At 74.3% G+C, this 56,278-nt stretch carries 49 protein-coding genes and 4 pseudogenes (1 of these 53 cut by a window edge); 23 read left to right on the top strand and 30 right to left on the bottom strand.

The features are described 5' to 3' along the window. From ACWCPN_RS23690 to ACWCPN_RS23675, 4 genes are all read right to left on the bottom strand, one after another. Positions 1–220, bottom strand: partial view of an ATP-binding protein gene (locus tag ACWCPN_RS23690; RefSeq protein ID WP_451209479.1) — the beginning only. Its footprint begins 950 nt before the window's first position; 220 of the gene's 1,170 nt are visible here — the first part of the coding sequence; the start codon lies at positions 218–220; its stop codon lies off the left edge, out of view. Positions 221–278: 58 nt separating this feature from the next. After that, positions 279–5,279, bottom strand: coding sequence for a hypothetical protein (locus tag ACWCPN_RS23685; RefSeq protein WP_451209476.1), 5,001 nt, complete (start codon positions 5,277–5,279; stop codon positions 279–281). Beyond that, a complete protein-coding gene (locus ACWCPN_RS23680; RefSeq protein WP_451209473.1) occupies positions 5,276–6,130 on the bottom strand; it encodes a DUF4132 domain-containing protein in 855 nt (284 codons plus the stop codon). The genes ACWCPN_RS23685 and ACWCPN_RS23680 overlap by 4 nt, the downstream gene beginning before the upstream one ends. Positions 6,131–6,220: 90 nt before the next feature. After that, entirely contained in the window at positions 6,221–6,613 is a 393-nt protein-coding gene (locus ACWCPN_RS23675) for a DUF5997 family protein (RefSeq protein WP_199209565.1), read from the bottom strand. Positions 6,614–6,671: 58 nt separating this feature from the next. On the opposite strand from ACWCPN_RS23675, the gene ACWCPN_RS23670 reads away from it, so the two are divergent. Continuing rightward, positions 6,672–7,472 carry a LysR family substrate-binding domain-containing protein gene (locus tag ACWCPN_RS23670; RefSeq protein WP_451209470.1) on the top strand — a complete coding sequence of 267 codons (801 nt, stop codon included), beginning with the start codon at positions 6,672–6,674 and terminating at the stop codon, positions 7,470–7,472. Between the two features lie 232 nt (positions 7,473–7,704). On the opposite strand, the gene ACWCPN_RS23665 is transcribed toward ACWCPN_RS23670, so the two are convergent. From ACWCPN_RS23665 to ACWCPN_RS23655, 3 genes and pseudogenes are all read right to left on the bottom strand, one after another. Beyond that, a complete protein-coding gene (locus ACWCPN_RS23665) occupies positions 7,705–9,207 on the bottom strand; it encodes an MFS transporter (RefSeq protein ID WP_451209467.1) in 1,503 nt (500 codons plus the stop codon). Positions 9,208–9,284: 77 nt separating this feature from the next. After that, positions 9,285–9,981, bottom strand: a pseudogene (locus tag ACWCPN_RS23660) (HAD family hydrolase). A gap of 20 nt (positions 9,982–10,001) precedes the next feature. Continuing rightward, on the bottom strand, positions 10,002–10,478 hold the full coding sequence (locus tag ACWCPN_RS23655; RefSeq protein WP_451209464.1) for an Lrp/AsnC family transcriptional regulator: 477 nt from the start codon (positions 10,476–10,478) through the stop codon (positions 10,002–10,004). Between the two features lie 268 nt (positions 10,479–10,746). Between ACWCPN_RS23655 and ACWCPN_RS23650 the strand changes: the two genes are divergently transcribed. Further along, a complete protein-coding gene (locus tag ACWCPN_RS23650; RefSeq protein ID WP_451209461.1) occupies positions 10,747–12,237 on the top strand; it encodes an FUSC family protein in 1,491 nt (496 codons plus the stop codon). Between the two features lie 85 nt (positions 12,238–12,322). Continuing rightward, positions 12,323–13,351: a lactonase family protein gene (locus tag ACWCPN_RS23645; protein WP_451209458.1), complete on the top strand. Its 1,029-nt coding sequence runs from the start codon at positions 12,323–12,325 to the stop codon at positions 13,349–13,351. Positions 13,352–13,427: 76 nt separating this feature from the next. On the opposite strand, the gene ACWCPN_RS23640 is transcribed toward ACWCPN_RS23645, so the two are convergent. From ACWCPN_RS23640 to ACWCPN_RS23625, 4 genes are all read right to left on the bottom strand, one after another. After that, a complete protein-coding gene (locus tag ACWCPN_RS23640) occupies positions 13,428–14,351 on the bottom strand; it encodes a sirohydrochlorin chelatase (RefSeq protein ID WP_451209455.1) in 924 nt (307 codons plus the stop codon). Positions 14,352–14,501: 150 nt separating this feature from the next. Beyond that, positions 14,502–15,467 (bottom strand): N-acetylglucosamine kinase, encoded by a 966-nt coding sequence (locus tag ACWCPN_RS23635; protein ID WP_451209452.1) that lies wholly within the window; start codon positions 15,465–15,467, stop codon positions 14,502–14,504. Then, entirely contained in the window at positions 15,464–16,141 is a 678-nt protein-coding gene (locus ACWCPN_RS23630; protein ID WP_351660408.1) for a uracil-DNA glycosylase, read from the bottom strand. The genes ACWCPN_RS23635 and ACWCPN_RS23630 overlap by 4 nt, the downstream gene beginning before the upstream one ends. 117 nt (positions 16,142–16,258) lie before the next feature. Further along, positions 16,259–17,344: a WD40/YVTN/BNR-like repeat-containing protein gene (locus ACWCPN_RS23625; protein WP_392401390.1), complete on the bottom strand. Its 1,086-nt coding sequence runs from the start codon at positions 17,342–17,344 to the stop codon at positions 16,259–16,261. A 273-nt stretch (positions 17,345–17,617) separates the two neighbouring features. Between ACWCPN_RS23625 and ACWCPN_RS23620 the strand changes: the two genes are divergently transcribed. Beyond that, complete coding sequence (locus ACWCPN_RS23620) at positions 17,618–18,205, top strand: Rv1733c family protein (protein WP_451209448.1); 588 nt, start codon at positions 17,618–17,620, stop codon at positions 18,203–18,205. 217 nt (positions 18,206–18,422) lie between these two features. Here ACWCPN_RS23620 and ACWCPN_RS23615 read toward each other — a convergent pair whose 3' ends face one another. Both ACWCPN_RS23615 and ACWCPN_RS23610 read right to left on the bottom strand, forming a co-directional pair. Continuing rightward, positions 18,423–20,408, bottom strand: coding sequence for a HEAT repeat domain-containing protein (locus ACWCPN_RS23615; RefSeq protein WP_451209445.1), 1,986 nt, complete (start codon positions 20,406–20,408; stop codon positions 18,423–18,425). 146 nt (positions 20,409–20,554) lie between these two features. Beyond that, the gene (locus ACWCPN_RS23610; protein WP_451209442.1) at positions 20,555–22,216 is read right to left on the bottom strand and encodes a DNA alkylation response protein; all 1,662 of its coding nucleotides are present in this window, start codon (positions 22,214–22,216) and stop codon (positions 20,555–20,557) included. 70 nt (positions 22,217–22,286) lie between these two features. On the opposite strand from ACWCPN_RS23610, the gene ACWCPN_RS23605 reads away from it, so the two are divergent. Continuing rightward, positions 22,287–23,045 carry a PaaX family transcriptional regulator C-terminal domain-containing protein gene (locus ACWCPN_RS23605; RefSeq protein WP_451209440.1) on the top strand — a complete coding sequence of 253 codons (759 nt, stop codon included), beginning with the start codon at positions 22,287–22,289 and terminating at the stop codon, positions 23,043–23,045. 66 nt (positions 23,046–23,111) lie between these two features. Here ACWCPN_RS23605 and ACWCPN_RS23600 read toward each other — a convergent pair. The 8 genes and pseudogenes from ACWCPN_RS23600 to ACWCPN_RS23565 form a co-directional block, all read right to left on the bottom strand. Next, positions 23,112–23,301, bottom strand: a pseudogene (locus ACWCPN_RS23600) (pectate lyase); the annotation flags it as partial. 24 nt (positions 23,302–23,325) lie between these two features. After that, a complete protein-coding gene (locus ACWCPN_RS23595; protein ID WP_451209437.1) occupies positions 23,326–24,738 on the bottom strand; it encodes a nucleobase:cation symporter-2 family protein in 1,413 nt (470 codons plus the stop codon). Between the two features lie 129 nt (positions 24,739–24,867). Continuing rightward, positions 24,868–26,208, bottom strand: coding sequence for an FAD-dependent oxidoreductase (locus ACWCPN_RS23590; protein WP_451209434.1), 1,341 nt, complete (start codon positions 26,206–26,208; stop codon positions 24,868–24,870). A 155-nt stretch (positions 26,209–26,363) separates the two neighbouring features. Further along, positions 26,364–27,080 carry a TetR/AcrR family transcriptional regulator gene (locus ACWCPN_RS23585; protein ID WP_451209431.1) on the bottom strand — a complete coding sequence of 239 codons (717 nt, stop codon included), beginning with the start codon at positions 27,078–27,080 and terminating at the stop codon, positions 26,364–26,366. Between the two features lie 170 nt (positions 27,081–27,250). Continuing rightward, positions 27,251–27,940, bottom strand: a complete 690-nt coding sequence (locus ACWCPN_RS23580; protein ID WP_451209428.1) for an HAD family hydrolase — start codon at positions 27,938–27,940, stop codon at positions 27,251–27,253. 10 nt (positions 27,941–27,950) lie between these two features. Further along, the gene (locus ACWCPN_RS23575) at positions 27,951–28,646 is read right to left on the bottom strand and encodes a phosphatase PAP2 family protein (protein ID WP_451209425.1); all 696 of its coding nucleotides are present in this window, start codon (positions 28,644–28,646) and stop codon (positions 27,951–27,953) included. 100 nt (positions 28,647–28,746) lie between these two features. After that, entirely contained in the window at positions 28,747–29,682 is a 936-nt protein-coding gene (locus tag ACWCPN_RS23570; RefSeq protein WP_451209422.1) for a M56 family metallopeptidase, read from the bottom strand. 126 nt (positions 29,683–29,808) lie between these two features. After that, positions 29,809–30,357 (bottom strand): DUF5134 domain-containing protein, encoded by a 549-nt coding sequence (locus ACWCPN_RS23565; RefSeq protein ID WP_451209419.1) that lies wholly within the window; start codon positions 30,355–30,357, stop codon positions 29,809–29,811. 166 nt (positions 30,358–30,523) lie between these two features. Here ACWCPN_RS23565 and ACWCPN_RS23560 point away from each other — a divergent pair, with 166 nt between their 5' ends. Beyond that, positions 30,524–32,188, top strand: coding sequence for an FUSC family protein (locus ACWCPN_RS23560; RefSeq protein WP_451209416.1), 1,665 nt, complete (start codon positions 30,524–30,526; stop codon positions 32,186–32,188). Between the two features lie 290 nt (positions 32,189–32,478). Continuing rightward, positions 32,479–33,273 carry a MarR family winged helix-turn-helix transcriptional regulator gene (locus tag ACWCPN_RS23555; protein WP_451209944.1) on the top strand — a complete coding sequence of 265 codons (795 nt, stop codon included), beginning with the start codon at positions 32,479–32,481 and terminating at the stop codon, positions 33,271–33,273. Positions 33,274–33,288: 15 nt separating this feature from the next. Here ACWCPN_RS23555 and ACWCPN_RS23550 read toward each other — a convergent pair whose 3' ends face one another. Continuing rightward, positions 33,289–34,053: a VOC family protein gene (locus tag ACWCPN_RS23550; RefSeq protein ID WP_451209413.1), complete on the bottom strand. Its 765-nt coding sequence runs from the start codon at positions 34,051–34,053 to the stop codon at positions 33,289–33,291. Positions 34,054–34,292: 239 nt separating this feature from the next. Here ACWCPN_RS23550 and ACWCPN_RS23545 point away from each other — a divergent pair. Continuing rightward, positions 34,293–35,117 (top strand): annotated as a pseudogene (locus ACWCPN_RS23545) (class I SAM-dependent methyltransferase); the annotation flags it as partial. A gap of 9 nt (positions 35,118–35,126) precedes the next feature. Here ACWCPN_RS23545 and ACWCPN_RS23540 read toward each other — a convergent pair. Further along, on the bottom strand, positions 35,127–35,519 hold the full coding sequence (locus ACWCPN_RS23540) for a VOC family protein (RefSeq protein WP_365124637.1): 393 nt from the start codon (positions 35,517–35,519) through the stop codon (positions 35,127–35,129). Positions 35,520–35,589: 70 nt separating this feature from the next. Here ACWCPN_RS23540 and ACWCPN_RS23535 point away from each other — a divergent pair, with 70 nt between their 5' ends. Then, complete coding sequence (locus ACWCPN_RS23535; protein ID WP_451209411.1) at positions 35,590–36,129, top strand: GNAT family N-acetyltransferase; 540 nt, start codon at positions 35,590–35,592, stop codon at positions 36,127–36,129. A 27-nt stretch (positions 36,130–36,156) separates the two neighbouring features. Here ACWCPN_RS23535 and ACWCPN_RS23530 read toward each other — a convergent pair whose 3' ends face one another. Further along, complete coding sequence (locus tag ACWCPN_RS23530) at positions 36,157–36,840, bottom strand: glycerophosphodiester phosphodiesterase (RefSeq protein ID WP_199209544.1); 684 nt, start codon at positions 36,838–36,840, stop codon at positions 36,157–36,159. Between the two features lie 403 nt (positions 36,841–37,243). On the opposite strand from ACWCPN_RS23530, the gene ACWCPN_RS23525 reads away from it, so the two are divergent. The 4 genes from ACWCPN_RS23525 to ACWCPN_RS23510 all read left to right on the top strand — a co-directional run bounded on the left by ACWCPN_RS23525 (position 37,244) and on the right by ACWCPN_RS23510 (position 41,168). Further along, a complete protein-coding gene (locus ACWCPN_RS23525) occupies positions 37,244–38,641 on the top strand; it encodes a DUF6421 family protein (protein ID WP_451209407.1) in 1,398 nt (465 codons plus the stop codon). Positions 38,642–38,679: 38 nt separating this feature from the next. Further along, positions 38,680–39,429 carry an SDR family NAD(P)-dependent oxidoreductase gene (locus ACWCPN_RS23520; protein WP_199209542.1) on the top strand — a complete coding sequence of 250 codons (750 nt, stop codon included), beginning with the start codon at positions 38,680–38,682 and terminating at the stop codon, positions 39,427–39,429. After that, positions 39,426–40,496, top strand: a complete 1,071-nt coding sequence (locus ACWCPN_RS23515) for a threonine aldolase family protein (protein WP_199209541.1) — start codon at positions 39,426–39,428, stop codon at positions 40,494–40,496. Before ACWCPN_RS23520 ends, ACWCPN_RS23515 begins: the two co-directional genes overlap by 4 nt. Before the next feature lie 78 nt (positions 40,497–40,574). Continuing rightward, positions 40,575–41,168 carry a transglutaminase domain-containing protein gene (locus ACWCPN_RS23510; RefSeq protein WP_451209402.1) on the top strand — a complete coding sequence of 198 codons (594 nt, stop codon included), beginning with the start codon at positions 40,575–40,577 and terminating at the stop codon, positions 41,166–41,168. Between the two features lie 57 nt (positions 41,169–41,225). Here ACWCPN_RS23510 and ACWCPN_RS23505 read toward each other — a convergent pair whose 3' ends face one another. Beyond that, a complete protein-coding gene (locus ACWCPN_RS23505; RefSeq protein WP_451209399.1) occupies positions 41,226–41,954 on the bottom strand; it encodes a lysophospholipid acyltransferase family protein in 729 nt (242 codons plus the stop codon). Positions 41,955–42,103: 149 nt separating this feature from the next. Next, positions 42,104–42,517 carry a DUF4395 domain-containing protein gene (locus ACWCPN_RS23500; RefSeq protein ID WP_451209396.1) on the bottom strand — a complete coding sequence of 138 codons (414 nt, stop codon included), beginning with the start codon at positions 42,515–42,517 and terminating at the stop codon, positions 42,104–42,106. A gap of 75 nt (positions 42,518–42,592) precedes the next feature. Here ACWCPN_RS23500 and ACWCPN_RS23495 point away from each other — a divergent pair, with 75 nt between their 5' ends. From ACWCPN_RS23495 to ACWCPN_RS23475, 5 genes and pseudogenes are all read left to right on the top strand, one after another. Further along, complete coding sequence (locus ACWCPN_RS23495; protein ID WP_451209394.1) at positions 42,593–43,006, top strand: TlpA family protein disulfide reductase; 414 nt, start codon at positions 42,593–42,595, stop codon at positions 43,004–43,006. 207 nt (positions 43,007–43,213) lie between these two features. After that, positions 43,214–43,723, top strand: coding sequence for a flavin reductase family protein (locus ACWCPN_RS23490; protein WP_451209391.1), 510 nt, complete (start codon positions 43,214–43,216; stop codon positions 43,721–43,723). A gap of 218 nt (positions 43,724–43,941) precedes the next feature. Next, positions 43,942–44,727, top strand: coding sequence for an electron transfer flavoprotein subunit beta/FixA family protein (locus ACWCPN_RS23485; RefSeq protein WP_451209388.1), 786 nt, complete (start codon positions 43,942–43,944; stop codon positions 44,725–44,727). Positions 44,728–44,780: 53 nt separating this feature from the next. After that, positions 44,781–45,743 carry an electron transfer flavoprotein subunit alpha/FixB family protein gene (locus tag ACWCPN_RS23480; protein ID WP_199209536.1) on the top strand — a complete coding sequence of 321 codons (963 nt, stop codon included), beginning with the start codon at positions 44,781–44,783 and terminating at the stop codon, positions 45,741–45,743. Positions 45,744–45,923: 180 nt separating this feature from the next. Beyond that, a pseudogene (locus ACWCPN_RS23475) lies at positions 45,924–47,221 on the top strand (DUF6986 family protein). Between the two features lie 36 nt (positions 47,222–47,257). Here the strand turns inward: ACWCPN_RS23475 and ACWCPN_RS23470 are convergent. Then, entirely contained in the window at positions 47,258–48,307 is a 1,050-nt protein-coding gene (locus ACWCPN_RS23470; protein ID WP_365124627.1) for a LacI family DNA-binding transcriptional regulator, read from the bottom strand. A gap of 214 nt (positions 48,308–48,521) precedes the next feature. Between ACWCPN_RS23470 and ACWCPN_RS23465 the strand changes: the two genes are divergently transcribed. From ACWCPN_RS23465 to ACWCPN_RS23455, 3 genes are all read left to right on the top strand, one after another. Further along, complete coding sequence (locus ACWCPN_RS23465; RefSeq protein ID WP_451209384.1) at positions 48,522–49,475, top strand: ROK family protein; 954 nt, start codon at positions 48,522–48,524, stop codon at positions 49,473–49,475. A 112-nt stretch (positions 49,476–49,587) separates the two neighbouring features. Continuing rightward, a complete protein-coding gene (locus tag ACWCPN_RS23460; protein WP_199209535.1) occupies positions 49,588–49,779 on the top strand; it encodes a hypothetical protein in 192 nt (63 codons plus the stop codon). A gap of 141 nt (positions 49,780–49,920) precedes the next feature. Beyond that, entirely contained in the window at positions 49,921–50,976 is a 1,056-nt protein-coding gene (locus tag ACWCPN_RS23455; protein WP_451209380.1) for an NUDIX hydrolase, read from the top strand. A gap of 20 nt (positions 50,977–50,996) precedes the next feature. Here ACWCPN_RS23455 and ACWCPN_RS23450 read toward each other — a convergent pair whose 3' ends face one another. Continuing rightward, a complete protein-coding gene (locus tag ACWCPN_RS23450) occupies positions 50,997–51,713 on the bottom strand; it encodes an MBL fold metallo-hydrolase (protein ID WP_451209377.1) in 717 nt (238 codons plus the stop codon). 62 nt (positions 51,714–51,775) lie between these two features. After that, positions 51,776–53,131, bottom strand: a complete 1,356-nt coding sequence (locus tag ACWCPN_RS23445) for a M20/M25/M40 family metallo-hydrolase (RefSeq protein WP_199209533.1) — start codon at positions 53,129–53,131, stop codon at positions 51,776–51,778. 132 nt (positions 53,132–53,263) lie between these two features. On the opposite strand from ACWCPN_RS23445, the gene ACWCPN_RS23440 reads away from it, so the two are divergent. Continuing rightward, positions 53,264–54,517: a geranylgeranyl reductase family protein gene (locus ACWCPN_RS23440; RefSeq protein ID WP_451209373.1), complete on the top strand. Its 1,254-nt coding sequence runs from the start codon at positions 53,264–53,266 to the stop codon at positions 54,515–54,517. Here the strand turns inward: ACWCPN_RS23440 and ACWCPN_RS23435 are convergent. Continuing rightward, the gene (locus ACWCPN_RS23435) at positions 54,507–54,965 is read right to left on the bottom strand and encodes a nitroreductase/quinone reductase family protein (protein WP_451209370.1); all 459 of its coding nucleotides are present in this window, start codon (positions 54,963–54,965) and stop codon (positions 54,507–54,509) included. The two genes, ACWCPN_RS23440 and ACWCPN_RS23435, sit on opposite strands and share 11 nt — an antisense overlap. Positions 54,966–55,111: 146 nt before the next feature. Here ACWCPN_RS23435 and ACWCPN_RS23430 point away from each other — a divergent pair, with 146 nt between their 5' ends. After that, positions 55,112–55,807, top strand: a complete 696-nt coding sequence (locus tag ACWCPN_RS23430) for a TetR/AcrR family transcriptional regulator (RefSeq protein ID WP_451209367.1) — start codon at positions 55,112–55,114, stop codon at positions 55,805–55,807. Positions 55,808–56,278: the final 471 nt, after the last annotated feature.

Here is a 56,278-nt window from a genome sequence, read left to right as displayed (position 1 = left end):
GACGCCGCGGCACCCCGTCGGGGACCTCGGCGTCCTCGGGCAGCCGCAGCGCCTGACCCTCGCTGCCCATCACGAAGGTGACGACGGACCGGGGCGTGAGCCGCCACGCGGGCGGACGCGGCCCGGCGTCGTACGCGGCGAGAAAGGCGAGTTCCGTGGCGAACCGGTCCTCGGGCGGGACGATCTGACGGGTCGCGTCGGGAGCGAGGACGGTGCTCATCGGAGGGTGCCCTTCGGGGTGTCACGGGTGGTGGTCGTCGTGCTCCTCGTGCGGCGGCTCATCGGCGCCGCCCCCTGCGCGTCGCGCGGGTGGTGAGCTCCTCGTACGCCGGGGCCTCGCCGGAGCGGACCCGGTCCCAGGCGCGGGCGAACAGCTCCGGCACCGGCAGCAGGGGCACGGCACGCCGGTGGTCGGAGAGCGGGTACAGGCCCTCCTTCCAGGTCTCCGCCGGCAGCGCGGGCGACTTCAGCTCACGCCAGCCGCAGGGCAGGAACAGCGTCCGTCCGGCGCGCGAGCGCTTGGCCTCCACGACGAGACCGGTCGCGGCCAGTTCGGCGCGGGCCTTCTTCGTACGGGCGGGCTTCCAGCCGGTCCAGCGCGCGCAGTTGCGGTCCGTCGGGTCGGGCAGCGCCAGCAACTGGAGGTAGAGCGCCGCCGCGTCCTCGCTCAGCCCGCGCGCCGCGGCGACCTCGGTGACGAGTCCGGGCACGCAGACCGACGGGTCCTGGGCGTGGCCCGCGGGGCCGTCGGCGCCGGCGGCAACCGCCCGGGCCAGGTCGTCCCCGAGCACGGTGCGCAGGACGCCCAGGCGGTGGCCGCGCACAGCGCCCACCAGTCCCTCCAGCAGCCCGAACACCGCGTCGTCGGGGCCGGCGAGCGCGGCGGGGCGGACCAGGACCATCTCCGTGTCGCGGTGCCAGGGGCGCAGCACGATCGCCTCGCCGACCCGGGTGAGACCGTGCGCGTCGCCGCCCCCGGTCTCCGGCAAGCCGTGCATCGTGCGCAGTTCGGCCGCTGTCGAGGCGCCCTTCTCCGTCCACTCGACGTCGACGGCGAGCAGCAGCTCCGGATCGGCCAGCCGGCGGCGCAGCGCGGCGAGACCCGCGGGCAGGGCCGCGCGCAGCGGGTGCCCGTACGGAAGGACGTAGGCGAGGGCGGCCAGGGTGTTCAGGGCGGCCGGCAGATCGTGCCGGTCGGGCACGGCGGCCGGGTCCGACCAGGCCAGGTCGCCGTCCTTGCCGGGCCGCAGCACGGCGGTGCGCGTCAGCCATGGGGTGCGGGACGGGTTCAGCACCGCCTCGCCGTACCCGACGCCCGCGAGGTCGGCCGCCAGGTCCTCGGGCACGCGCACGAGGGAGCCGAGCCGCTCGGCCCAGACCCGGCCCGCGGCGTCCGTGTCCGGCCCCGAGGTCCACAGCGCGGCGGGGTCGGCGGGCAGCAGGGCGCCCAGCAGCGCGTTGCGCTCCTCGCGGCCGAGGACGTTCAGCCGGGCCTGGGCGAACTCGTTCTGCCGCGGCTTCAGGCCGAGCCCGGCCAGCCGCTCCGCGCCGGGCTCCTGCGGAAGGCCGGCCAGCAGCGCCGTGGACTGCAGCGGTCCGAGGCCGCCGCCGGTCGCCGCCACCAGCGCCCCGGGCGCTCCGGCGTGCCAGGGGGCGGCGCCCTTGTCCCGGACCAGGCGGACGACCGCGGCGAGATCGTCGGCGGACATCCCCGGATCGTGCCGGACGTCGGCTTCCAGCACGAAGTGCGCGACCGCGCCGAACGCGCCCGACGGGTCGTGGTCCAGCGCCAGCCAGCGCACGCGGTCCAGCCGCGTGTCGACGCTCTGGCAGCCGAGGACCACCACCGTACGGCCGTCCCGGCGCAGCACCTGACCGGACCGCTGCCGCTTGTCGTGCGGCTCGCTCAGCACGATCTCGCGCAGGGCGCCCCCGGCCCCGGCGAGCGGACCCTCGCCGATCGCCTCGAACAGCAGGAGCAGCGACTCCCGTTGCTCCTCGGGCAGGGCCGGCGAGGCGGCCCGCAGGGCGAGCCCCCGCAGAACCCCCAGCACGGACGGCCACACCATGCCGATCCCGGGGACGGTGTACTCGTCGCTGACCCAGCCGTCGCCGACGGCGGCGAGCCGCTCCCGGTCGGTGAGCGGCTTGCCCCCGGCGGGTTCGCCGGAGAGCACGTGGTTCACCGAGCGGATCTGGCGCAGCACGCTCCACTGGCCCCCGTGCCACCAGCCGCGCAGGCCGACGACGCCGGAGACGGCGTCGTACAGCATGCGGTCCTCGCCGCGTTCGGGGCGGTAGTCGGCGAACATCTCCTCGGTCCCCTCGCGCGGCTGCCGCGGCCGCTGCACGGCGGGCGTGGCGAAGGTGGTGGCCGACTCGGTCAGCCGCAGCGCCATCCGGACCAGGGCGGCGACACCGGTGAGCAGCCTGCCGTCCGTGCAGCCGGGCAGCGCCCGGGTGACGGCCTCGCGGGCGACCTCGTCCGCGGCCGGTACGGCGGCCCGCGCGGCCTCGTCCGAACCGGCGCGGGCCACCGCCTCCTGACGTTCGGCCAGTGCCCGGCCGGTGACCCGCAGCAGCTCGGCCGCCTGTTCGTCGGTCAGCGAGCGCAGCACGGCCGAGCCCCGCTCGTCACGGGGAAGCAGGGCGTGCCAGAAGGCGAGCGGCGGCACCAGCCGCGTGCCGGCGGCGAAATCGCTGCCGCGTTCGTCGCCCGGCGCCACCCAGCCGAGTTCGCCGCCCGGCGAGGTGTCGTCGGCGGCGAACAGGAGGGCCTGGCCGTGCCGCTGCGCGACGACCGGCTCGGCACCGCCGGGCAGCCGCAGCGCGCCGACCGGCGTGACATCCGACCGGCCGTCGGGGCCGGCCGGCACGGACACCGTGCGCCCGTCCGGCGTCCCGGCGACCTTGCGGGCTTGATCGCCCTCGCCCTCCAGGCGCACCCAGCGGCCGAGCACGGTGCCGTCGGTGCCGAACGGGCTGTGCTCCAGGCCGGGTTGCAACGGCAGCACCTCGCACCGGTCGGTCAGCAGGGCGGCGTCGTCCCGGATGCCCGACCGCAGCAGGGCGGGCAGGGAGGCGCGGCCGTGGGTGCCGGTGACCGGGTCGTACTCCAGCCACACCGTCTCCCGGCCCTGCCTGCCCCGGCGCCACAGCACGCTGCCGTCACCGATCACGGCGCGGCTCGGCGGCAGCACCGTGTCCCCGGCGTGCAGCGCCCGGCCGCCGGTGGCCCGGCCGCCGCCGGGCAACGGGACCGAGGGGGCGCCGGCGTCGTTCCCCCACCGGTAGGACGGCAGTTGCTCGCCGCCGAGGGGGAACACCTCGGTGGGGCGGGACGACCAGTAGCCGCGCTGCTTGCCGTCCTGCCGCCACATCACCAGCAGTTCGCCGTCCACGTACCGGCACCACGGGCGCTGCCAGCGGTCCAGTTCCGCGGGCAGGCGCAGGTCGTGTTCGAGTAGCACCTTCGCGGGGCCGACCACGACCGCCTTGTGCCGGTGCGCCAGGACCAGCGCGGGCCAGGCCTCGTGGAGGGTGGGCGTGGTGTCCTCGCGCCTCCTGCCCCCGGCTCCGGCGTCGAGCAGGGCCAGTGCCTCCTCGAGGGCGGGCCAGCCCAGCTCGTCCAGGATTCCGGCGCGCAGGGTGCGGCCGAGCAGCGGCGCAACCGCCTGCCCGGCCACCACGGCGACGGCGTCCGGGGCGACCTCGGCCGCGACCGGCCGGAACGGCCGCAGCCGGTCGAGCGCGGCACGGGCGCCGGGCAGCCCCGTCACGCCCGTGTACTCCCCGGCGGCCTGTCCGAGCCACTCGCGCAGCACCTCGCGCAGCACCGGGTGCCCGGCGACCGTCCGCAGCAGATCGGCGCTCCCGTTGTCCCGGCCGACCGCTTCGAGGGCCCGGTGCAGCAGCCGCCGGAACCTCGGGTCGGCCGCCACGGCCACCAGGTCACGGCGACCGGCCCGGTCGTCCTTCAGCCAGCCGGGGAGGGGCAGATACGTGTTCACCTCCGGTCCGGGCACGGCGAGCGGGATGCCCTCCGCCGCGCACAGGTCCAGCAGGTCGAGGTCGGCGCCGGCGTGCCAGCGGCCGGTGAACAGGTCCACGGGCCGGCCGGCGTCCCGCAGCGGCCCGGCCATGCGCGCGACGAGCGCCAGCGTCGCCGGTGAGCGGCGCGAGTAGGACCCGCCGTGCTTGCGGAAGTACGCCCAGCGGCTCAGCCAGTCGGCGGGGTCGACGGCGTGCTCCTTCGCCGCCTGCGCGTCGGTGAGCAGCCGTTCGGCCCCGCACTCCGCGAGCAGCGCCAGCCAGAACTCGTCGTCCTCGGTCTCCCGGCCCAGGCCGGCCGGCATGATCTCCAGCAGCCGCGCCCGCACGGCCGGCCGCCGCTCGGCCAGGGCCGACAGGACCCCGCGGTAGGAGTTCCAGAAGGACGCGGGTGCCCGTACGGCGGCGGGGGAGGCCAGCAGATCGGCCACGAGGGAGCTTTCCTCGGCGTCCCGGTCGAGCCCGGCCGCCCTGATCAGCCCGCGCGCGTCCTGCGGCAGCGAGGCGTACGGCGGCATCCCGGCCGCGCAGCGCTCCACCGTGAGCTGCCGGAACTGCGTCCACGCGGCGGCCGGGTCGAGCCGCCGGGCCAGGTCCTTCACATGCTCCTTGAGCGCCTTGACGGTCAGCGCCCCGGCGAAGGCGAACTCCAGGAACACCGCCCGCTGCCGCTCCTCGTCCACGGGGAGCGCGTGCACCCGCTCGGCCTGGCGGGCCTTGCCGAAGAAGGCGGCGGCGTACGTGGTGTTCTCGTGCTGCAGGAAGACCCGCGCGGCCTGCTCGTAGAAGGTGGGCAGGAAGTGCGGCACGGCCCGGCCGAGCCGCTCGCCGAGCGCCTCGAAGCCGTCCTTGGCGTGGCCGGGGCGGGACTTGGCCTGGCGGGCCAGCCGCTCGACGTCCTTGACCAGGGCGAGCGCGTGATGCCCGTTCGCCGGGTCGTTCACCAGGGCCCAGGCGGGGAAGCCCAGCGTCTCCTTGCGGACCTGCCCGGCCTCCGGCACCTCCGGTTCGCGGGCCAGCCCGAGGAACTCCAGCGCCAGGTCCTCGGCCTCGCCCAGCGTGCCCGGCACGAGGCGCACGACAGGGCGGTCGTCCAGGGCGGGGTGGGTGTAGGTGCGGACGGTGAGCCCGTCGGCGTCCTCGCGCGCGGTGCTGCCGGGCGGCAGTACGGCGCCCGCGTCCAGCAGTGCGGCCGCGGTGGCCTCGTCGTAGCCCGTGATGGCCGTCATGCCGCCCGCTCCTCGTCCTCGATGTCCCGCCCGGCGTACAGCGCGGCCGCCATGCGCATGCCCTCCGACCAGGCGACGGGCCCCACCTGACCGAGCCTCAGCAGGCGGCCGGCGGGGTCGGCCCACACCAGCGCGCCGGTCTCGGTCTCCTCGTAGCCGTCGTAGTCGCCGACCCATACGCGGGCCTCGACGCCGCGTCCGTCCTCGAAGACGGAGCACACCGCGTTGCCGCCGCGCACGCGGTACCCGAGCTGGCCGGCCCTGCCGTGCAGGAAGCGCAGTTCCTTGTAGGAGCCGCCCGCGTACTCCTCCACCTGCGTGGCCTCGGGGTCGGCACCGGCCGGACGGTGCCAGACCTCGCGGAAGAGCTGCTGGGCGCGCTGCCCGACGCCCAGCTCCACGGCGAACTCCCGCAGTTCCTCCAGGTCTTCGAGCAGCACGGGGTGCGGGATGCGGACGAGTTCGGGGGTGATGCGCACCGTGTCGCCGTCGAGGTCCACCAGACCGAGGCCGCGCCCGGGGTCGGCGTCGCGCAGGAATCCGGCGACCCGGCCGTCGTCGCCGGTGACGACGAGGTCGCGCAGGGCCGCCTGCCAGGCGGGGTCCGGCCACACCCGGGCGATCACGGAGAGCGGCACCGGCAGCGAGCGGACCATCCACCGCTCGACGTCGGCCAGGCACTGCCGCTCGTGCCGCTCCAGCCACTCGGCGAGCTGCCTCAGACCCACGACCGCCGGTTCGTCGGCGAGCTTCGCGGGCACGGACTTCAGCCGGCGTCCGGCCGCGTTGCGGCACACCACCTTGCCGTCGTCGAGGGCGATCTCGTAATCGCCCGCGGCCACCCACCCCATACATGCCTCCCCGCACGCGCAGTGATCAACTCTGCGGAACTCTAGGGGAGGCCACTGACAACGCCCCCGGTGGCGGGGGCTTCAGCCGTCTCAGGCGTCCGGCGCGCCCTTCTCCTTCTTGATGCTCTTCAGCCGCGCGCCCTCCTTGCGGACCTCGGCCTGGGTGGCCCGCTCCTTCTCCAGCCACTCGGGCCGCTCCTGCTTGAGCGCCTCGATCTGCTCGGTGGTCAGCGCCTCGGTGACACCGGCGCGCGCGAGGCCGGAGATGGACACGCCGAGCTTCGCGGCGACCACCGGGCGCGGGTGCGGACCGTCCGCTCGCAGCGCGAGCAGCCACTCGGGCGGGTTGGCCTGCAGCTCGTTCAGCTCGGCGCGCGTGACCACACCCTCCTGGAAGTCTGCGGGGGTGGCGGGGAGGTACACACCCAGCTTCTTCGCCGCGGTCGCGGGCTTCATCGTCTGGGTGCTCTGCTGCGAACTCATGAGGTCAAGGGTATCGGCCGGGTACGGGGCGGCCGACCACGGCCGGTAGCCTGGCCTGGTGACAGGCTCGGATGAATCACCGTCGTTCCGGCTCGCGTACGTCCCCGGAGTGACGCCGGCCAAATGGGCGCGGATCTGGCAGGAGCGCCGCCCCCGCAACCCGCTCACCCTGCTCCAGGTCCCGGCACCCGAGGCGCCGGGGCTGCTGCGCGCCGGAGAGGCGGACGCGGCCTTCGTACGGCTGCCGGTCGACCGTACGTTCTTCAGCGCGATCCCCCTGTACACGGAGACCACGGTGGTGGTGGTCCCCAAGGACCACCTGATCACGGCAGCCGAGGAGGTGACCCTGGCCGACCTCGCCGACGAGGTCGTGTTCCACCCCATGGACGACGTCTTCGACTGGGCCGCCCCGCCCGGCGAGCCCGCCTTCGAGCGTCCCGCGACGACACCCGACGCGATCGAGCTGGTCGCGGCCGGCGTCGGTCTGCTGATCGTCCCGCAGTCCCTGGCCCGGCTCTACCACCGCAGGGACCTCACCTACCGTCCCGTCACCGACGCGCCCCAGTCGAGCGTCGCCCTGTCCTGGCCCGAGGAGGCCACCACCGAACTGGTGGAGGACTTCATCGGCATCGTCCGCGGCCGCACCGTCAACAGCTCGCGAGGTCGTGCGCCGGAGCAGGCCGAGGGGGAGCAGCGGCGCGGGCGGGCGCAGCAGGGCGGCGGCCGCCAGAAGCCGGCCGCTGGGAAGTCGGCCGGCGCGAAGTCCGGGAACCGTACCGCGCGGGGCCGTTCCGGTTCCGGGGGCGGTGGGAAGGCGGGCAAGCCGGCCAAGCGGGGCAAGCCGCGCCGCAAGCCGTAGCCCGCCGCCGTTCCGCGCACCGGGCCTCGGAGCCCGGGGCCCGGGGCGCACCGGCGAAGTCCAGGGGCGCGCGGACTTCAGGTCTCCGTGCGCACGGGTCCGGCAAGCTCAGGATCTCGGGCGGGCGTGTCCGGCAAGCTCAGGATCTCGGGTGCGCGGGTCCGGCAAGCCAAGGATCTCGGCCGCGCAGGCCCGGCACGCTCAGGACCCCGAGAGAGAAGGCCCGGCACGCTCAGGACCCCGGTCGCACCGGTTCCTCCGCGCCGCCCTCCGCCGAGCCGCCCCGGACCCGCTCCCCGGCCCGTGCCGGTTCGGGGTGCGTCCGGCGCTCCCGCAGATCCGCGATGGCCAGCACCAGCGCGACCATGATGAGCCCGACCGCGGTGAGCAGCCCGAGCTGAATGGCCGTGACGGAGTACCCCGGGCCGGCCTGGTGCGCGAAGTACACCGCGCCCACCACGGCGATGCCGGCCGCGGATCCGACCCGCTGGCCCGTCTGGAGGACCCCGCCGGCCGCTCCGGCCCGGTGCACGGGGACCCGGGTGAGGGTGAGGGTCGTGTTGGGGGAGACCGTCAGACCGGAGCCGATCCCGCCGACCAGCAGCGGCAGCGCGGTCGCCCAGCCCACGTTCGGCCCGGGCACCAGCTCCACCGCCGCGACCACTCCGAGCAGTCCCAGCGCCACCCCGCCGAGCCCGATGACGACCAGCCTGCGGCCGTGGCGCACCACGAGCCGGCCGCCTGCGGCCGCGCCGACCGCCGAGGCCGCCGCGAACGGCAGCACCGTCAGGCCGGCCGCCAGAGCGCTGTAGCCGACCGTGTTCTGCAGGAACAGCGTGTACACGAAGAAGACCGTGGTGAAGCCCGCGAAGTAGGTGAGGCTGATCAGGGCGCCGAGGGTGAACGAGCGCAGGGAGAAGAGCTCCAGGTCGACCAGCGGGGCCCGCCCGCGCTGCCCCTGCCGCCTCTCCCACACCCAGAACGCGGTCAGCAGCAGCGCCGCCACCGGCAGCAGCGCCCACTTCAGCCGCCCCGTCCACTGCTGCTCCTGCACCAGTGGCAGCATCAGCGCGAGCACGCCGGAGCCGAGGAGCAGCACCCCGAACAGGTCGAACGTCTCCCGCCTGTCGGTGGTGACCGGGAAGCGGGGGAGCAGCCGCAGTCCGGCGGTGAAGGCGGCCACCCCGATGGGCAGGTTGACGAAGAACACCCAGCGCCAGCCGTCCGCGGTGCCGACGGCGTCGATCAGCACGCCGCCCGCCAGCGGCCCCACCGCCGTCGAGACCCCGATGACGCTGCCGAGCAGGCCGAAGGCCTTCGCCCGCTCCGAGCCCCGGAACATCTGCTGGATCAGCCCCGAAGTCTGCGGCGCGACCATGCCCGCCGCCGCGCCCTGGATCAGCCGGAACACCACCAGCCAGGACGGCCCGGGAGCGAGCCCGCACGCCGCCGAGGCCAGCGTGAACAGGGCCAGCCCGATCAGGAAGGCCTGGCGCCGGCCGTGCATGTCGCCCAGCCGGCCCGCGGGGACGAGCGCGAGCCCGAAGGTCAGGGCGTATCCGGAGACCACCCAGGACTGGGCGGCCTCGGAGGCGCCCAGCCCGTGCTCCATCGAGGGCAGTGCCACGTTCACGATCGAGGTGTCGAGCAGCGAGATGAACCCCGCCGTCAGACAGACCGCGAGCGCCTTCCACCGCCGTTCGTCGGGGGTGGGCCCTGCCGGGACTGTGCTCATGGGGTCACGCTAAGCAGCCGTTCGGCCGGGCGCACTCCGGGAGCACCGGCGCCGGCCCCGGGAAGGTCCCCTCCGGTTCAGCGGGAACCGGCCGTGGCCATCAGCCACGCGTAGGCCGACTGGGCCGTGAACCCGGCCTGTCCGCCCCGCACCAGCAGCGCGGCCGTGGCGAACTCGGGCGCGCCCGCCTGGGCCGCCACGTACGGCACCGCGATGCAGCGCATCCCGGCCGCGTGCGCGGCCGCCGCGCCCGGCGCCGCGTCCTCCACGACCACGCAGCGGGCCGGATCCACCCCCAGCCGGCGGGCCGCCTCCAGGAAGACGTCGGGGGCGGGTTTGCCAAGGGGCACCTCGTCGGCGGAGACGACGGTGCGCAGATGGGCGTCCAGGCCGGTGCCCGCGAGGATCGCCCCGATCGCCTCCAGGGAGGAGCCCGAGGCCACCGCCGTCGGCACGCCCTCGGCGGCCAGCAGCTCCACGAACTTCCGCATCTCCGGGTACGCGCGCGTACCCGGAGCGGGCCAGTTCCAGATAGCGCCGGTTCGTCGCCTCGAACAGCTCCTCCACCGAGGCGCTCAGGCCGTAGCGCCGCCGCCAGAGGACGACGGTCTCCAGGGTGCTGACGCCGACATAGCCCTCGTGCTCCGTCCAGGTGAAGTCCAGGACGCCGTGCTCGGCCAGGGTCAGCCGGCCCGCCTCGTAGTAGTTCGGCTCGCTGTCCACCAGCGTTCCGTCGAGATCGAAGACGACCGCAAGGGTGCCGGACTCGCTCATGCCGTCCAGCATGCCCGGCGTCAGGCGCGGTCCGCCCGCCCGACCGACTCCACCAGGGGGAGCAGCCGGTACGGCACGCGCTCGCGCAGGGCCACCTCGGTGCGGGTGCGCACCACGCCCGGCATGCTGATCAGCTTCTGGATCACGTCCTCCAGATGGGCGTTGTCCCGCCCCACCACCCGGGCCAGCAGGTCGCCGCCGCCCGTGATCGAGAAGGCCTCGACGATCTCCGGCACGGCGGCCAGCGCGTCGCCGACGTCGTCCAGGTGGCCCTGGGTGACCTCGATGTGCACGAAGGCCAGCACCGGGTGGCCGAGCGCGGCGGGGGACAGCGAGGGCCCCGTGCCGGTGATCACACCGTCGCGCTCCATGCGGTCCAGGCGGGCCTGGAGGGTGCCCCGGGCCACGCCGAGGATACGGGCGTACTCGCGCACGCTGGTGCGCGGCTGCTCCAGCAGCAGCCGCAGGATGCGGGTGTCGAGTGCGTCCACGCTCATGAGGCACGACTGTACCAATGGCTCACCGGTGGGACCGTCGCGTATGCCGCCCGACCTGGTCCGTTGGCATTACGGCGAACTTCCGACCGCAGATCCTGCTGGGCCATTGGATCAGTGATGCGGTCAACACTTGAGCCAGTGACCTCTGTGATGCTCTCATGGAGGGGTCGATGGCGCTGCGGATCCCCGCGGCGCCTTTTCTGTGCCGGTGCGCGAACCGGCGTACCGGGCGTTCCGGGTGTACCGGGGTGCCAACGGGAGGGGCTCAGTGCTGAAGAGGGTGTTCGTGGCCGCGGACCCGGGGCGGACGCGGCTGCGCTTCGCCGCGCGGGCCGTGCTCGGCATCGGGCTGGCGGTCGCCGTGTGCGGGTCGGCGGGGCAGCCCCTGGCCGGAGCGGTCACCGGCGGCCTCGCCGCGCTGCTCGCCCTGTTCACCGTCACCGACGCCACCGTGCGCGGACAGGCGGTCACCACCGCGCTGCTGCCCGCCGTCGGCCTGCCCGTGCTCGCCGCCGCGGCCGAGCTGCACGACTTCCCCGTGGCGCGGGACCTGGTGTTCCTCGCCGTGGTCGGCGCCGGCGTGTACGCCCGCCGCTGGGGCCCGCGCGGCCACAGCCTCGGTGTCTTCGCCTTCATGACCTTCTTCATGGCCCAGTTCCTGCACACCACGCCCGGAGAGCTGCCCGCGCTGTACGCCGCCGTCCTGCTGTCCGTGCTGAGCGCGGCCGCCGTCCGCTTCGGCCTGTGGTGCTACGAGCGCCGGCTGCCCCCGGCCGCGGTGCCCGCACCCCCCGCCGGCAGCGGCCTGGCCCGGGTGACCACCCGGCAGGCCGTGCAGGCGACCGCGGGCGCCGGCTTCGCGCTCGTCGCCGGGCAGCTCCTGTCCGGGCAGCGCTGGTACTGGGCGGTGGGCGCCACCTGGTGGGTCTTCGTGAACACCGCCTCACGCGGCGAGACGCTGGTCCGCGGCTTCCGGCGGGTCCTCGGCACCGTCATCGGCATCGGCCTCGGCTTCCTCGCCGCCGTGCCGGTGCACGGGGCGGCCGTGCCCACCGCCGTCCTCGTGGCCGTCGCCGTCTTCGGCATCTTCTACACGGCCGCCGTTTCCTACACCTGGATGATGCTTTGGGTGACGGTCCTCGCCGCCTCGCTCTACGGCCTCCTCGGCGTCCTCAGCCCCGGCCTGCTCGCCCTGCGCCTGGCCGAGACCGGTGTCGGCGCCCTCGGTGCCGCGCTCGCCGTGCTCTTCGTGCTGCCCGTCACCACACACGCCACCACCGACGCCTGGATCCAGCGCGCCCTGCGCTGCGTGCACGCCTGCACCGCGGAGGTCGCCGCGCGGCTCGCCGGATCGGAGACCGCCGACCCGGCGCCCCGCGTGGCCGAGCTGGAGCAGCTCCTCGGCCGGGTACGGCTCTCGGTGGCGCCGCTCGTCCACCCGCTCAACCCGATGCTCGGCCGCAAGCGGCGCGCGCGCCGGGTGCTCGCCCTGCTCGACGACTGCGCCCGCGAGATCCGCGGTCTGGTCGCGGTCGCCGCGGACCCCGAGGCCTCGCACGACGCCCGCCTGGCCGCCGCCTGCTGGCGCGTGGAGGCCGCGGTCGAGGCGCTCACGGACGGCGGCCTCGAACAGGTACACCGGCCCGCCGATGCTCCCGCCGAGCCCGCCCTGGCCCATCTGCACGGCCTGGAGCGGGCGCTCGCCGAGCTGGCCGAGCCGCTGCGGGCACCCTCCGGCTCCCGGCTAGTCGGCGCCTGAGAGGAAACGTCCCCCGGTTGGTCTAGACCGGCGGTGACCGGCTGCTACCGTCGGCACCACTGGCGCGGACCGAGAGGGGACAGCGGTGGCAGCAGTCGGCAGGCGGCAGAGGGCGTTCATCGGGTCGTACACGGCCGCGGGCGGTCCGGGACTGGTCACCGCGGAAGTCCACCCCGGCACCGGCGCGCTGACCCTAACCGGCCGCCTCGGCACCGTCCCCGACCCCGCCTACCTGGCCCTTTCCCCTGCCGGTGACATGCTCTACGCGGTCAGCGAGACCGCGGAGGGCGCCGTCGCCGCGTACCGCGTCGGTGGGGACAAGCCGGAACCGGCCGGGCCGCCCGTCCCGGTCGGCGGCGGGCCCACCCACCTCGCCCTGCACGCCGGTCACGTGCTGACCGCCGACTACGGATCCGGCGGCGTCACCGCCGTACCGGTGCGCCCGGACGGCACCCTGGCCGCCGCGCCCTCGGGCCGGCTGCGGCACACCGGCTCCGGCCCGCACGACCGCCGCCAGCGCGGCCCGCACCCCCACCAGGTGGGGCCCGACCCCAGCGGCCGGTGGATCGTCAGCGTCGACCTCGGCACGGACTCGGTTCGCGTCTGCACCCTCGACGAGGGCGTGCCCGCCCTCCACCGCGAGATCGCGCTGCGCCCCGGATCGGGCCCCCGCCACCTGGCCTTCCACCCGGACGGCGAGCACGCCTACGTGGTCAACGAGCTCACCCCGACGGTCACCGTGTGCCTCTGGGACGCGGACGGCGGCTCGCTGAAGCCGCTGGCCGAGGTCCCGGTCCTGCCGGGCGCCCCGGCCGGCGACGCCTACCCCTCGGGCGTCGTGGTCTCGCCGGACGGCCGCTTCGTGTGGACCGCGACCCGCGGTGAGGACGTCCTGTCCGTGCTCGCCGTCCAGGGCGACGGCCTCCGGCTGACCGGCACGGTGCCGTGCGGCGGGCACTGGCCCCGCGCGCTGGCCGAGCACGACGGCTTCCTGTACTCCGCCAACGAGCGCTCCGGCGACGTGACCTGGTTCGACGTGCGGGAACGTCCGGGACTGCCCCGCTACGACGGCTCCGTCGAGGTCACGGCGGCCGCCTGCGTCGTCTTCGGCTGAACGGGCGCCGGCACGTCGAAGGGCCCGCTCCGGTCACCGGAGCGGGCCCTTCGTGTCGAACGGGGGTGCCGTCGCGTCAGCGGACCGGCGTGCCCTGCTGCTGCGGCGAGGCGATGCCGAGCGCGGTCGTGTACTTGGCGAGGGCCAGCTTGCCGATCGCCGGGTAGGCGCCCAGCGCCTCGGCGGTGGCGCAGCCGGCCTCCTCGGCGGCCGCGGCCAGCAGCGCCGAGTCGATCTCGGGGCCGATCAGGTACGGCGCGAGGGCGAGCTGCTGCGAGCCGGAGGAACGCAGCTGCTCGGCGACCGAGGTGATGGCACCCTCCTCGTCGAGCGCCGCCGCCATGACGGGGACGGCCAGACGTGCGGCGAGCAGCATGCCGGTGATGCCGGCCGCCTGCACGGCCTCGTCACCGCCCACCGAGGCCAGGATGATGCCGTCCGCAGCCGTGGCCACGGTGAACAGCCGGGCGCGGTCGGCGCGGGCCAGGCCCGCCTCGGACAGGCGCACGTGCAGCGCCTCGGCCAGCAGCGGGTGCGGGCCGAGGACGTCGGTCAGCTCGGCGGCGACCCGGCTGTCCATCACGGCCTGGCGGACCTGGCGCAGCAGCGCGCTGTCCGGGCCGGCCAGCAGCGGGACGACGACCGCGACCGGGCCGTCGGGCTCCTTGACCTCGACGCCCGCGGCGCGGGCCTGCTCGAAGCGTGCGGTCCGCTGCTCGGCGGCAGCGGACAGCACCGAGCGCAGACTCGGGAACTCGGCGTCGTCCCCGTCCAGGTAACCGATGCGTGCGTCCAGGCCGGGCAGCTCGGAGCGAGCGATGCTCACGACCTCCTCGGCGAGGCTGCGCGAGGCGGCGCCGGGCGCGCCGGGCACCGCGAGGACGAGCGCGGGCGCGCCCTCGGGAGCCACCAGCGGTTCCGGTCGGCGGTGCCTTCCGGGCTGGCGGGGTCGCGGCATTCGTACTGGCAGGCCGGACGCGGGCCCAGTGGGGGAGCTCATGGCGCCGCATGTTACTGGCTCTTTGGGTTCCCCTGTTCGGGGAGGGTGCAGGTGAGCGGTATCCGTCCGCTTTTGTCTGATGAGTTACGCCCGTTTGGCATGTGTTTCGGGCACGCGCCGGACAGATGGAGCGGAAAGTGGGCGATCCCCCTATGTGCGGACGATATGAAGCATGGTCGATTCACCCGGAAGTGTGAGCTGTTCGGCCGCCAGCTCACCCGCGATCCGCACACAGCCGTGCAGCGGGTCGCCCTCGGCCGGGACCAGCCGGGCCCGAGGCAGTCGATGCGCCAACTCCTCACGCACCGGAACGAGCAGCGGGTCGCCCATGTTGAAGAGACCTCCGGTCAGTGCCACTTCGCCCGCTCCGGAGTCCGGACAGACGGCCGCGGCGGACTCGGCCATGGCGCGGGCCGCCGCGCGCAGGATGCCGGCGGCCACCGGGTCGTGCGGGGCGCAGGCGGCCACCCGCGGCGCGAACGACGCGAGCAGCGCGGGGCGGTCTGAGCGCGGGTAGAGCAGGCCGGGCAGGCCGGCCAGCGGGCCGAACTGCTCCTCGGCGCCGGCCCGCAGCGGTGCGGAGCCGCCGTCACGGCCGTCATGGGCGCGCAGCGCCGCCTCGAGACCGGCCCGCCCGATCCAGGCCCCGCCGCCGCAGTCGCCGAGCAGATGACCCCAGCCGTCCGCCCGGTACCAGCGGCGCAGATCCGTGCCGATCGCGATCAGACCGGTGCCCCCGGCGACCACCGCACCCGGCCGCGGTCCCAGGGCGCCCACGTAGGCCGTCACGGCGTCGGCGGCGAGCGCGACGGACCGCACACCCAGTTCGCGGGCCAGCAGGCCCGGCAGTTCGGCGCGCAGGGCGTCACCCAGGGTGGCGAACCCGGCGGCGCCGACGACGGCCGTGCCCAGCTCGCCGACCCCGGCCCGCACGGTCAGCTCCCGGGCCAGCGGGAGGAGTTGCGCCATGAGGTGCGCGGGGTCGATGCCCCGCGCACCGGTACGCACCGGCTCCCGCGACTCCCCCCGGGCCGACGGTGGCCGCCCGGGCACGCCGACGGCGACCCGGAGGCCGGAACCCCCGGAGTCCACGGCCAGGTAGCCGGCGGCGGTCACGGCAGACGCCAGTCCACCGGCTGTCCGCCCTGCTCGATCAGCAGGTCGTTGGCCCGGCTGAACGGACGCGAACCGAAGAAGCCGCGGTCGGCCGACATGGGCGACGGGTGCGCCGACTCCACGGCCGGCAGCCGCCCCAGCAGCGGACGCAGGTTGCGGGCGTCGCGCCCCCACAGGATCGACACCAGCGGCTTGCCCCGCCCGGCCAGGGCCCGGATCGCCTGCTCGGTGACCTCCTCCCAGCCCTTGCCGCGATGGGCGGCCGGGCTGCGCGGTGCCGTGGTGAGCGCCCTGTTGAGCAGCAGCACGCCCTGCTGCGTCCAGGGCGTGAGATCGCCGGTGGAGGGCTGGGGCAGCCCCAGGTCGCTGTTCAGCTCGCGGAAGATGTTGATCAGGCTCGGCGGCAGCGGTCGCACCTCCGGCGCGACCGAGAACGAGAGCCCGACCGCGTGTCCCGGGGTCGGGTAGGGGTCCTGACCGACGATCAGGACCCGTACGTCGTCGAAGGGTTGCTGAAAGGCGCGCAGGACGTTCGGTCCGGCGGGGAGGTAGGTGCGTCCCGCGGCGATCTCCGCGCGCAGGAAGTCGCCCATCGCGGCGACGCGTCCGGCGACGGGTTCCAGGGCCTTGGCCCAGCCCGGTTCGACGATTTCATGCAAGGGTCGTGGTGCCACGGGCGTCACCCTACTGCCGGGCCCCGGTCGGCGATCAAGCCGCGACCGGGTCCGGCAGGGCACGGCCGCCCCTCCCGGCCGGCCGCCGCCCTCACCTCCCTCGCACGATCACCCGGTTCAGCCGATCACGGCGGCCCGCACGCACAGCACGTCCGGCAGATGGGACGCCAGTTGCCGCCAGGTGTCGCCGTCGTCGGCCGAGGCGAACACCTCACCGTTGCGATTGCCGAAGTAGACCCCGGCCGGATCGGCGTCGTCCGTGCAGAGTGCGTCCCGCAGCACGGTGCCGTAGTGGTCCTCGGACGGCAGCCCCTTGGACAGCGGCTCCCAGCTCTCGCCCGCGTCCTCCGTACGGTAGACCCGGCAGCGGCGCCCGGCCGGCACCCGGTCGGCGTCGGCGTTGATCGGGAAGACGTACGCCGTCCCGCCCCGGTGCGGATGGGCGGCCACCGCGAAGCCGAACGTCGACGGCAGTCCCGCGCCGATGTCGGTCCACTTCCCGCCCGCGTCGTCGCTGCGGTACACGCCCCAGTGGTTCTGCAGGTACAGCCGGTCGGGGTCGGCCGCGTCGCGCGCGACCTTGTGCACGCACTGACCGAACTCCGGATCGGGATCCGGCAGGAACACCGCGGACACACCGGAGTTGGACGGCGCCCAGCTCGACCCGCCGTCCCGGGTGCGGAACACCCCGGCGGTGGACACGGCGACGGTCACGGCCAGCGGGTCGCGCGCGTCGGTGAGCACCGTGTGCAGCCCCTCGCCGCCACCGCCCGGCACCCACCGGGAACGGGTCGGGTGCTCCCACAGGGGGCGCACCAGCTCGAAGCTCTCCCCGCGGTCCTCCGAGCGGTACAGCGCGGCCGGTTCCGTGCCCGCGTACACCACACCGGGTTCGGCGGCGGCCGGGTGGAGCTGCCAGACCCGCTCCAGCGAGGCGCCGGTGTCCTTGGGGAATCTGACGGCGGGCCGGGCCGGTTCGGTCCAGGTGCGGCCCAGGTCGTCGGAGTGGAACACCGACGGGCCCCAGTGCGCGCTGTCGCCGCCCGCCAGCAGCCGGGGACGGTCTCCCCGGGTGTCGATGGCGACCGAGTAGACCGCCTGCGCGTTGAAGTAGGGAGTGTCGTCGAACTCCCAGCCGCCACCTCGCCTCCGCCCGATGAACAGACCCTTTCGGGTACCCACGGCGAGCAGGACCTCGGTCATGCCGGTCACCTCCGGGACGTCGTCGTCCAGGTAGTCGTCAGATACCGGTCAGTCTGCACCCCACCACTGACAGTCCCCCCTGCGAGCCGCGTCGCCGCAGGTCACAGCGGTGAGGTCGGCCCGCCGCGCGGACCGGTGCCGACGCGTTGCGCCATGCGCCTGCGCGGAGGGGGACTCTCGTGCGACCGTCGGGGAGACGGTTCGTCGTGAGCAACGGGGCGGCCGCGCCCGTATGGGAGTGCGGTCCGGCCCGTCGGTGCGCTCGTGAGGAGGATGCCTTTGAAGGCGTTCCGTGGTCCCAAGGTGCGGCTGTGGCGCTGGCGGCGCAATCCGCTGCGGCGCCGGTCCGACGTGCTGGAGGCCTGGGTGGTGCTCGCCGCCTGGCTGCTGACCGTCCTGGTGGGGGCGGCGGCCGGACTCGCCGCCGCCCGGTCGGTGGAGCACGGACTGGCCAGGGAGCGCGCCGCCTGGCGGCCCGTCGTGGCCCGGGTCGTCGCCCGGGCCCCCGGAAGAAGCGCCTCCGAGACCTCGGGTGCGGAGCGGGTCTGGGCGCGAGTGCGCTGGACCGCCGCCGACGGCTCGGCGCACTCCGGCCAGGCCCGGGTCGTGCCGGGCAGCGCGGCCGGCAGCCCGGTCACCGTGTGGACCGACCCGCAGGGTCACCTCGTCAGCCGCCCGGCCACGGAGTCCGAGGCCACCTTCCGCGCCGTTCTCATGGGCGGCCTGGTCGGACTGAGCGCCGCCGCCGTCCCCTTCGCCGGCGGACTCGCCCTCCGCGGCCGGCTGGAACGCCGCCGCATGGACGACTGGGACGCGGAATGGGCCCGGCTGGGACCGCAGTGGGGCCGGATGACGTGGTGACGCCCGGGACCACGCCGGGATACGTCCGGAACGGATCACCGGCTCCCGAGCCCCCGCGGGCCCACAACGGCGCCCCGGGCCTGAGGGTCCCACGGAGCACACCGGCTCCCCGGGCCTCAGGCATCCCGCGGACCACGACGGCCCACCCGCTCCCGGCGTCCCGCAGACCACCAGGGCCCACGGGACCCCCATGCGCCCCGCGTGATCGGAAAGAGGCTCACGAGCGCTCGGGTGCGGCGGACAGCACCTCCTCGCAGGTTCTGAGCAGCGCCTCGTCCTCGGCGATCGCGCGGCCGCCGTGTCCGCCCGCCCGCGCCGTGTGCCGTCGTGGGGCGGCCAGTTCCGCGAGTACGAGGTCCCGCAACGGCGCGCCCGCCGGCCCCATCGCGACGAGGCACCGCGCGATCGGGCCCCGGGCGCCGGGACTCTCCGACCAGGCGGCCCGGAGCACCGGCAGGACGGGTTCCGGGTCCCCGCCGACGTGCCACAGCGCGCACGCGGCGAGGGTCCGCTGCCCGGCCTGCCCCGACGCGGCCGCCCGGCGGAGCTCCGGCAGGGCCGCGCGGGCCGCCGGGCCCATCCTGGCCAACTGCCGCGCGGCCAGGCGGCGGACGCCCGGCTCGCCCTGTGTCAGCTCCCGTACCAGCACGGGAAGCACGGCCGGGGCGTCACCGTCCGCCGACCACAGCGCGCCCGCCGCGGCGGCCGCGTGCCGGGTGTGCAGGAGCGCGCGCAGGACCGGTGCCGCCCGCGTGGCGGCGCCGAGGGCGTCCAGTGTCCCGACCGCCTGTCCGGCGACTCCGTCCCGCGCGCCGAGGCCGTCCGGGGCGCCCGTCAGCAGTCGCAGCACCTCCGGCACCGCCTCCACGTCCCCGATGGCCCGCAGTGCCGTCAGCAGCGGCGCGGCCCAGGAGCCGGCGTCCGGCGAGTCCAGCGGGATCCGCCCCAGCCGGTGCCGCAGCGCGGGAGCGAGGGGAGCGGCGGCCGGGCCCAGGTGCGCGATCTCGTCGCCCAGACCGCCGGGCACGACCGGGCCGGCCAGCACCTGCGCCAGCACCGGGACGGCCCGCGGATCGCCGCTGCGAGCCAGGGCCTTGAGGGCGCCGCCCACGGAGGGTGCGCCGCGCTCCCAGCGGTGGGTCCACAGATCGGGCCGGGAGGCGACGAGGGCGTGCAGGTCGTCCGCCGCGGGAGCGGCCAGGCCGTGAAGCTCCGACAGGACGGAGACGGCCGCATCCCGCAACCACTCCTCGTCCGTGCCCAGTTGACTGCCGACCAGGGCCACCGGCCCGGTGAAGCGGGCCCGCCAGCCGCGGAAGAGCACGGCCGCCATCCATACGGCGTTGCCCCGGTCGACCGGATCCGGGCTGGTCAACTGCCCGGTCAGCAGGGTGACGCGGTCGCCGGTCCGGTCCCCGAGCGCGGTGTGGAGGGTGCGCAGCAGTCGGGCGCCCTCCTCGTCGGAGGGGCGCAGCCGCCGTAATCGGCCCACCAGGGTGTCGTTGGCGGAGCGGTCCGGGACGCGCGCGCGGCGGGCGGACCGCTCCCGCAGCAGCCGTACGGCGGTCGGCACCAGGTCGGCGGGGAGCCGGCCGGGCGCACCGAGCGCGAGCTGGCCGAGCGCCGCGAGGCGCAGCCCGGGGTCGTGCGGCGGGGCGCTCTGCGCGGCCAGCAGGTCCACCGCGGCGGCCCGTGCCGGGTACCGGCGCGCGAACAGCCCGACGGCCTCGGTGAGGGCGAGCAGCGCCCGGCCGTCCCGCTCGACGGGTATCCGCTGCCGCAGCAGCCCCAGCACGCGCGCCGGATCGTCGACGAAGCGGACGACCGCGCCGGCCGCCGCCCGCCGCACCCCCGGGTCCGGATCCCCGAGCAGGGGCACGAACACCTCGCCGTCCGCCCGGACCGCCTCGCGCGCGCGTGCGTCCCCGCTCTCCGCCCCGATGCTGACCAGCAGTTCCACGATGCAGCCCCGATCCGGCACCGCCTCGCGGGCCGCGAGCGAGAACAGGAAGGGGACGCAGGCGAGCGTCGAGTCGTACACGTTCCCCTCGTGGTGCACCGTGCCGTACATGCCGTCCAGCGCGGTCTGACGTTCGGCGGCGTCCGCCGACGCAAGTCCGCGCAGCCATCCGGGCACGTCCTGTGCGCTGCCGTACGCGTGCCGCAGCGAGGCCCAGTCGACCTCGTCGATCCCGGTGAACACGATCCCCTCCCCCAGACGAGTGGCACCTGATCGCGAGTCTGCACCACCGCACTGACAACGAAGCGCGAGCATGCGCTGACTGTGTGCGATTCGTCGGCTGTCACCGGCCACCGCGAGGGAGGCCGGGACCCTCGCCGGGGAGGGGCTCAGCCCGCGTCGGGCAGGGCCCGCTCCAGGACCGCGTCCAGGCCGGTCCCGGCGGGCAGCGTGCCGAACGAGTGTCCCCAGTCGCCGCCCAGCCGGGTCGCGCAGAAGGCGTCCGCCACCGGGTGCGGGGCGTGCCGGACCAGCAGGGACGCCTGCAGCGCGAGCGCCATCCGCTCGACCAGCCGGCGGGCGCCCACCTGCCCGGTTTCCGCCAACTGCGTCCGCAGCCCGGCCACGGCGGCGTCCAGCCGGGCGTCCGCCCCGCGCGCGAGGGCCAGTTCGCCGAACAGGGCCTCCGCGGTGTCCGGTTCCCGCCCCAGGGCGCGCAGCACGTCGAGCGCGTTGACGTTGCCCGAGCCCTCCCAGATGGAGAGCAGCGGGGCCTCCCGGTAGTGGCGGGGCATCCCGGACTCCTCGACGTACCCGTTGCCGCCCAGGCACTCCAGGGCCTCCGCGGTGAAGGCCGGTCCCCGCTTGGTGACCCAGTACTTGCCCACGGCGGTCGCGATCCGCCGGAAGGCCCGCTCCCCGGCGTCCCCGCGCACCGCGCGGTCCGCGGCGCCGGCCAGCCGCAGGGTGAGCGTGGTCGCCGCCTCCGACTCCAGCGCCAGATCGGCCAGCACGTTGCGCATCAGCGGCTGGTCGATCAGCCGGGCGCCGAACGCGCTGCGGTGACGCGCGTGATGGCCCGCCTCGACGAGCGTCTTGCGCATGAGCGTCGCCGAGGACATCACGCAGTCGAGCCGGGTGCAGTTGACCATCTCGATGATCGTCTTCACCCCCCGGCCCTCCGGCCCGACCAGCCATGCCACCGTCCGGTCGAACTCCGGCTCGGAGGACGCGTTGGACCGGTTGCCGAGCTTGTCCTTCAGTCGCTGGATGCGGAAGGTGTTCCGGCTGCCGTCCGGCAGCACGCGCGGCACCAGGAAGCAGGACAGGCCGCCCGGGGCCTGCGCGAGCACCAGGAAGACGTCGCACATGGGCGCCGAGGTGAACCACTTGTGCCCGCGCAGCGTGTAGACGCCCGCCTCCGCGGTGGGCGTGGCCACGGTGGTGTTGGTGCGGACGTCGGAACCGCCCTGCTTCTCGGTCATGCCCATCCCGGCGAGCAGCCCGGGCTTCTCGGCCGGGACGCGCAGCCCGGGCTCGTACTCGCGGCTGGTCAGCAGCGGCTCGTAGACCTTGGCGAGGTCGGGCTGGGCGCGCAGGGCGGGCACGGCGGCGTACGTCATCGAGGTCGGGCAGCCGTGCCCGGCCTCCGTGTGTCCCCACACCAGGCCGCCCGCGGTGCGCGCCACGTGGGCGCCGGTGCGGTCGTCCGCCCAGGGGGCGCCGGCCAGGCCCTCGGCGACCGCCGTCCGCATCAGGTGGTGCCAGCTCGGATGGAACTCGACCTCGTCGACCCGGTGGCCGTAGCGGTCGTGGGTGCGCAGCTCCGGTTCGTGCAGATTGGCCAGCTCGCCCCACTCCTGGGCCTCCGCGCTGCCGGCCCGCCGCCCCAGCCGCCGCAGGCCGTCCTCGGCCCAGCCCGCGCCCTCCCGGCGCAGTCCCTCGAGGAGGGCCCGATCCTCCGAGGTGTCGTACGGGGCCAGGGGCGGGGCCTGGTTGGTCACGTCGTGGGTGGCGTACCGCGACCGCGGCTGCGCGGATGTCGAGTCCATGGAGCCATGTTGCACTCTTGCTGCGGCTGTAGCAATAATGCAACAACAAGTCTCCGTACAGTGTCTGCCCATGCGCATGAACGTGTCAGCCGAGCCGGGCGGAGCCGCGCTGCGGCCGCTGTCCGCGCGGTCGGTCGTGCTGAGCCTGCTCCTGGGCGCGCATCCGCCCGAGCTTCCGGTGAAGGACCTCGTCGGGCTGGTGGAGCCCTTCGGCGTGGGCGGCTCCACGCTGCGGGCCGCGCTCAGCCGGATGGTGGCGGCGGGCGACCTCCGGCGCACCGACGCCGTCTACCGGCTCAGCGACCGGCTGCTGGCCCGTCAGCGACGCCAGGACGAGGCGCTGCGCCCCGCCACGCGCGCGTGGCACGGGGACTGGGAGATGCTGGTGATCACGGCGACGGGCCGCGGCCCCGCCGAACGGGCCGATCTGCGCACCCGCCTGACCGCCCTGCGCCTGGCCGAACTCCGTGAGGGCGTGTGGCTGCGCCCGGCCAACCTCGGCAGGGCGCTGCCCGCCGGCCTCACGCGCGTGACGCTGTCGTACACCGCGCGCCCCGACGGCGACCCGCACGACCTGGCCGCCCGGCTGTGGCCCCTGGAGGAGTGGGCCGCCACCGCGCACATCCTGCTCGCCCGCACCGCCGCGGCCCGCCGGCCGGCCGACCGTCTCACCGCCTTCGCGGCGGCCGTGCGGCACCTGCTCACCGACCCCGTGCTGCCGGCCGGCCTGCTGCCCGCCGGCTGGCCGGGGGAGGATCTGCGCACCGCCTACGCGGACTACCAGCAGGAACTGTCCGCGTCGCTCGGCCGGCGGAGCCGCGTGCGATAGCTCCGCCGCCGCACGCGCGGAGGCCACCGCCCGGCGGGACGGCGGCCCCTCACACCCGGGGGACGCTCACTGGTGGGTGATGTCCGATGAGGCGTACCCGCAGTAGGTGGTAGGTGCCGTCGGCGCCCGAGCCGTTCGTCGACGGCTCCTTGCCCGTGTTGTTGCCGACGTACTTCTGGCACGGGACGATCTTCCTGCCGCTGTCGCCGACGATGGTGATGTTCTTCAGGGTCGCGCTGTCGCCGTAGGCGGCGGCACCGCCTGCCGCCCGGCCGTCGGCTCAGGCCGTACCGGGGGCCGTTCGCCCGGTTCCCTGCTCGCCGCCTCCGGCCGGCGCCGCCCCGGGCCCGGCCTCGGCCCGCGCGCCGGTCCCGGCCGCCGCCGAACCGGTCCGGTCCGGGAAGTGGTTGAACAGCAGGTTGAGGACGATCGCCGTCAGGCAGCCCGCGCTGATGCCGCTGTTCATCACGGTCTGGAACCAGTCCGGGAACTTCGCGTAGACCGTGGGCACGCCCACCGGCAGCATGCCGACCGCCACCGAGACGGCCACCACCGTCAGGTTGTGATTGCCTGTGAAGTCGACCCGCGCCAGCGTCCGCAGGCCGCTCGCCGCGACGCTGCCGAACATCACCAGGCCCGCCCCGCCGAGCACCGGCGCGGGAATGGCCGCGACCACCGCCCCCAGCTTCGGCAGCAGACCGAGCAGCACGAGGATGCCGCCGGCCGCCGCGACCACCCACCGGCTGCGCACCCGGGTCATCCCGACGAGCCCCACGTTCTGCGCGTACGCCGTGTAGGGAAAGGTGTTGAAGACGCCGCCGAGGACGGTCGAGAGGCCGTCCGCGCGCAGGCCGTCGGCCAGGGAACGCGGCTCGACCCGGCGCTCCGTCAGCTCACCGACCGCGATCAGGTCACCGGTCGTCTCCGTCATCGTCACCAGCGCCACCACCAGCATGGACACGATCGCCGACGCCCTGAACTCGGGCGCACCGAAGTGGAACGGGGTGCTGACGCCCACCCAGTCGGCGTCACCGACGCCGCCGAAGTCGGTGAACCCCAGCGGCACGGCCACCCCCAGACCCACGACGATGCCGGAGAGGACGGCGATCCGGCTCAGGAACGCGGGCGCGAACCGCTGCACGGCCAGTACCACCGCGAGCACGAACGCGGCCAGCGCCAGGTTCCGCGGCTCGCCGAAGTCCTTGGCGCCCACGCCGCCCGCGGCCCAGTTGCCCGCGACCGGGAGCAGCGACAGTCCGATGATCAGGATCACCGTCCCGGTGACCAGCGGCGGGAAGAAGCGCAGCAGCCGTCCGAAGACGGGCGCGAGCAGCATGATCGCCAGTCCCGCCACGATCACCGAGCCGTAGACGGCCGGCAGCCCGCCGCCCGTCGTCCCGATGAGCACCATCGGCGACACGGCCGCGAACGTACAGCCCTGCATGATCGGCAGCCGCACACCGAACCGCCAGAAGCCGACGCACTGGATCAGTGTGGCGATCCCGCACACCAGCAGGTCGGCGGTGATCAGATAGGCCAGATCCGCGGGCGGCAGCTTCATCGCGCCGCCCACGATCAGGGGCACCGCGACCGCCCCCGCGTACATCGCGAGCACGTGCTGCAGGCCGAAGGCCGCGAGCTGCCGCACCGGTGGTATCTCGTCGACGGGGTGGATGTCTGCGGTCGTGGACATGGGGACTCCAGGGCGGCGGGTGGGGGAGTGGCATCCGGACAGCACGAGACCGTAAGGGCCTTGAACAGTTTGTTGATTTCTGTGGTGTTGCCGGTGTGTGTCATGCCCACCTGGGCGCCGCCGACTCCGCTAGGCGGTGCGCGCCGCCGTCAGCAGGGCGTCCCAGTCGGCCAGTTTGACCACGCCCCGCCCCAGCCGTGCGCCCAGCTCCGCCTCGGCGCGTTCGATGGCCAGCCAGCCGGTCCACGGCACCGGCTCGATCCCGGCCGCCCGCAGCGCCGGGAGCGGGTCGTCGGGCGTCCGGTCGCGTACGAGCGCCGGCGCGTCGGTGAGCAGGGAGGTGACCGTCTCCTTGGCGCACGGCCGGTTGGTGCCGATCACCCCCGTCGGACCCCGCTTGATCCACCCGGCGACGTACTCGCCCGGTGAGACGGCGCCCTCGCGCAGCACGCGGCCCTGCCGGTGCGGCACGGTGCCGCTCGACGCCTCGAACGGCAGCCCGTCGAGCGGCACTCCCCGGTAGCCGACCGACCGCAGCACCAACTGGGCGGGCACGGTCTCGAAGCGGCCGGTGCCCGACACGCCCCCGTGGCCGTCAGGCGCGGTCCGTTCGAAGCGCACGGCGCCCACCCGGCCGTCCCGCGCGACCAGTTCGACCGGCCGCAGGAAGAACCGCAGCCGGATCCGGCGGGCGGCCCGGCCGGTCCGGTCCGCCGCCCACCCGCGCAGCGCCTCCACGTTGCGGCGCTGTACGGCCGGCAGCGCCGCCGGGTCGGCGCACCCGGGGTCCAGCGCCAGGTCGCCCGCGTCCACCGACACCTCGGTGCCGGGCAGGCCGCCCAGCTCGCGCAGTTCCTTGGTGGTGAAACGAGCCTGCGAGGGGCCGCGCCGGCCGACCATGTGGACCTCCGCGACCCCGCTCGCCGTCAGCGCTTCCAGCGCCGCCTGCGGCATGTCCGTCGGACGCAGCTCGCCGGGGCCCCGCGCCAGCATCCGCGTGACGTCCACGGCCACGTTGCCCACGCCGATGACCACGGCCGACCGCACCCCGCGTACGAACCCGGCGTCGGCCGCGTCCGGATGAGCGCTGTACCAGGCCACGAACTCGGTGGCCGACCAGCTCCCCGGCAGCTCCTCGCCGGGGATGCCCAGCCGGCGGTCCGCGGCGGCGCCCACGCAGTACACGACCGCGTCGTACAGCTCCCGGAGCCGCTCCACGGGCAGTCCGCCCGGGCCGCCCACCCGGACCCCGCCGAGGAACCGCACCCGGTCGTGCTCCAGCACCGCGCGCAGGCTGCCCTGCAGGGACTTGATCTTCTCGTGGTCGGGGGCGACGCCGTAGCGCACCAGGCCGTAGGGGCACGGCAGCCGGTCCAGCACGTCCACGTGGACCTCGGGATCGAGCTGGACCAGGTTCTGGGCGGTGTAGCACCCGCTCGGCCCGGAACCGACGACGGCGACTCGCAGCACGGCGGTACTCCTTGCCCCGAAGGAGAAAGTGTGCGGACGGCTCCAGCATGGCACCGCCCGGTCCGGGGCGGCAGGGGCCGGGAGGGTGACCCGGACGCGGGTCCGCGCGGCCGCGCCGCCTCCGGGTGCCGTCCGGCCGGGTCCCGCGGTGCGGCCTACTCGGCCGGGTCCCGCGGTGCGGCCCGCTCGGCCGGCTCCCCGGGCGCCGCCCTGGCCCGCTCCCCGGTCGCGAAGAAGCGCGAGAGGTCCTGACACGGGGCCGCCGCGGCGCCCGCACCGCTGCCCGGGGGCGTGCCCAGCTCCCAGTCGAGCCGGTACCGCTTGAACAGCTCGGCCCGCAGTGCCGGGACCGGCATCGGTACCCCGGGCACCAGGGCCGCGAACACCGCGCCCATCAGCGTGGCCCGCAGCATCGGGTAGTCGGCCGTAACGTCGGCCGAGCCGTACCGGGCGACCGTATCGCCCAGCAGCTCGGACAGCCGTCGCTGCTCCGGGCACTGCACGAAGCCCTCTGCCTGGAGCAGTCCGGCCATGTGCTGCCGCATGAGCACCGGGCGGTCGTGGGCGAGACCCAGGATCGCGTCGATGGCCCGGGCGAGGCGCTCGCCGCCGTCCTCGGTCCGGGGCTCCCGCTCCAGTGCCTCCTCCAGCGTGCGGTGCATCAGCCGGTGCACGGCCGACTGCACGAGCTGGCGCTTGCCGGGGAAGTAGTACGACACCAGTCCGCGCGCCGAACCCGCCCGGTCCGCGATGTCGGCCAGCGTGGTGGCCTCGAACCCGTGCTCGTCGACCAGCTCGACCGCGGCCTGCAGCAGCCGCTCCCGGGAACGCCGCCGCAACTCTTCATTGACCGAGGCGCTGCGCGGGGACATCCTGTAACTCCTGCGTTGACTGGCTGCCAGCCAACTATACTCGGACGCAGGGGCTCCGCCGTGTGCGGAGTCCGTTCAGAGCTGCCGTCCGTCTGGGGCGACACGGGGGATCGTCTCAGGCGGACGGCTTGAACGCGCCGTCCCGGCGGGGCCGGGGCGCGAGGGCCCGGTCAGCCGGCCAGATCGAGCACCGGCAGCAGCGCGTCCGGCCGCTCCGCCACCGGCAGATGGTCCACGAAGTGCACGCGGCAGCCCAGCGCGGCCGCGCCGCCGTCCGCCGTCCTGTCGTCCCCGACCATCAGCACCTGGCTCGGATCGGCGCCCAGTTCCTCGCAGGCGGCCGTGAAGAGCCGCGGGTCCGGCTTCTGGACGCCGTGTTCGTACGACAGCGTGTAGGCGTCCACGTACGGGCCGAGGCCGTGTTCGCGGAAGACGGGGCGCAGGTCCCAGCCGATGTTGCTGACCACGCCCACGCCGGTCCCGCGCTCGCGCAGCGTGCGCAGCACGTGCGCGGCGTCCTGATACGGCGCCCAGGCGGCGGGGGACATGTGCCGCTCGTACAGCGCGTCGTGCAGACCGGGACCGGGCAGTGGCACGCGCCGGGACAGCCCCGTGTAGGCGGCCCGGTGCTGCTCGGCGCTCTCGTCCCGGGCGGCCCAGAGTCCGGCCAGTTCCTCCGGCACCTCGACCGGGCCCGCCCCGCCCGGCAGCGCGCCCGCAGCCTCCAACGCGGCGGCGGCCTCGTTGAGTTCGGGGCCGGTGAGCGCGAGTCCGGCCTCGTTCAGCACGGCACTCAGCCAGGACTCGGTGGACTCGATCCGGAACAGCGTCCCGGAGAAATCGAAGAGCACGGCAGCCATGCGCCGGACTCTACCCGGACGCCCGGCCCGTCCCGCCGCCTCCCGGCCGCTCGTACACCGCCACGGCGACCGCGACCACCAGCGCCCCCAGCAGCCAGCCGCCCAGCACGTCCGAGGGCCAGTGCACGCCCAGCCACACCCGGGTCAGGCCCACACCGGCCACCGAGACGGCGGCCACGGCGACGGCCGTACGCCACAGGACCCGGCCGGCGCCGCGGCGGTGCAGCAGCCACAGCAGGAGTCCGCAGACGACGGTGGCCGTCATGACGTGGCCGGAGGGGAACGCCGCGTAGTGCGCGCGGTCGACGGGGTCCGGCCAGACCGGCCGGGGCCGGTCCACGGCGGACTTGACCCCCTGCTGAAGGACCGCGGCCAGCGCCACGGTGGCCACCAGCCACAGCGCCGTCCACCGGGCCCCACGGCGCCATCCGAGCCACACCGCCGCGGCGGCGCACAGCAGTCGCATGGTCAGCGGATCCCACACCCAGTCCGTGAGGACGCGGAAGGCGTGGGTGACACCGTGGTCGCTCACCGCCCAGCGGTGGGTGGTGACGGAGACGTCGCCGTCCACGACGACCAGCGGATGCCAGCGCAGCACGACGACCGCCAGCAGGAGCGCGGTGCAGACGGCGAGGACGACGGCCGCGCGGAGCGCCGTGCGACGGGGCGGTGTGCGGGACGGGGAGGCGGTCGGCCGGCGGCGCATGCCGCGATCCTCGTCGACGAGGCGGCCGATGGCCAACGTCCCCGGCCGCCGGGCCGGTCATCGGGGAACGGACGCCGCCCCGGGGGTGCGGTGAGAGCCGCTAGCCCAGTGCCCGCAGGCCCGGTACGAAGGCCACCAGGACCGGGACCACCGGCACCAGGGCCGCGGCCGCGGTCAGGCGCAGCCGGTGCAGGGCCGGGAGGCGGTCCGGGGGAGTGAGCAGCCGGTGCACCCGCTGCGGCACGTGTGCCTGCGGAGTCGGGCAGGGGCCGAAGACGCCCCGGTCCTCGTTGAGTCCGACCAGTGCCAGCGCGGTCGTCAGCCGGCCGAAGCGCCGGGAGGCCATGTCGTCGGCCGCCAGCTCGACCAGCCGGTGCACCTGGTCGCGGAACGCGGCGAAGACCGGTACCTGCGGGAACCCGTCCGCCAGCGCCGTCGAGCAGTGCAGCAGCCAGTCGTGCCGGGCCTGCGCGTGCCCCTGCTCATGGGCGAGGAGGGCGTCCAGCTGACGCCCCTTCAGCCGGGTGAGGGCCGCCGTGGTGACGACGAGGCGGGGCGCCGCGCCGGCCAGCCACCAGGCGTCGGGGCGCTCTCCCTCGAGCACCACCAGCCGGCCGCCGGCCGGTTCCTCGCCGGGCAGCAGCGGGGCCCGCAAGAGAAGTCCGGCCCGGCGCGCACGCCGTCGCGAGCGGGCCCGTGCGACCTGGCGCACCAGCATCGCCAGGCTCCACAGGCCGCCGCAGGCCAGCGCCACGGCGATCGGCGCCGCCCAGGGGCCGGCCGTGCCGAGGGCGTACGCGTCCACCACCGCGCGCGGAGCCGTGCCGAACACATGGCCGCGCACCGCCTGCCAGGCCGCGGCCGCGCTGAGCGTCATCGACAGGGCGCAGCACAGCAGCACGGCCGCCACCACGCACTGCCACGCCCACAGGGCGACCACCGGCTCCCGGTCCGGCCAGTCCGCCCTCGCGAGCAGCCGCGGGGCGAGGACGGCGGTCAGGGCGCCGAGCAGCATCAGGACCGCGGGGACCATCATGGGCAGCACCCTATGAGCGCACCGCCGCTCATGACCGGCCCTCGGAGCCGAAGTGACGCAGACAACGCTCCGTCCTCGGTGCCGCCGGGCGCCCGCCGCCGTCAGGTCCTGCGCGCCGCCGCCTGCTCACATCGCCAGCAGCATCGCGACCATGCCGATCCCCATGGACAGCCGGCACGCCCGCGCCAGTTCCGGGCGGTCGCCCCAGCGCACCCCCGCCCGCGCGCCCGCCGGGACGGCCGAGGGCACCAGACGGGCACCCGCCAGCAGCACGTAGCCGGTGAAGTAGAGCAGGAGCGCGCCCGTCACCAGCGGTACTCCGGCACCCGTGTGCGCATGGTGCGAGGCCGGGGAGACCGCCATGGCGAGGGACATGTAGACCATCGCCGCGGTGCCCACCAGATGGTGCAGATGATGCGGTCCGGTGCGCGCGGCCCACAGAGCCCGCAGCGCGGCCGCCGCGAACACGGCCGCGTACAGCGGCCAGGCCCATCCCGGCGGGCTGAACACCGTCGCGGGCACGGCCATCGCGGCCATGCCGAACCCCATCAGCGCCTCACCGCCCGCGGCCCGGCGCTGCTCCTCGACACCGCTGCGCATCCGCAGCAGGCAGTAGACGCCGGTGGCCGCGCACAGCGCGACCAGCAGCCAGGCCGGCGAACCCGGTCCGTGCACGCGCAACCCCCCCGATCGTCGGTCGGTCGAGGGTTGCGATGCCCACGGCATGCGGCGCGCACGCAAGCGCAAGGGTGTACGCGGGGAGCGTTCGCCGGAGCACGGCAGGTGAGCGGAGGGAGAGCGTAAATGTTTTACAGATAAAACACATGCTAAATTGGTAGGTATGAGCAGTGCGACCCGACTCCGTCTCCCCCTCGCCGGCGTGCTCCGCCTCGGGCGGCCCTCCGACATCTGGTTCAAGCCCGCGCTCAGCGTGGTCGTCGCCACCGCTCCGCCCAATCTGATCCTGCTGGCCCTTGGCCGCCTCGATCTGGCGGTGTACTCGATGGCCGGTTCGCTCTGCGCGCTCTACGGCCACAACCGGCCCTACGCCGCCCGGGCCCGCGTCCTCGCCTGGGTGGTGCTCGGCATGGTCGGCGGCCTCGCCGTCGCCCTGGTCGCGGCCTCGCTCACCACCAGCGCGGTCGTCCTGGTCACCGTGGGCGCCCTCATGGCGGCCGTGCAGAAGGCGGTCTGCGACGTCAGCCGCGTCGGGCCGCCGGGAAACGTGATCCTCGCCTTCATCAGCTCCGCCTCCCTCTTCGTGCCGCAGACCCTCGGCCAGGTGCCGGGACACGTCGGACTGGCGCTGCTGGCGGGTGTCTGGGCCTGGCTGGTCGGCATGGCACCGGGGCTGCTGCGCCCGCACGGTCCCGAGCGCCGGGCCACCGCCCAGGCTCTGACGGCGGCCGCCGCGTACGCCGAGACGGGCGGCACCGGCGAGGGTCACGCCGGTGCCCGCGCCGCCACCGCCGCCGCCGTGCACGCCGCCTGGCAGACCCTGCTGGCGGGCGGCGCCCGGCCCGACCGCACCCGGCGCGCCCTCGAACGGCTCCTCGTCCGCGCCGAGGTCGCGCTCGCCGCCCCCGCCGACACCGACCCCGGGCGGCTGCGCGTCTGGGCCCGCGAGCTGCGCGGCACCGGCCGGATCCCGCGGGTGGAGTCCACGCGCGAGTCCTCCGACGAACTCCTCGGTGTGGACGCCGAACTCGCCGCCCCGCGCCGCCCGCTGCGGCACCGGCTCGCCCCGCTCGCACCCATCGCCGCGCGCACCGCGATCGGCTGCGCCCTCGCCGGGTACGCCTCCCTGGCCCTCGGTGTCGGCCGCCCCTACTGGGCTCTGGTCACCGCGGCCTCCCTCTACCAGGTCAACGTCACCCTCACCTGGAACCGCAGCATCCAGCGCGTCGTCGGCAACCTCCTGGGCGTCCTCGTCTTCGCCGCGGTGGCGCCGCTGGCGCACCTCCACCCGGCGGCCCTGGTGCTGAGCTGCCTCGCCTTCAACTTCGGCGCCGAGGCACTGATCAGCCGCAACTACTGGCTCGGCACCGTCTGCGTCACGCCGATGGCGCTGCTCATCACCGAGTTCGCCCGGAGCCAGGACCCCGGGCAGCTCATCGGCGAACGGGTCGCCGACACCCTCGTCGGCGCACTGGTCGGATTCGTCGCGGCCGTCGCCGTCACCAACCGGCGCGCGGGCGACCGCCTGGAACAGGCGCTGACCGCCGCGGAACGCGCCCGCGAGAACGCCGCGCGGCTGCTCGCCGAGCCGCACCCGGCGCCCCGCGCCCTGGAGAGTGCCCGGCGTGCCCTGGCCGCCGCGCTGGTCGATCTGCGCGCCACGGCCGACGCGGCCTCAGGCGAGTGGTGGCAGCGCGCCCTGCCCGAGGAGCGGGTCGTGCCGGCCGAGCAGTCCGGACACCGTACGCTCGCCGCGACGGTACGACGCCAGGGGCTCGCACCACAGGCGCAGGACACGGGCACCACGACGGAGGACGCACGGCCATGACCCCGACGAACGGACGACCGCCGGCCGCGCACACCCGGGCCGGCGCACCGACGGGGACCGGGGCACCGGCGCCGGGCGGCTCCGCTACGGGCGGGCCGGGCTCCACGACCTCCAGGGGCGACGCTGCCGCCGGGGCCGCCGGGGCCGCCGGGGCCGCCGGGGCCGCCGGGGCCGCCGGGGCCGCCGGGGCCGCCGGGGCCGCCGGGGCCGCCGGGGCCGCCGGTGCCGCCGGTCGGCCGGGTTCCGGTGGCGGCGCGGCCGGAGCGCAGCCGGCGGCCGGGGCTCCGCAGGTGGGGGCCCGGCGGGCCGCGGGCGGCGCCGGGACGGGCGCAGCGCCCGACGCCGGACGCGACGCGGCCGAGGAGCGCCCGGCGGCGCGGGCCTCCGCGGCGGGCGGCCGCCCGGACGCAGGCGACGAGGCCGGCCCCGAAGATCGGCCCGCCGAGGACGGGACCGGACGCCTTGCCTCCGCGGGCGAGGACGGACAGGAGCCGCCGACCGCCACGAGCGGGGCCGGGCAGGCCCCCGGGGACCGGCGGAAGGCCGAGTCCGAGCGGGGGCGGCGGGACGCCGGAGGCGGAGAGCACGACACCGTCGCAGCCGTCGTCCGGCAGTGGCGTGCCGTGCACCCCGAGCTGAACACCGGGCCCATGGAGGTCATCGGCCGGATCAACCGCTGCGCCGCCCTCCTCCAGCAGGCCGAGGACGCCCCCCTGCGCCGTGCGGGACTCAGCCGCCCCGAGTTCGACCTGCTCGGTGCGCTGCGCCGGACCGGCCACGAGCTGACCCCGGGCGAGCTGGCCCGGGAGACCTTCTCCTCGGGAGCCGCCGTCACCAAGCGGCTCAAGCAGCTCACCGAGCGGGGACTGATCGAGCGGCGCGGCGACACCCGTGACCGCCGCGTCGCCCACCTCCGGCTGACCGACGCGGGCCGCGACCTCGTGGACGGCATCCTGCCCGAGCAACTCGCCTACGAGACGACCGTGCTGTCCGTGCTCGCCCCCGAGGGCCAGGACGAACTCGCCGCGCTCCTGGGCGACCTGCTCAGCCGTCTGGAAGGCCGGACGGGCCCCCCGCGCGCCTGAGCGCGGGAATCGCCCTCAGCCCTCCTCGCCGGCCCGGTGCACCCCGAACGCCGCGCCCTGCGGGTCCCGCAGCACGGCGACCCGCGGGCCGTCCGGCACCGACGCGGGCGCCACGACCACCTCGCCACCGGCCGCCCGCGCGACCTCGGCCGTCCCGTCCACGTCGGTCACCGCGAAGTACGGCATCCAGTGGGCCGGCACCTCGGGCGGGAACCGGTCGCCCATCTCGGCCATCCCGCCGAAGTCCGCCCCGCCGACGCCCCACTGCGTGTACCACCGCGAGGCGTTGACGCTCCAGCCGAACACCGTGGTGTAGAAGTCCCGCGCCCGGTCGGGCTCGCGGGTCGCCAGCTCCACCCAGCCGAGTGTGCCGGGCGCGTTGAACAGACCGGCGCCCCGGAAACTCCGCGCCTGCCAGAGCTGGAACGCCGCACCCGTCGGGTCCACGGCCACCGCGAAGCGGCCCACGTCGAAGACGTCCATCGGACCGAGGACCACCGTCCCGCCCGCGTCCGCCACCCGCCGTGCCGCGTCGTCCGCGTCGGCCACCGCGAACGACACGTTCCAGGCGACCGGCTGGGTCTCCTGGTACAGCAGGCTGAGCGCGGCCACCGCGGCGTCCCCCAGATGCGCCACCGTGTACCCGCCCGCCTCCTGCCGCGGGTCCGTCTCCGGCCGCCAGCCGAACAGCTCCGTGTAGAAGCGCTTGGCGCCCTCCGGATCGCTGGTCCCCAGCTCGGTCCAGCAGGGACCGCCGACCACCGGCTTGTCGAACTCCATCTCGGTTCCTTCCCCGCACCCGCTCCCCGGCCCGCCCGCGCACCCGCTCCCCGGCCCGCCCGCGCCCACACCGCGGGACTCGGCGGCACCTCCTCCGAAGCTAGCCCCCGCTACTGACAGCGGCCATCGGAGCGGGCTCCGCGAAGTCCCGCGGCAAGGGGACCGCCCGCCCTCGCAGAGCCCCCGCGGCGCACGCAATTCGCTTGCCGCCCCCGCCGGCGCTCGGCCAGGGTGCGGACATGGACGCGGACGAGGCGACGGTGGGCGGGGTTCCCGAACTGGCCGGGGAGATCGCGGAGTACTACGGCCGGGACGGGGAGGACGGCAGGCTGCGTTCGGGCGTCGGACGCCTGGAGCTGTGGCGCACCCAGGACGTGCTGCGCCGGCTGCTGCCACCCGCCCCGGCACGCGTCCTGGACGTCGGGGGCGGCAGCGGTGTGCACGCGCAGTGGCTCGCCGCCGACGGGTACGCGGTGGATCTGGTCGACCCGGTGCCCCTGCACGTCGAACGGGCGGCTCGGCTGTCCGGAGTGACCGCCCGCGTCGGCGACGCCCGTGCCCTGGACGTGCCGGACGCGTCCGTGGACGCCGTCCTGCTCCTCGGCCCCCTCTACCACCTGCCCGAGCGCGAGGACCGGGTCCGGGCCCTCGCCGAGGCCCGCCGTGTGCTGCGCCCTGGTGGACCGGTGGTGGCCGCCACCATCAACCGGTACGCCGGGGTGCACGACAACCTCGCCACCGGCCTGTACTTCGACCCCGACCGGCGGCCGCAGATCGACGCCTCGGCCCGGGACGGCCTCATGCGCCCCGCCGCCGGGGTGAAGTCGCTGTTCACCACGGCCTACTTCCATGAACCCGAGGAGGTACCCGCCGAGTTCACCGACGCGGGGCTCGGCGTGCACGGCCAGTACGGCGTGGAGGGCGCCGCCTGGCTGATGGGCGGTATCGTCGGGCGGCTCGACGACCCCCGGGACCGGGAACCGCTGCTGCGCGCGCTGCGGCGGACCGAGTCCGTGCCCTCGCTGCTCGGGGTCAGCGGCCATCTGCTCACAGCGGGGAAGAAGGCCTGGATCTCAGATCCCGGGCCGGTACCGCAGTGGATGGTCCGCGGGGATCTCCACCAGCACGATCGGGGTGCCGTCCGGGTCGGCGATCCACATCTCGATCAGGCCCCACGGCTCCTTGACCGGGGGCCGTACGATCTCGACGCCCTTGGCCAGCAGTTCCTCGTGCGCCGCGGTCACGTCCGCCACCTGGAGCCACAGCCGCACATCCGGCGGCGCCGGGGTCTCGGAGCGCCCGGAGACCTCCAGGAAACCGCCGCCGAGGAAGTACACGGTCCCCCGCTCGGGGCCCGTGCCGAACTCGCGGTGGACGGCCAGGCCCAGCCGCTCGCCGTAGAAGGCGCGGGAGCGCTCGGGGTCGGCGGGGCGCAGAAGTGTCCGGCTGCTGAGTACATGCACCATGCATCCGGAGCTTAGTGGCAGGGTTACCCTCGTCCCTGCTTCAGCAGCGCCCGAGATCGGAGACCGCCCCATGGAAACCGCCGCCACCGCACTGACGTTCCGCGACGCCGGTGACGCCGACGTCGACGCTCTGGTCGCGCTGATCGAGTCGGCGTACCGGGGCGACGCCAGCCGGGCGGGGTGGACCACCGAGGCGGACATCCTGGAGGGGCAGCGGACCGACCCCGAGGGCGTGCTGGAGGTCATCAAGGCGCCCGACAGCCGGCTGCTGACCGTCGAGCAGGGCGGCCGGATCGTCGCCTGCTGCCAGCTGGAGCACCGCGGCGACGCCGCCTACTTCGGCATGTTCGCGGTGAGCCCCACCCTCCAGGGCGCGGGGCTCGGCAAGGCCGTCATCGCGGAGGCGGAGCGACGGGCGCACGCCACCTGGGGGGTCGGCGAGATGCACATGACGGTGATCTCGGTCCGCGAGGACCTGATCGCCTGGTACGAGCGCCGCGGCTACCGCCGTACGGGACGGACGACCCCGTTCCCGTACGGCGACGAGCGCTTCGGCATCCCGCAGCGCGACGACCTCCGCTTCGAGCTGCTGGTCAAGCCGCTGGTGTGACGGTCGGACGGGAGTCGGCGCGCCGGATCACGCGGTGAAGCGGCCGGTGCGCTTGATCTCCGGATAATCGGTGGTCGCCCCGTCGAGCCCGAGCGCGCGCACGAGCCGCAGATGGTCCTGTGTGTTGACCACCCAGCCGATGATGGTCAGACCGGCCGCCCGCGCCTGCTCGACGACCTCCAGGCTCAGCCGCCGGATGTTGAGGCAGACGGTCGCGGCCCCCGCCGCCCTGGCGCGGTCCACCACGTCGGTCCCGTAGCGGCTCGCGATCAGCGCCGTGCGCACCCCCGGCACCAGCCGGGCGATCTCGGCGACGGCCTCGTCGTGGAACGAGGACACCTCCACCCGCGAGACCAGGTCCCGCCGGTGCATGACCTCCGCCAGCGCCCGGGCCGCCGCCACGTCCTTGATCTCCGCCTGCAACGGCGTCCGCACCGCGTCCAGGACCTCCTCGAAGACCGGCACGCGTTCCCCGCGGCCCGCGTCGAGGGCGCGCAGCTCCGCGAGGGTCATCTCGGCGATGGGCCCCGTGCCGTCGGTCGTGCGGTCCACCTCCGCGTCGTGCATGACGACCAGGGAGCCGTCCTTGCTCAGGTGCAGATCGAGTTCGATCAGGTCGAGGCCGGCCTGTTGCGCGGCGACGAAGGAACGAAGGGTGTTCTCGGGCTCCACACCCATGACCCCGCGGTGACCGATGGTAAGGAAGTTCAAGGTTCAACTCGCTTCCGTCGACGGCGGCTCGGCGCCCGCGGACCCGACGGGCGTCGCTGTCCACGCGGCAGAGTCGCAGCCTAACGGCCGGGTCCCGTGATGAACCCGCGTCTGCGCGGGGGATCGGAGTGCGGGGCGTGCGGTGACTGGCTCGTATCCGCCCCTGTCGTCACCCGGGCGTGGGCGCGTCCCCCGGGGAGTTGACCGTCCGGATCCGAGTGGTGGGCACGGCGCGAACGGTGTCGCGGCTCTCAACGAAAGTGACCGCCGTCACGGTTTCGGGCAGGAAAAACAGCGGTGACCATGGGGTTGCGCAGAATAATTTCCCGAGCTGCCTCTTGCTGGGAGAAACGGGGTATGCGTACGGTGTGCGTACGCGAGGTTCTCCCGTGGAGGATGGGACATGACGGAAATTCTTGTGCAGGCGGCTACGGAGGAGAAGGTTCCTTCGCTGACCAGGGTGGTTGAGCACCCGGCCTGGCCCGTGCTCAAGGATGCCGTGGAGCAGATCCGGCCATGGCAGTCCAAGGACGGATCGATCGACTTCGAGGCCGAGGGCGCCCCGGAGCGTTCCGACGCCGAGGCCGCCGTGTGCCGTGTTGTCGAGTCGGTCGAGCGGCTCTCCCCGCTGCTCCCGCACGACGCGGCCTACCACGAGGCGCTGGTCACGGACCTGAGCCGCTGGGCGGAGGAGGGCTTCCCGGTACCGGACTTCCTGGACTCCCTGCTCGCGTTCCAGCCCGCGGCCGGCCGGGCGGACGGCCTGCAGCACCTGGTCGTCTTCCCGATGTACACGCAGAACGGCAACCCCGACCGCAACCTCGAGGCGGTCGTGCTGAAGATGGTCTGGCCGGACTGGCTGGCCGAGCTGGAGCGCACCCGGTACGACAACCCGCTCTTCTGCGGCATCAAGTTCGAGGACTTCACGGCCGGCTACGACACCAACTCCGCCGTCCTCTTCCCGGAGACCATCGCCGTGCGCGAGGCGCCGGAACGATTCTCCTGGGGTGGCATCTTCTGCGACCGCGAGGCCGCCCGCTTCCGCCGGGTCACCGACGCCTCCGTGGACATCCTGGGCCTGAAGCTGCCCGAGGACATCGCCGCGATGGTCCACGACCAGAAGCGCTGCGAAGAGGCCTTCGTGCTCTGGGACATGGTCCACGACCGCACCCACAGCCACGGCGACCTGCCGTTCGACCCGTTCATGATCAAGCAGCGCCAGCCGTTCTGGATGTACGGCCTGGAGGAGCTGCGCTGCGACCTCACCGCCTTCAAGGAGGCCGTGAAGCTCGAGGCGGACGGCGTCCCGCAGGCCCGGGACGTGCAGTACGCGGTGCTCTTCGACCGGATGTTCCGCTTCCCGGTGACCGGCGACCGCAACCGCAACTACGACGGCCTCGGCGGCCAGCTCCTCTTCGCCTACCTGCACAAGCACGACGTCGTCCGCTGGACCGACAACAAGCTCTCCATCGACTGGGAGCGCGCCCCGCAGGTCACCAACCAGCTGTGCGCCGACATCGAGAAGCTGTACAAGGACGGCATCGACCGCCCCAAGCTGGTGCACTGGTTCGCCGGCTACGAGCTCGTCGCCACCTACCTGGCGCCGCACCCCGGCTCCAAGTGGGCCAAGGGCCCGGACGCCCTGGACCTGAGCCAGCCGCCGCGCAAGCTCGTCGACGACGTGCTTCCGGACGAGTTTCCGCTGAGCATGTTCTATGAGGCCCTGTCCAAGAAGCTGAAGAACGTGATCGCCTCGACGAAGGGCATCACCGCGGACGGCGCCGAGCGGGCAGCCGCGTGAGCGACCGCCCGAACGACACTGCTCAAGAGGGGAAGAAGATGGTGGGGAACGGGTCTCTCAGTGGTGCGGTGATCGCGGTGGCCGGCGCGGGCGGACCCGCCGGGCACGCCACGCTGGTCCGGCTCGCGGAGGCGGGCGCGATCGTCGTCGGCGCCGACAACAACCCGGAGCGCCTTGCGGAGGCCGTGGACGCGGCCCGCTACGCGGGCGGCGGCGCCACGGTCACGGGGGAGACGGTCGACCTGCTCGACCTGGACTCCACCCGCGCCTGGGCCGACCGCACCGAGAAGGAGTTCGGCCGCGTCGACGGCCTGGTCCACCTCGTCGGTGGCTGGCGCGGCAGCGCCACCTTCGCCGAGACCGACCTCGCCGACTGGGACCTGCTGGAGAAGCTGCTGGTCCGTACCGTCCAGAACACCTCCCTGGCCTTCTACGACGTCCTGCAGCGCAGCGACCGCGGCCGCTACCTGCTGATCAGCGCCGCCGGCGCGTCGAAGCCCACCGCCGGGAACGCGGCGTACTCCGCCGCCAAGGCCGCGGCCGAGGCCTGGACGCTCGCCATGGCGGACGGCTTCCGCAAGGCGGGGGGCGAGGCGGGGCCGCGCTCGGCGGCTGCCATCCTGGTGGTGAAGGCGCTGGTGCACGACGCGATGCGCGCCGAACGCCCCAACGCGAAGTTCGCGGGCTTCACGGACGTCAAGGACCTGGCCGAGGCCGTCGAGGGCGTCTGGAGCAAGACCGCCGCCGAAGTGAACGGAAACCGTCTGTGGCTGACCGAGAAGCCGTGAACCCTCCCAGGACCGACGCGCGTCGTCATCACGACCCCGAGGTCCGCGGTTTCGCCAGTGACAACTACGCCGGAGTCCACCCGGAGGTGCTGGCCGCCATCGCCCTGGCGAACGGCGGCCACCAGGTGGCGTACGGCGAGGACGACTACACCGAGAACCTCCAGCGGATCGTCCGCGGCCACTTCGGCCCCACGGCGGAGGCCTTCCCGGTCTTCAACGGCACCGGCGCGAACGTCGTCGCGCTCCAGGCGGTCACCGACCGCTGGGGCGCGGTGATCTGCGCCGAGAGCGCGCACATCAACGTCGACGAGGGCGGCGCCCCCGAGCGCATGGGCGGTCTGAAGCTGCTCACCGTGCCCACGCCCGACGGCAAGCTCACGCCCGAGCTGATCGACCGGCAGGCCTTCGGCTGGGAGGACGAGCACCGTGCCATGCCGCAGGTCGTGTCGATCACCCAGAGCACGGAGCTGGGGACGCTCTACACGCCCGGCGAGATCCGCGCGATCTGCGAGCACGCCCACGCGCACGGCATGAAGGTGCACCTGGACGGCTCCCGGATAGCCAACGCCGCCGCGTCCCTCGACGTGCCGATGCGGACCTTCACCAACGCCGTCGGGGTGGACATCCTCTCGCTCGGCGGCACCAAGAACGGCGCCCTGTTCGGCGAGGCGGTCGTGGTCATCAACCAGGACGCCGTCTCGCACATGAAGCACATCCGGAAGATGAGCATGCAGCTCGCCTCCAAGATGCGCTTCGTGTCGGTGCAGCTCGAGGCGCTGCTCGCCAAGGACCTGTGGCTGCGCAACGCCCGCCACGCCAACGAGATGGCCCAGCGGCTGGCCGAGGGCGTCCGGGCGGTCCACGGAGTGGAGATCCTCTACCCGGTGCAGGCCAACGGCGTCTTCGCGCGGCTGCCGCACGAGGTGAGCGTGCGGCTGCAGAAGCGGTTCCGCTTCTACTTCTGGGACGAGGCCGCCGGCGACGTGCGCTGGATGTGCTCCTTCGACACCACGGAGGAGGACGTCGACCTCTTCGTGGCGGCGCTCAAGGAGGAGATGGCGCGCTAGCTTCCAGCTATGCATAGATATGCGGTCACCTGGAAAGTCATTGACTGACGGGTGATCGCATACCTATGCTCTGCGGGCATGGAGCTGATCCAGGACACCGCCGACCTCTCCGCCTATTTGGCCGCGGACGAGGTCATCGATCACCATCATCCGGTCGTGCGGGCGACGGCCGCCCGTCTCGCCGAAGATGCCGCGGACTCGTATGCCTATGCACAGGCCGCCTATGAGTTCGTGCGCGACACCGTCCCGCACTCCGCCGACACGGACGACCCGCGCGTGACCTGGCGGGCCTCCGACGTGCTGGCGCTGCGCACGGGCATCTGCCATGCCAAGGCGCACGCCCTTGCGGCCCTGCTGCGCGCCGAGGACATCCCCACGGCGCTGTGCTACCAGCGGCTGACGCACGACGACGGCGGCGGCCACGTGCTGCACGGCCTGGTGGCCGTGCGCTTCCGCGGCGCCTGGCACCGGCAGGACCCGCGCGGCAACAAGCCCGGGGTCGACGCCCGGTTCTCCCTGGACGGTGAGCGGCTGGCCTGGGTCCCGGACCCCGCGTCGAACGAGGCGGACCACCCGGTCCTGTACGCCGCACCCCATCCGGCCGTCGTCGGCGCGCTGAAGGCCGCCCCGGACCGCCCGCATCTCTGGCGGACGCTCCCCGGCGGCCTGTAGGGGCACGCGGCTCCTGGGAACTCTCCCGCGGGCCCGTGAAGACCGGCCCGCGCCGGGTCAGTGCGCCTCGGCCGCCCGCAGCTGCTCCATCGTCGGCGCCGAACCGCCCAGGTGGGCCGGCATCCACCAGGAGTCCTCCGCGCCCCTGGGGCGCGCGGGGTAGGCACGCTGGGCGGCTTCCAGCAGCTCCTGCACGCGCTCGCGCAGACGGCGGGTGATGGCGCCCGCGTACTGGTCGCGCGGGGCCTCGACGGGCTCGCCGACCCGGATGGTGATCGGGGTGTGGCTGCGCCGGAAGTTGCGCGGCTGCCCCTTGGTCCACAGCCGCTGGGTGCCCCACACCGCCATCGGGACGAGCGGCACGCCCGCCTCCTGGGCGAGGCGGGCGGCGCCCGACTTGAAGCTCTTCAGCGTGAACGACTGCGAGATCGTGGCCTCCGGGAACACCCCGATGACCTCGCCCGAGCGCAGCGAGTCCAGGGCGTGCTCGTACGCCGCCTCACCCTGCCCGCGGTCCACCGGGATGTGCTTCATCCCGCGCATCAGCGGGCCGGACACCTTGTGCCGGAAAACCGACTCCTTCGCCATGAACCGCACCAGGCGCTTCTGCGGCAGGGCGGCCAGGCCGTTGAAGATGAAGTCCAGGTAGCTGATGTGATTGCTCACCAGCACCGCACCGCCCGAGCGCGGGATGTTCTCCGACCCCTGGCAGTCGATCTTCAGGTCCCAGGCCTTGAACAGCGTCTTGGCGAAACCGATGACGGGACGGTAGACCAGCTCTGCCATGGGCGGGGTGGGCCCTTTCTGCTCTGCTCGGGAAAGGGGCTCCCGGCGGGAAAGTTACGCAGCCGTAGGTTTACGGCGTCTCGCAGATCGTGCCCGAAGAACGGACGGACAGCCAGTCCTGGTGCCCGGACACGGCGAGATCCTCGTCACTACGGACGTACCGTCACCCTCTTCAGCAGCAGGTACATCTCGCACCCCAGGCAGTGGCCGAAAGCGGCGTTGAGGAAGGCCGCCGCGAGCGCCGCGCCGGTCGCCGCGAGTCCCAGCCAGGCCGGCCCCACCGTCAGGCCCACCAGACCGAGCCCGGCGAAGACCAGGCCCACGGCCTGCGCGAACCGGGGCGGTTCGGGCGCCTCGAACTCCGTCGGCGGCCCGAGCCGCGGCCGCACCAGTGTCCGGAACAGCACGCCGTACGGCGACCGCCCGACCCCGCCGGCCGCACCGAGCGTGAACGCCGCGGTCTGCCAGGCCAGTGTCCAGGGGTTTCGTGTGATCAGCGCCACCGCGAGCACCGCGGTCGTCACGGCCGCACCGAAGCGCGGACCTCTCGCGTCGATGTCCATGAACGAAGCATTCCGCAACGCCCGCTCCCGCGGCAGGCGGGAATCTTTGCGGTCTCGTGAACGCTTGTGCCGAAGATGACCGGAGTGATGGTGTGCGTGGCGGTGCTCGTCGTGGCGAGCGCCTACGGAGCGCTGCACAGGCGGCGGAGCGGGAGGGTGCGGGTGTACGGGCGGGACGACGGCAGACGGCTCGGTGCGGCGGAGCTGGGCGGCGAACTCGGCGCCCGCGCAACGCTGGTGCAGTTCTCCAGCGCCTTCTGCGCGCCCTGCCGCGCGACCCGGCGCGTCCTCGGCGAGGTCGCGGAGATGGTGCCGGGTGTCACCCATGTCGAGATCGACGCCGAGGCCCGCCTGGACCTCGTACGCGCACTGGGCATCCTCAAGACGCCCACCGTCCTGGTGCTGGACGCCGAGGGACGCGTGGTGCGCCGCGCCGCCGGGCAGCCGCGCAGGGCCGATGTGATCGCGGCACTCGGGGAGGCGGTGTGAGGCCCCCCGTGGCCGGGTGAGCCTTCTCCCGGATCGCGGACCGAACTTGACTGCGCGTGCCACGTGTCGTCAGCCTGACCCTGTGCCGACCGAACTCCTTCTCTTCGGGCGGGTCCACGTCGACCTGGCCCGCACCGCGAGCGCGCGCTGTCCGGGCTGTTGACCGACCCCGGCCCCGCTCGACCCCTCTCGCAGAAGGACAACTCCGTGACGGCCACTCCTGGACTGAGCGCCTGGCAGCTCGCCTCTCCCGATCTGCTTCGCTCCACCTTCCGCCGGCACGCCGCCGGTGTCGCGGTGATCACCGCCCGCGGCGACGCGGGACCGGTCGGCTTCACCGCCACCTCCCTCACCTCCGTCTCCGCCGAGCCGCCGCTGGTCTCCTTCGGCATCGGCACCGGCGCCTCCAGCTGGCCCGCCGTGGCGACGTCGGAGCACGTCGGCATCCACATACTCGGTGAGCACCAGAGCGACCTGGCGGCCACTTTCGCCCGCAGCGGAGCCGACCGGTTCGGCGCCCCCACGGCCTGGCGCGAGGGCCCGGAGGGTGTACCCGTGCTCGACGACGTGCTCGCCTGGCTGGTCTGCCGCGTGGTCGGCCGGGTCCCGGCCGGCGACCACCGGATCGTGCTGGCCGAGGTGGTCCTCGGTGACTCGACGGGCGCCGGCCGCCCCCTCCTCTACCACCAGGGCCGCTTCAACGGACTGCGGGATTGAGCACACCGCCGCGGTCCTGCGTCGATGTCGAATTCCGGTTACGCTGCGTTGCGAAGGTCACAGTTCAAAGCGCTTGCTTAGCGGGCAGGAACTGGGTGTACTGACGAGTAATATTTCGGTCGGAGCGCGCGGACGCCCCGACCGGAATCGGCCGCTTGAGGCGCCTATGCTGCCTCCAAGAGGCAGCCCGGAAATGACGATGCAGTAGGAGAGCCGGCGTGAGCTTGAGGATCGTTGTCACTGTGAAGTACGTGCCCGACGCCACTGGCGACCGGCACTTCGCCGATGACCTGACCGTCGACCGCGACGACGTTGACGGTCTGCTCTCCGAGCTGGACGAGTACGCGGTGGAGCAGGCGCTGCAGATCGCGGAGGACGCGGACGACGCCGAGGTCACCGTGCTGACCATCGGCCCCGAGGACGCCAAGGACGCGCTCCGCAAGGCCCTGTCGATGGGTGCCGACAAGGCCATCCACGTCGAGGACGACGACCTGCACGGTACCGACGCCATCGGTACCTCGCTGGTGCTGGCCAAGGCCATCGAGAAGGCCGGTTACGACCTGGTGATCTCCGGCATGGCCTCCACCGACGGCACCATGGGTGTCGTGCCGGCGCTGGTCGCCGAGCGTCTCGGCGTCCCGCAGGTCACCCTGCTCTCCGAGGTCTCGGTCGAGGACGGCACGGTCAAGGGCCGCCGCGACGGCGACGCCGCCAGCGAGCAGCTCGAGGCCTCCCTGCCGGCCGTCGTGTCCGTCACCGACCAGTCGGGCGAGGCGCGCTACCCGTCCTTCAAGGGCATCATGGCGGCCAAGAAGAAGCCGGTGGAGTCCTGGGACCTGTCCGACCTGGACATCGAGGCCGAGGAAGTCGGCCTGGAGGGTGCCTGGACCAAGGTCGAGGCCGCGGCCGCGCGTCCGGCGCGCACGGCCGGCACCATCGTCAAGGACGAGGGCGAGGGCGGCAAGCAGCTCGCTGAGTTCCTCGCGAGCCAGAAGTTCATCTAAGGGCTCGCACCCGCTGACCGCCCCTCAACTTCGTTACGCAGGAGAGCAATCCCATGGCTGAAGTCCTCGTCTACGTCGACCACGTGGACGGTGCCGTCCGCAAGCCCACCCTCGAGCTGCTGACCCTGGCCCGCCGCATCGGCGAGCCCGTCGCCGTCGCGCTGGGCAACGGCGCCGCCGACACCGCCGCCACGCTCGCCGAGCACGGCGCGGTGAAGGTCCTCACCCACGACGCGTCCGAGTACGCCGACTACCTGGTCGTGCCGAAGGTGGACGCCCTGCAGGCCGCCCACGAGGCCGTCTCCCCGGCCGCCGTGCTGGTCCCGTCCTCCGCCGAGGGCAAGGAGATCGCCGCCCGCCTGGCGCTGCGCATCGGCTCCGGCATCATCACCGACGCCGTCGACCTCGAGGCCGGCGACGAGGGTCCGGTGGCCACCCAGTCGGTGTTCGCCGCGTCCTTCACCACCAAGTCCCGTGTCAGCAAGGGCACCCCGGTCATCACGGTCAAGCCGAACTCGGCCGCCGTGGAGGCCGCCCCGGCCGCCGGCGCGGTCGAGGCCCTGAGCGTGTCCTTCTCCGAGAAGGCCACCGGCACCAAGGTCACCGGCCGCACGCCGCGCGAGTCGACGGGCCGCCCGGAGCTGACCGAGGCCGCGATCGTGGTCTCCGGTGGCCGTGGCGTCAACGGTGCCGAGAACTTCTCGATCATCGAGGCGCTCGCCGACTCCCTCGGCGCGGCCGTCGGCGCCTCGCGCGCCGCGGTGGACGCGGGCTGGTACCCGCACACCAACCAGGTCGGCCAGACCGGCAAGTCGGTCTCGCCGCAGCTCTACATCGCCAACGGCATCTCCGGCGCGATCCAGCACCGCGCCGGCATGCAGACCTCGAAGACGATCGTGGCCGTCAACAAGGACGCCGAGGCCCCGATCTTCGACCTGGTCGACTACGGCGTGGTCGGCGACCTCTTCGACGTCGTCCCGCAGCTGACCGACGAGGTCAAGGTCCGCAAGGGCTGAGCCCCCCTCGCTCCACGAGGCCCCTGTGACCGGCGCGGTCACGGGGGCCTCGGCGCATGCTGGACCCAGCCGTACCGGTGCCGGCGGGCCTCGCGGGGGTGTTGACCGGCGGGAAGCTCCCCGGATAACTTCGTTCAACGGATTGTTGATTCCGTAGAGCGGAAAATTGGAGGGTGTGGGATGGGTCAGCAGGAGAAGGTGGCCACGAGCCTCGCGGGTGCCGTCAGCGAGGAGATCAGCGCCTCCCTCGCGCCGGTCGACGCGGAGCTGGCGCACCGCTACCCGGGCGACCCCGGCACCCGCCAGCCCGTCCACACGGTGTACGTCCCCGGCGACGTCTTCGACGCCGGCACCATCCGCTCGTGGGGCGACCGGGCCCTCGCGGCGCTCGACGAACACGCCCCCGACGCCACCGCCTTCGCCGCGGTGCTGGGTCTGTCCGACGACCTCGCCGAGCCGGTGTACTCCCGCGTCCGCGCCAAGCTGGAGCGCGAGCCGGTGGAGGACCTGCGTGTCGACTTCGAGGACGGCTACGGCCCCCGCCCGGACGCCGAGGAGGACGAGGCGGCCGCACGGGCGGCCCGTCTGATCGCCGAGGCGTACCGCGACGGCACGGCGGCCCCGTACATGGGCATCCGCATGAAGTGCATGGAGGCCGCGGTGCGCGACCGCGGCATCCGCACCCTCGACGTCTTCCTCACCGGACTGATGGAGGCCGGCGGACTTCCCGCCGGACTGGTGCTGACTCTTCCGAAGGTCACGTACGCCGAGCAGGTCGGCGCGTTCGCACGGCTGCTGGAGGCCTTCGAGAAGGCCCACGGACTGGCGGCGGGCCGGCTCGGCTTCGAGATCCAGATCGAGACCAGCCAGGCCATCCTCGCCGCCGACGGCACCGCCACCGTCGCCCGGATGATCCAGGCCGCCGGGGGCCGCGCCACCGGACTGCACTACGGCACCTTCGACTACAGCGCCTGCCTCGGCGTGTCCGCCGCCCACCAGGCGAGCGACCACCCCGCCGCCGACCACGCCAAGGCGGTGATGCAGGTCGCGGCCGCGGGCACCGGCGTACGAGTCTCGGACGGCTCCACCAACGTCCTCCCGGTCGGCCCGGCCGCGAAGGTCCACGACGCCTGGCGTCTGCACTACGGCCTCACCCGCCGCGCCCTGGCCCGCGCCTACTACCAGGGCTGGGACATGCACCCCGGTCACATCCCGACCCGGTACGCCGCCGTGTTCGCCTTCTACCGCGAGGGCTTCGAGCAGGCCGCGGGCCGTCTCGCCCGCTACGTCGGCCGGACCGGCGGCGACGTCATGGACGAGCCGGCCACCGCCAAGGCCCTCAGCGGCTATCTGCTGCGCGGTCTGGACTGCGGGGCCCTCGACATCGCCGAGGTGGCCCGGCTGAGCGGACTGACCCGGGCCGACCTGGGGGCTTCGCGGCTCCCCGCCGCGGCGACCTGACGGCCTCCGCCACGTAACGGCGTCCGGCGCCGGCCCTGGCCGGCGCGGGCGGCTCAGCCGGCGGGCGGCAGCTCGCCGGAGCCGCGGGTGATCAGCCGGGTCGGCAGCTCGATGCGCTCCGGCGCGACGAGGGAGCCGTCCAGCTGGCGGAAGAGGCGCTCGGCGGCCGTCCGGCCGAGCGCGGCCGCGTCCTGCGCGACGACCGTGACGCCGGGCCGGAGCAGGTCGGCCAGCTCGATGTCGTCGAAGCCGACGAGGGCGACCGGCCGGGTCCGCTCGGCGAGGACCCGGATCACCGTGACCGTCACCCGGTTGTTGCCGGTGAAGATCGCGGTCACGGGGGAGGGGCCGGAGAGCATCTCCTCGGCCGCCCGGCGCACCCGTTCCGGATCCGTCGCGCCGAGGGACATCCAGGCGTCCTCGACGGGTATCCCCGCGTCCTCCATGGCCGCGCGGTAGCCGCGCAGCCGCTCCGCCGCGGTGTGGATACGGGGCATGTCGCCGATGAAGCCGATCCGGCGGTGGCCCTGTGCGATCAGGTGGGCCACGCCGTCGCGGGCGCCCCCGTGGTTGTCCGACAGGACGACGTCGGCGTCGATCTTGCCGGCGGGCCGGTCCACGAACACGGTGGCCACGCCCGCCCGCAGCTCCGGCTCCAGATAGCGGTGGTCGTCACCGGCCGGGATGATCACCAGGCCGTCCACCCGCCGCGCGCACAGGGCCAGCGCCAGTTCCTGCTCACGTTCCGGGTCCTCCGCGCTGGAGCCGTTGATCAGCAGGGCGCCGTGGGCGCGGGCCACCTCCTCGACCGCGCGGCTGAGGGGGCCGTAGAACGGGTCCGCGAGATCCTCCAGGATCAGGCCGATGCTGGCGGTCCGGCCCTTGCGCAGCACCCGCGCGCTGTCGTTGCGGCGGAAGCCGAGCGCCTCGATCGCCTCCTGCACCCGGCGCTCGGTGTCCGGGGTGACGCCCGGCTCGCCGTTGACCACCCGGGACACCGTCTTCAGGCCCACCCCGGCCCGGGCCGCCACGTCCTTCATCGTCGGGCGGTTGCCGTAACGGTTCCCGGTGAGGCGGTCTGCGCGGCGGGTGGTCTCGGGCACGATGCGGTGTCCTGTCCTGGGTCCGTGGAGTTCTGGGAGGAGCGGGCTGCGGTGTTCGATGGTCCATATGAGGATGTGGCGTCGAGCATAGAGCCTGGACAACGTTGTCAGATGCGCGAGAGACTGTTCACAGCTGTCTCCGGCCTGCGCCCCCACCGCCTGACCGGCCCGCGTCTGTTTGGTTCTCGAGCATCAACGGGGAGATCTGACTCTGATGTACACCGACCTCGTGGCGGCCCTCGACATCGGCGGCACCAAGATCGCCGGCGCGCTGGTGGACGGTCTTGGACGGATCCAGGCCCGTGCCCAGCGCGCGACCCCCGCCCAGCAGGACGGAGAAACGGTCATGCGGGCCGTCGAGGGAGTGCTCGGTGATCTCGCCGGCTCCCCGCTGTGGGGACGGGCCGGCTCGGTCGGCATCGGCAGCGCGGGCCCGGTGGACGCCTCGGCGGGCACCGTGAGCCCGGTGAACGTGCCGGGCTGGCGTGGCTTCCCGCTGGTCGAGCGGGTGCGCGCGGCCACCGGCGGCCTGCCGGTGGAGCTGATCGGCGACGGGGTGGCCATCACGGCGGCCGAGCACTGGCAGGGGGCCGCCCGCGGCCACGACAACGCGCTGTGCATGGTGGTCTCGACGGGGGTCGGCGGCGGCCTGGTGCTGGGCGGCCGTCTGCATCCCGGTCCGACCGGCAACGCGGGGCACATCGGGCACATCAGCGTCGACCTCGACGGCGACCCGTGCCCGTGCGGTGCCCGCGGCTGCGTCGAGCGCATCGCCAGCGGCCCCAACATCGCCCGCCGGGCCCTGGAGCGGGGCTGGCGGCCCCGCCCCGACGGGGACACCTCCGCCGAGGCGGTGGCCGCCGCCGCCCGGGCGGGCGACCCGGTGGCCGTGGCCTCCTTCGAGCGGGCCGCGCAGGCCCTGGCCGCCGGTATCGCGGCCACCGCGACCCTGGTGGAGATCGACATCGCCGTGATCGGCGGGGGAGTCGGCAAGGCCGGCGACATCCTCTTCACGCCCCTGCGCAAGGCGCTCACCGACTACGCGACCCTCTCCTTCGTCCGGCGTCTGACGGTCACGCCGGCGCAGATGGGCACGGACGCGGGCCTGGTCGGCGCCGCCGCGGCCGCGCTGTCCCGGCGACCGGACGCGACGGCGGCGGGGGTCTGAGCCGCGGTCCCGCGGCGTGCACGGCCGCGGGGCCGTCGACGCGGCAGGACCGGCGGGGGCCAATCCGCGTCATCCGCGTGACCCTCCGCAGGGTTCGGCAGTTGATCAGGGCATGAAGAAGCGCAGCATGCTGGCCATCGCCTCCCTAGCCACCGGATTCGTCGTGGCCGCCGTCACCCCGTCCCACGCCGCGGACCAGGGGCCCGCCCGGGACCTCAAGCTCTCCAACACGCTCGGCGACGTCGACCACCTGGTCAGCGAGGCGACCCTCGCCGTGGCGGAGAACGCGCGCGGCAAGAAGTAGCCCCGGACCCCCGGTGAAAGTGCCGGTGTCACCCTCACCGGAGGCACCGGCACTGGCGTATGCGCGCCCTCAACTGGACGTGGTTTCCGTGGCAGGGTGGAGCGGGCAAGCCACAGGGGGCCAACAGAAGAGGGGGAGTCCGTGACCGTCGTCTGGATCAACGGCGCGTTCGGTGCGGGGAAGACCACGACCGCACGGGAACTGATCGAACTGATCCCGAACAGCACGCTCTTCGACCCCGAGGTCATCGGCGCGGCACTCCCGCACCTGCTGCCGCCCAAGCGCCTCGCCGAGGTCGGCGACTTCCAGGACCTGCCGATCTGGCGCCGGCTCGTGATCGACACGGCCGCCGCGATGCTCGCCGAGCTGGGCGGCACGCTGGTCGTTCCCATGACCCTGCTGCGCCAGGAGTACCGCGACGAGATCTTCGGCGGCCTCGCCGCCCGCCGGATCCCCGTACGGCACCTGCTGCTCACCCCGGCCGAAACGATCCTGCGGGAGCGCATCGCCGGGCGCGGGTTCCCGCCGGACCCGTCCGAGGGCGACAACCGGCAGCGGCAGTGGGCGTACGACCACCTCGAGCCCTACCGTGCCGCCCTGGCCTCCTGGCTCACCGCCGACGCGCACCTCGTGGACTCCAGCGGCCTCACCCCGTACGAGACCGCCGTCCGCATCGCCGACGCCGTGGGCAGCGGTGCGGTGCGGCCCGTCGACATCGTGCAGACCCCCGAGCCCACCGCCGAGACGCTGGCCGCCGGTGTGCTGCTCTTCGACGAGCAGGACCGGGTGCTGCTCGTCGACCCCACCTACAAGCCCGGCTGGGAGTTCCCCGGCGGTGTGGTCGAGCGGGGTGAGGCCCCCGCCCGGGCCGGGATGCGCGAGGTGGCCGAGGAGACCGGGATACGGCTGCGGGAGGTGCCCCGGCTGCTGGTCGTGGACTGGGAACGGCCGGTACCGCCCGGCTACGGCGGACTGCGCCTGCTCTTCGACGGGGGCACGCTGGACTCCGCCGAGGCGTCCCGGGTGCTGCTGCCGGGGCCGGAGCTGCGCGGCTGGCGCTTCGCGACCGAGCAGGAGGCCGCCGGCATGCTGCCCCCGGTGCGGTACGAGCGGCTGCGCTGGGCGCTCCGGGCCCGGGAGCGGGGTGCCGCGCTGTATCTGGAGGCCGGCGTACCGGTGGTGGGCCGGGCGGCCTGAGGCCTCTCACGGCTCCGCTGTCAGCCGGTGGACGGTCCGCCGTCGGCCGCTCCGCGCAGGGCGGCCGACGCACCGCCCACCACCGGTCGGCCGTGCCCGAAGCAGGCCACTTCGGCGTCGAGGGCGGTCAGCCGGCGCAGGGAAGCCATCAGCCGAGGCCGGTCGAGGTTGAACACCCCCGGCATGACCGTTCCGTCGGCCGGCGAGGCGGCCACCGTGTCGCCGGTGAACAGCACACCCTCGTCCGGGAGGAAGACGGCGATGCTGCCGTCCGTGTGCCCGGGTACGTGGAGCACCCGCGCGCCGCCGCCGAAGCCGAGCACCGCGCCGTCGGACAACGCGGCGACGTGCCGGGGCCGCTCCGGCTCGCCCCCGGGCAGGTGCCGTGCCGCCTCCGCGTGGACCGGCAGCTCCCACTCCTCGAACCGCGGGGGCGGGCCCGGGCGTTCACCGAGCACGAACGGCGCGTCCAGTTCGTGCGCCAGCACCTCGGCACCGCTCAGCGCGGCGAACTCGGCCGCCCCGCCGGCGTGGTCCTCGTGGAAGTGCGTCAGCACGATCCGCCGTACGTCCCCGGGGGCGCGGCCGAGCGCCGTGACCGCCCGGGCGATCGCGCGGCCCGAGCCGATCGGCCCGGCATCGATCAGCGACAGCTCGTCGCCGTCGCGCCAGAGATAGGCCTGGCCGACCGGGAAGCGCAGCAGATGCAGGCGGGGGAGCAGTTCCAGCACGTCCATCAGTCGAACGTAGGCGGCGCCCCCGCCCGCCGGCGAGGGCGCTCTGCTGCGGGCAGAAGGGTTCAGCCCGCCGCGTAGTTGGTCAGGAACAGCGCCTCGGCGACCGACAGCCGCTCCAGCTCCTGCGGGGACACGCTCTCGTTGACCGCGTGGATCTGCGCCTCGGGCTCGCTCAGGCCGATCAGCAGGATCTCCGCCTGCGGGTAGAGGCCGGCGAGGGTGTTGCACAGCGGGATGGAGCCGCCCTGGCCCGCGTAGCTCATGGTCTCGCCCGGGTAGGCGACCGCCATCGCGTCGGCCATCGCCTGGTAGGCGGGGCTGGAGGTGTCGGCGCGGAAGGCCTGGCCCTGGCCGATCTGCTCGGTGGTGACCCGGGCGCCCCACGGGGTGTGCGCCTCGATGTGCGCCTGCAGCAGCTTGGTCGCCTCGGCCGCGTCCACACCCGGCGGCACCCGCAGGCTGATCAGCGCCCGCGCGCCGGCCTGCACCGACGGGGTGGCGCCCACGACCGGCGGGCAGTCGATGCCGAGGACGGTGACCGCGGGGCGGGCCCAGATGCGGTCGGCGACCGAGCCGTCACCGATCAGACCCACGCCGTCCAGCACCCTGGCGTCCTTGCGGAACTGCTCCTCGGTGTACTCGAGGCCGTCCCACCGCGCTCCGGAGTCGAGCCCGTCGACCGTGGTGGAGCCGTCCTCGGCGCGCAGCGAGTCCAGGACGCGGATCAGCGCGCCGAGGGCGTCCGGGGCGGCGCCGCCGAACTGGCCCGAGTGCAGGTTGCCCGCGAGGGTGTCGACCTGGACCCTGAGCAGGGTCATGCCGCGCAGGGTGGTGGTGACCGTGGGCAGGCCGACGCGGAAGTTGCCGGCGTCGCCGATCACGATCGCGTCCGCGCGCAGCAGCTCGGGGTGCTGCTCGGCGTACCGCTCCAGGCCGCCGGTGCCCTGCTCCTCCGAGCCCTCGGCGATCACCTTGACGTTCACCGGGACGCCGCCGTTGGCCTTGAGTGCGCGCAGGGCGAGCAGGTGCATGATCACACCGCCCTTGCAGTCGGCGCTGCCACGGCCGTACCAACGGCCGTCCCGCTCGGTCAGCTCGAACGGCGGGGTGGTCCAGCCGGCCTCGTCCAGCGGCGGCTGGACGTCGTAGTGGGCGTAGAGGAGAACCGTTTTTGCGCCCTCCGGGCCCGGCAGGAAGCCGTACACCGACTGAGTGCCGTCCGGGGTGTCCAGCAGCGCCACGTCCTCGAATCCCTCGGCGCGCAGCGCGTCCGCGACCCAGTTGGCGGCGCCCTCGCTCTCGCTCCTCGGGAACTGCGCGAAGTCGGCCACCGACTTGAAGGCGACCAGTTCGGCCAGCTCCGCCTTGGCCCTCGGCAGCAGCGAGGCGACGGTCTCGGCGACCGGATTCGACGACATGGGCACGCTCCTCGTGGGTGCGACGTTGTACCGGGTGAGTACACCGATCCTCCCACAGCGGTCCGCCGTGATCGTCGCCGTAGGATGCGGGGGACAGGTGCGGAAGCGGCTTGATCGGAGCAGTAGACCATCGTGAGCGGCGAGAACTCTTCGGCGGACGACGTGCAGCGGGTATGGGACGTCGTCGTGGTGGGCGCGGGACCCGCGGGGGCCTCCGCGGCCTACGCGGCGGCGGTCGCGGGGCGGCGCGTGCTGTTGCTGGAGAAAGCCGAGCTGCCGCGCTACAAGACGTGCGGCGGCGGCATCATCGGCCCGTCCCGTGACGCGCTGCCGCCCGGCTTCGAGCTGCCGTTCCAGGACCGTGTGCACGCGGTGACCTTCTCCCACAACGGCCGCTTCACCCGCACCCGCCGCTCCCGGCAGATGCTGTTCGGGCTGATCAACCGCCCCGAGTTCGACCAGCAGCTCGTCGAGCACGCCCAGAAGGCGGGCGCCGAGCTGCGCACCGGCGTCGCCGTCCAGCGGGTCGAGCAGCACGGCTCGACGGTGCCCGACCGGCGCACCGTCGCCGTGGTGCTGCAGGGCGGGGAGACCGTGCTGGCCCGCGCGGTCGTCGGCGCCGACGGCAGCGCCAGCCGCATAGGCGCGCACGTCGGCGTGAAGCTGGACCAGGTCGACCTCGGCCTGGAGGCGGAGATCCCGGTCCCGGAGACGGTCGCCGAGGACTGGAAGGGGCGCGTGCTCATCGACTGGGGCCCCATGCCGGGCAGTTACGGCTGGGTCTTCCCCAAGGGCGACACGCTGACGGTCGGTGTGATCTCGGCGCGCGGCGAGGGCGCCGCCACCAAGCGGTACCTGGAGGACTTCATCGCCCGGCTGGGGCTGGCCGGCTTCGAGCCGAGCATCTCCTCCGGGCACCTGACGCGCTGTCGCGCCGACGACTCGCCGCTCTCCCGCGGCCGGGTGCTGGTCTGCGGTGACGCGGCGGGGCTGCTGGAGCCGTGGACCCGGGAGGGCATCTCCTTCGCGCTGCGCTCGGGCCGGCTGGCCGGGGAGTGGGCGGTCCGGATCGCCGAGGCGCACGACGCGGTGGACACCCGGCGCCAGGCGCTGAACTACGCGTTCGCGATCAAGGCGGGGCTCGGCATCGAGATGAGCGTCGGCAAGCGGATGCTGGCCGCGTTCGAGCGCCGTCCCGGCGTCTTCCACGCGGTCCTCACCGGTTTCCGTCCCGCGTGGAAGGCGTTCAAGGAGATCACGCAGGGCTCGACGTCCCTGGGCGAGCTGGTCCGCTCGCATCCGCTCGCGCAGCGCGCCCTGACCGCTTTCGACCGGAGCCGGGGAGCGGGCGCCGACACGGCGGCGGAGGACACCGTCACTCCGTGACGGTGATCCGGAAGACGGGGTGGTCGCCGGCCGCCGCGAGGATCTCCGCGTCGGAGGACTTGGCCGTCACGCCCTGGAAGTACTGGTTGACCTCCCAGCCCCACTTCTCCAGGTAGGTCCGCAGGATCGGGAGCTTCTCGGCGTCGGGGAGCTCCTCCGCGGTGAACGGGCGCACCTTGCGGCCCACCCGCAGTTCGCCGCCGCCGGCGACCCGCATGTTGCGCACCCACTGGGAGTGGCCGCGCGCCGAGACGAGGTAGCGCGCTCCGTCGTAGGTGTGCGGGTTGACCGGGATGCGCTGCATCTGCCCGCTCTTGCGGCCGCGCACGGACATCTCGGCGCTCCCGGCGAGGCTGAGCCCGTGCCGCGCGAGCCAGCCGATGACCGCGTTGAGCCGTACGTTCAGCGGGCTGCCCTTGAGGTAGTAGGGCGAAGAAGACGACGGCATGGTGGCCCCCACGGTTCGGGAGAGCAGTGCTCTCGGTTGACTCCAGTGTGGGGCAGTCGAGTGCTCCAGAGCAAGAGCGGTGCTCTCTTTTTTGTTCGCCGCTCTCGTTTGTGTGCACTGCTCCACCCTCGTGGCACACTGCTGCGATGAGCACCGCACAGGGCGCCCGCGCGCGAGCCAGGATCGAAGTGACCGCGGCCATCAAGGACGCGGCGCGCAGACAGCTCGCCGAGGAGGGCGCGGCCAAGCTCTCGCTGCGGGCCGTCGCCCGCGAGCTGGGGATGGTCTCCTCCGCGCTGTACCGGTACTTCCCCAGCCGGGACGACCTGCTGACCGCGCTGATCATCGACGCCTACGACTCCCTCGGCGAGGCGGCGGAGGCGGCTCACGCGGCGGCGCCCGGCTCCGACCCCGTCCGGCGCTGGACGGCGGTGTGCGAGGCGGTGCGCGCGTGGGCCCTCGGCCGTCCCCACGAGTACGCGCTCATCTACGGCTCGCCGGTGCCCGGGTACTCCGCGCCGCAGACCACCGTTCCGGCCGCCGCGCGCGTCGGACTGCTCCTCATCGGCATCGTCCGCGACGCGCACGACAGCGGCGGCCTCACCGAGCTGCCCCTGCCCGCCGAACTGCGCCCCGAGGCGGAGCGGCTGGCGGCCGACCTCGCCCCCGACCTGCCCCCCGAGGCGGCGGCGGCCCTGGTCGCGGCCTGGGCCGAACTGTTCGGGCTGGTCGGCTTCGAGCTGTTCGGGCAGTTCAACCGCGTGGTCGAGGACCGCGAGGCCTTCTTCCGCCACGCGGCGACACGACTCGCCACGAGTGTGGGCCTGACGGCCGGTCCTTGATGTCCGCGGGCGCCCGGGCGACCGGCTCGGAGCCCGTTCCGGTCCGGGCGCGTCGTGGCGGCCCGCCGGAAGCGTCCGGCCGACGGACCGGTGCGACGGACAGGAGTCCTCCGAGCCCGGCCCCGGTCCGGACGCGGGGCGACGAGGATCGCCGAAGGGGTGGCTCTGACGCCCCGTCCCTGGCGCCCGGAGGCAGGCAGAGCGGCCCTCCAGCCTGGGTGCGGCGGTACTCGGCGAGGGCTTCCGGTGTATTGGTGTCCGATACCGGGCGCCCGCTCGCGCCGGACGTCCGCCGCCGTGGCCCGAGTCCGGCCCGGGTCCGCCGGACTGTTCCCGGTCCGCGGGCGCCCCGATCGGCGGTCGTGCGTACTCCCCGGGGAGGGCGGGCCCCACCCACCCCCCGGCCGCGGGGGGCCGGGGGGGGGGGGGGGGGGCAGGGGCGGGGGGCGGGGCACGCCGGCCCCCCGCGGG

The organism is Streptomyces sp. NPDC002386, assembly GCF_053593175.1.
The sequence above is the reverse complement of the archived record's forward strand: the minus strand, read 5'-3'. Positions and strand labels throughout refer to the sequence as shown.

What these genes read in the sequence shown, in the direction of transcription:
- ACWCPN_RS23520 (WP_199209542.1), top strand. Translation starts at nt 38,680, where the DNA reads ATGGTGGGGAACGGGTCTCTCAGTGGTGCGGTGATCGCGGTGGCCGGC.
- ACWCPN_RS23510 (WP_451209402.1), top strand. Translation starts at nt 40,575, where the DNA reads ATGGAGCTGATCCAGGACACCGCCGACCTCTCCGCCTATTTGGCCGCG.
- ACWCPN_RS23450 (WP_451209377.1), bottom strand. Translation starts at nt 51,713, where the DNA reads ATGGACGTGCTGGAACTGCTCCCCCGCCTGCATCTGCTGCGCTTCCCG.
- ACWCPN_RS23585 (WP_451209431.1), bottom strand. Translation starts at nt 27,080, where the DNA reads ATGTCCCCGCGCAGCGCCTCGGTCAATGAAGAGTTGCGGCGGCGTTCC.
- ACWCPN_RS23620 (WP_451209448.1), top strand. Translation starts at nt 17,618, where the DNA reads ATGCCTTTGAAGGCGTTCCGTGGTCCCAAGGTGCGGCTGTGGCGCTGG.
- ACWCPN_RS23655 (WP_451209464.1), bottom strand. Translation starts at nt 10,478, where the DNA reads ATGAGCGTGGACGCACTCGACACCCGCATCCTGCGGCTGCTGCTGGAG.
- ACWCPN_RS23575 (WP_451209425.1), bottom strand. Translation starts at nt 28,646, where the DNA reads ATGCGCCGCCGGCCGACCGCCTCCCCGTCCCGCACACCGCCCCGTCGC.
- ACWCPN_RS23685 (WP_451209476.1), bottom strand. Translation starts at nt 5,279, where the DNA reads ATGACGGCCATCACGGGCTACGACGAGGCCACCGCGGCCGCACTGCTG.
- ACWCPN_RS23430 (WP_451209367.1), top strand. Translation starts at nt 55,112, where the DNA reads ATGAGCACCGCACAGGGCGCCCGCGCGCGAGCCAGGATCGAAGTGACC.
- ACWCPN_RS23595 (WP_451209437.1), bottom strand. Translation starts at nt 24,738, where the DNA reads ATGTCCACGACCGCAGACATCCACCCCGTCGACGAGATACCACCGGTG.
- ACWCPN_RS23445 (WP_199209533.1), bottom strand. Translation starts at nt 53,131, where the DNA reads ATGTCGTCGAATCCGGTCGCCGAGACCGTCGCCTCGCTGCTGCCGAGG.
- ACWCPN_RS23550 (WP_451209413.1), bottom strand. Translation starts at nt 34,053, where the DNA reads ATGGAGTTCGACAAGCCGGTGGTCGGCGGTCCCTGCTGGACCGAGCTG.
- ACWCPN_RS23640 (WP_451209455.1), bottom strand. Translation starts at nt 14,351, where the DNA reads ATGAGCTCCCCCACTGGGCCCGCGTCCGGCCTGCCAGTACGAATGCCG.
- ACWCPN_RS23605 (WP_451209440.1), top strand. Translation starts at nt 22,287, where the DNA reads ATGCGCATGAACGTGTCAGCCGAGCCGGGCGGAGCCGCGCTGCGGCCG.
- ACWCPN_RS23500 (WP_451209396.1), bottom strand. Translation starts at nt 42,517, where the DNA reads ATGGACATCGACGCGAGAGGTCCGCGCTTCGGTGCGGCCGTGACGACC.
- ACWCPN_RS23480 (WP_199209536.1), top strand. Translation starts at nt 44,781, where the DNA reads ATGGCTGAAGTCCTCGTCTACGTCGACCACGTGGACGGTGCCGTCCGC.
- ACWCPN_RS23505 (WP_451209399.1), bottom strand. Translation starts at nt 41,954, where the DNA reads ATGGCAGAGCTGGTCTACCGTCCCGTCATCGGTTTCGCCAAGACGCTG.
- ACWCPN_RS23570 (WP_451209422.1), bottom strand. Translation starts at nt 29,682, where the DNA reads ATGATGGTCCCCGCGGTCCTGATGCTGCTCGGCGCCCTGACCGCCGTC.
- ACWCPN_RS23625 (WP_392401390.1), bottom strand. Translation starts at nt 17,344, where the DNA reads ATGACCGAGGTCCTGCTCGCCGTGGGTACCCGAAAGGGTCTGTTCATC.
- ACWCPN_RS23435 (WP_451209370.1), bottom strand. Translation starts at nt 54,965, where the DNA reads ATGCCGTCGTCTTCTTCGCCCTACTACCTCAAGGGCAGCCCGCTGAAC.
- ACWCPN_RS23525 (WP_451209407.1), top strand. Translation starts at nt 37,244, where the DNA reads ATGACGGAAATTCTTGTGCAGGCGGCTACGGAGGAGAAGGTTCCTTCG.
- ACWCPN_RS23680 (WP_451209473.1), bottom strand. Translation starts at nt 6,130, where the DNA reads ATGGGGTGGGTGGCCGCGGGCGATTACGAGATCGCCCTCGACGACGGC.
- ACWCPN_RS23675 (WP_199209565.1), bottom strand. Translation starts at nt 6,613, where the DNA reads ATGAGTTCGCAGCAGAGCACCCAGACGATGAAGCCCGCGACCGCGGCG.
- ACWCPN_RS23540 (WP_365124637.1), bottom strand. Translation starts at nt 35,519, where the DNA reads ATGGTGCATGTACTCAGCAGCCGGACACTTCTGCGCCCCGCCGACCCC.
- ACWCPN_RS23460 (WP_199209535.1), top strand. Translation starts at nt 49,588, where the DNA reads ATGAAGAAGCGCAGCATGCTGGCCATCGCCTCCCTAGCCACCGGATTC.
- ACWCPN_RS23580 (WP_451209428.1), bottom strand. Translation starts at nt 27,940, where the DNA reads ATGGCTGCCGTGCTCTTCGATTTCTCCGGGACGCTGTTCCGGATCGAG.
- ACWCPN_RS23535 (WP_451209411.1), top strand. Translation starts at nt 35,590, where the DNA reads ATGGAAACCGCCGCCACCGCACTGACGTTCCGCGACGCCGGTGACGCC.
- ACWCPN_RS23560 (WP_451209416.1), top strand. Translation starts at nt 30,524, where the DNA reads ATGAGCAGTGCGACCCGACTCCGTCTCCCCCTCGCCGGCGTGCTCCGC.
- ACWCPN_RS23465 (WP_451209384.1), top strand. Translation starts at nt 48,522, where the DNA reads ATGTACACCGACCTCGTGGCGGCCCTCGACATCGGCGGCACCAAGATC.
- ACWCPN_RS23610 (WP_451209442.1), bottom strand. Translation starts at nt 22,216, where the DNA reads ATGGACTCGACATCCGCGCAGCCGCGGTCGCGGTACGCCACCCACGAC.
- ACWCPN_RS23495 (WP_451209394.1), top strand. Translation starts at nt 42,593, where the DNA reads ATGACCGGAGTGATGGTGTGCGTGGCGGTGCTCGTCGTGGCGAGCGCC.
- ACWCPN_RS23665 (WP_451209467.1), bottom strand. Translation starts at nt 9,207, where the DNA reads ATGAGCACAGTCCCGGCAGGGCCCACCCCCGACGAACGGCGGTGGAAG.